Raw genomic sequence first — 41809 nt, 5'->3', positions numbered from 1 at the left:
CCCGTGGCTGGTGTGCAAGCGCTCGACAGCGCAGGGCCTCACCGCGGCGCTTGCCGTCGTCGCCGCGGGCGCCTACGGCGTGTTCTTTCTCGCCGCCGTCGCCCTGCCAGCGACGCCGGTGAAGGTGCTGCACGCCGACAGGTAGGGGGACGGGTTTGTCCCTCCTCCCTCTGCGGGGGAGGGTGGGCCTCGCGTCAGCGAGAGTCGGGAGCGGGGAGCGACCTCTCCGGACAACGCGCTCCCCTCTCCCGACCCGCTGCGCGGGCCACCCTCCCCCGCTCAGGGGGAGGGAAAGACTGCGTCGAGTTCGGAGGAGAGGACGCCATGATCCCGATCCGCGATTGCCCCGCCCCCGATCCGCATCCCGCCGGCCCGACGCGCTACGCGGTGCCGGCGGGGGCGGTCGACAGCCATGCCCACGTGATCGGCCGGCCGCCGGCCCATCCGTTCGTGGAGAATCGCAGCTACACCCCGCCGGCGGCGCCGGCGCAGGCCTACCTGGCGATGCTCGACGCCACCGGCATGGCCCACGGCGTGCTGGTCCAGGTCAGCGTCCACGGAACCGACAACCGGCTGCTGCTGGAGACGCTGGCCGCGAACGCCGAGCGCCTGCGCGGCATCGCCGTGATCCCCCTCGGGCTGCCCGAGGGCGACCTCCGCGCGATGAAGGACGCCGGCATCGTCGGCCTGCGCCTCAACGTGCTCTACGGCGGCGGCATCGATTTCGCGGCGGTCGAGGCCTACGGCTCGCTCGCCCGCGAGATGGGCTGGCACCTGCAATTCCTGATCGACGCCCGCAGCCTGCCGCCGCTGGCCCAGCGCCTCTCGCGGCTGCCGGTGCCGTTCGTCGTCGACCACATGGGCCACATGCCGACCGCGGCGGGCCTTTCGGACCCGGGCTTTTCCACCCTCGTGGCGCTGGTGCGCGACGGCGCCTGGGTGAAGCTCTCGGGCGCGTTCCGCACCTCGGTGGCGGGCGCGCCCTACGCCGACACCATCCCCTTCGCCCGGGCGCTGAACGACGCCGCACCCGAGCGCTGCCTGTGGGGCTCCGACTGGCCGCACGTCGCCGCCTGGGACGGGCCGCCGAAGCTCGCGACGCTCCTCGACCTGATCGCCGACTGGGTGCCGGACGAGGCCAGGCGCCGAAGGCTCTTCGTCGAGAACCCGCGCGCGCTCTACGGCTTCGGCTAGGCCTGGGCTTCGGCTAGGCCTGGGGCTTCAGGTAGCTCCGACCGTCGAGATAGGCCTTGCGCCAGCGCTGGATCGCGACCCGCTCGAACAGGCCGGCCTTCGCGAACGGGTCCTCGGCGATGAAGCGCTCGGCCTCCGCCCGCGTCTCCACGTCGACGAGGTAGAGGCCGCCGCCCGCATCCGACCCGTCGTCGGACAGTTTCGCGCCGCAGGCGAGCAGCCGCGCGGCCTGGGCCTCCAGGAAGGCGAGGTGCTCGGCCCTCGCCGCGCGGCGCAGGTGCTCGTGGCCGGGCTTGTCGAAGGTCTCGATGATGAACGGCATGGCGGCTCCGGGGGCGGGCTGCGGATGGCGGCGATCGTTTGTGTAGCGCGGCGCAGGCGATGGCGCCCCCGGGCTTCCTGACACCCGCGGGCGGTTCTCACCGGTTCGCCCCGGCCGGGCGCGATCGCGCACCGGGACGCCGCTATAGGTGAAGCCGGCCGCGCGCGAGGCCTCGCGCACGGCGCCGGCCTGCCTCCGGACGCGGGGAAAAACCGCCAACCGGGCGAGGCCGGATCACCGAATCCGCGGGCGGGCACGCGGACCGGGTTCGCGACCACAAGCCCCCGGGAGGACGATCGTGGCAAGGACCATTCCCGCATCCGCGCTCGCTGCAGCGCTGTCCACGGCCGTGCTGCTCGCGGCCACGCCGGCCTCCGCCCAGTACGCCGACGGCGGCATCAGGATCGGCGTGCTGACCGACATGTCCGGCGGCTACTCGGACCTCGCCGGCAAGGGCTCGGTGACGGCGGCGCAGCTCGCGATCGAGGATTTCGGCAGGGCGATCGGCGGCCGCAAGGTCGAGCTGATCTTCGCCGACCACCAGAACAAGGCCGACATCGCCTCGACCATCGCCCGCCGCTGGTTCGACACGGAGGGGGTGGACGCGATCTTCGACACGAACTCGTCGGTGGCGGGGCTCGCCGTGCGCGAGGTCGCCCGCGCCAAGGGCAAGGTCGACATCAATTCCGGCGCCGGCTCGATGGCGCTGACCAACGCCGCCTGCTCGGCCACCGGCGCGCACTGGTCCTGGGACACCCACGCGCTCGCCGCCGGCACCGCCGCGGCGCTGGCCGACGACCCGAAGAACACCTGGTTCTTCATCACCGCCGACTACACCTTCGGGCACGACCTCGAGGCCCAGGTCACCCGCGTGGTGCGGGCCAAGGGCGGCACGGTGCTCGGCTCGGTCAAGCACCCGTTCCCGAACGCCGACTTCTCGTCCTACCTGATCCAGGCGCAAGCCTCGGGCGCCCGGATCATCGGCATGGCCAATGCCGGCGCCGACACGATCAACACCATCAAGCAGGCCGCCGAGTTCGGCATCGCCGAGGGCGGCCAGTCGCTCGGCGGCCTCAACATCTTCCTCACCGACGTCAACTCGGTCGGCCTGAAGGCGGCACAGGGCATGATCCTGACGACGGGCTTCTACTGGGACCTCGACGACCGCACCCGCGCCTTCGCGAAGCGCTTCGGCGAGCGCATGGGCGGGCGGATGCCGACCATGGTCCAGGCCGGCGACTACTCGGCGGTGCTGCACTACCTCAAGGCGGCCGAGGCGGCGGGCACCGAGGACGGCCTCGCGGTGATGGCCAAGATGCGTGCGCTGCCGATCGAGGACGCCTTCGCGCGCAACGCCAAGCTGCGCCCCGACGGCCGCATGGTCCACGACATGTACCTGGCGCGGGTGAAGACCCCGGCCGAGTCGAAGGGCCCGTGGGACTTCTACACGATCCTCAAGACCATCCCCGGCGACGAGGCCTTCCAGCCGCTGGCGCAGAGCACCTGCAGGCTGGTGACGAACCCGTGACCCCAGCCTTCCCTCTTCCGCAGAGGGGGGAGGGAAGGGGCCCCCCGCTCACAAGGCCGACGGGTGCCGGGCCAGCGGCGTCACCGTCACGCTCATGAACGGGAACAGCGGCAGGCCGGAGAGGATCGCGTGCAGCTCGTCGTGGTCGGCCACGTCGAACACGCTGATGTTGGCGTACTGCCCGGCGATGCGCCAGAGGTGCACCCACCGGCCCGATTCCTGGAGCGCCCGCGCCTGCGCCTTCTCCTCGGCCTTCAACCGGTCGAACTCGGCCGGCGGCAGCTGCGCGGGCGGATGGACGTCCATCCTGACGTGATACAGCATCGATGCGTCCTCGCGTCACGAGCCGGCGCTCGCCCCTCCCGGGAGCGCTCGGCCATCGCGTATCATGGACGGCGACCGTGCGGATGACGACCGCAGGCCCGAGCGATCCTTGCCGGTCGATCCGTCAAGGAATAATCTGCAGTCATTGACGACAGGCGCGCCCATGGCCGTGATGACGATCCGCAACATCGACGACGCGCTCAAGGCGCGCCTTCGCATCCGTGCCGCGATGCACGGCCGATCGATGGAGGACGAGGCGCGCGACATCCTGCGCTCGGCGCTCTCGAGCGAAGTTTCCCGCCCGCGCGATCTCGGCCGGGCGATCCATGAGCGCTTCGCGGCGCTCGGCGGCGTCGACCTGCCGGAGGTGCCGCGGGACCCGGGCCGGGAGCCGCCGAGCTTCGAGGCGTGATCGTCCTCGACACCAACGTCCTCTCCGAGCTGATGCGGGCGAGCCCCGAGCCGAAGCTCCTCGCCTGGCTCACCCAGCAACCGATCGCGGGCCTGTTCACGACGACCCTGACGCAGGCCGAGATCTTCTACGGCCTCGCCCTCCTGCCGGAAGGGCGGCGGCGCATCGGGCTGACGGAAGCGGCACGGACGATGTTCGAGGTCGAGATGGCGGGGCGGGTCCTGTCCTTCGACGGCGAAGCCGCCTCGGCCTACCCGGAGATCGTCGTCGGACGGCGCAAGGCCGGCCAGCCGATCAGCCAGATCGACGGACAGATCGCGGCAATCGTGCGGTCGCGCGGAGCGCGCCTCGCGACGCGCAACGCCCGGGACTTCACCGGATGCGGGATCACCGTCATCGATCCCTGGGCGTCCGCCTGACGGACGCGTCTCGACGGCGCGGGGCGACCCGGCGCCGGCCGAGCGCGTCGGCGCAGCCGGGAATGCGGCGCGCCCTCGACCGCCGCCCACGCCGGGCGGCCGTTGCCGGGCACATGCCGGAGGCGCCCGGCTTGCGCGAAAGGGGGTTGTTGCGGCGCGCGAAACCGGGTCCCCTGCCGGCACGATCGCGAGCCGAGGAGCCCTCATGTCCGACCTGAACGCACGGAAGAACGCGCCCTCGCTGGAGGCGTTCTGGATGCCGTTCACGGCCAACCGCCAGTTCAAGGCGGCGCCGCGGATGTTCGTGGCCGCCGACGGGATGCACTACACTACCGACGACGGCCGCCAGGTGCTCGACGGGACGGCGGGCCTGTGGTGCTGCAACGCCGGGCACGGCCGCCGCGGGATCGCGAGCGCGGTCGAGCGCCAGCTCGCGACGATGGACTTCGCCCCGACCTTCCAGATGGGCCACCCGATCGCGTTCGAATTCGCCGAGCGCCTGGCCGAGATCGCGCCTGGGCCGGCCGGCGCCGCGCTCGACCGGGTGTTCTTCACCGGCTCGGGCTCGGAATCGGTCGACACCGCGCTCAAGATCGCGCTCGCCTACCAGCGGGCGGTCGGCCAGGGCACCCGCACCCGGCTGATCGGGCGCGAGCGCGGCTATCACGGCGTCGGCTTCGGCGGCATCTCGGTCGGCGGCATCGTCTCGAACCGCCGGGCCTTCCCGACGCTGCCGGGCACCGACCACCTGCGCCACACCCACGACCCGGCCCGCAACGCCTTCACCAAGGGCCAGCCCGAGCACGGGGCCGAGCTCGCCGACGACCTCGAGCGCCTCGTGGCGCTGCACGGCGCCGAGACCATCGCCGCCTGCATCGTCGAGCCGGTGGCGGGCTCGACCGGCGTGCTGGTGCCGCCGAAGGGCTACCTCGAGCGCCTGCGCGCGATCTGCGACGCGCACGGCATCCTGCTGATCTTCGACGAGGTGATCTCCGGCTTCGGGCGGCTGGGCGCGCCCTTCGCCGCCGACTTCTTCGGGGTGACGCCCGACCTCGTCTGCACCGCCAAGGGGCTGACCAACGGCACCATCCCGATGGGCGCGGTCTTCGCCGGCCGCCACGTCCACGACGCGCTGATGAACGGCCCGGACGGGATCGAGCTGTTCCACGGCTACACCTATTCCGGGCACCCGGTCGCCTGCGCGGCGGGGCTGGCGACCCTCGACATCTACCGCGACGAGGGCCTGCTCACCCGGGCGGCGGACCTCGCCGACGACTGGGCCGCGGCGATGCACGACCTGCGCGGGCGCGCCCGCGTCGTCGACATCCGCACCATCGGCCTGATCGCCGGGATCGAGCTGGAACCGCGCCCCGGCGTGCCGGGCAAGCGGGCCTACGACGTGTTCGTCGACTGCTTCGCGCGCGGCCTGCTGATCCGCGTCACCGGCGACATCGTCGCGCTCTCGCCGCCGCTGATCCTGGAGCACGGCCAGATCGGCGAGATCGCGCAGGTGCTGGGCGACGCGATCGACCGGGTGGCGTGAGGCCGGGGGCCCGGTTCCGCAATCCGGGCGATGCGGGCACCTCCCCTCCCCCGCAGAGGGGGAAGGGAAGAGGCGTCTTCGCTGCAACGCAACGCACGCCCGCTGGTTGAACCCGCATACGAAGGCCGCGCGCCTTCGGCAGCGAGGGTCATGCATGACGGGTTCGGTTCTGATCGTGGGCGCCAGCGGCATCGTCGGGAGCGCGGCCGCCGAGCGGTTCTCCGCCGAGGGCTGGGCGGTGGCGGGGCTGGCGCGCAAGCCCGTGGCGCAGGACGGCGTCGTGCCCGTCGCCGCCGACCTGCAGGATCCGGCCTCCCTCCAGCGGGCGCTCGCGGGCCTCAAGCCGAGCCACGTGGTGCTCGCGACCTGGATGCGCCGCGACACCGAGGCCGAGATGATCCGCGTCAACGGCGCGATGGTGGAGAACCTGCTCGACGCGCTGCGGCCGGCGGCCTCGCTCCGGCACGTCGCCCTGGTCACCGGCCTGAAGCACTATCTCGGCCCGTTCGAGGCCTACGGGAAGGGCTCGGTGCCGCAGACCCCGTTCCGCGAGGACCAGGGCCGGCTCGACGTCGAGAACTTCTACTACGCCCAGGAGGATGCGGTGTTCTCGGCCGCCGCCCGCGACGGCTTCCGTTGGAGCGTCCACCGCCCGCACACGATCATCGGCAAGGCGGTCGGCAACGCCATGAACATGGGCACGACGCTGGCCGCCTACGCCACCCTGTGCCGCGAGACCGGCCGGCCGTTCCGCTTCCCAGGCTCCGGCATGCAGTGGAGCGGCCTGACCGACATGACCGACGCGCGGCTGCTCGCCCGCCACCTGCTCTGGGCCTCGACCAGCGCCGACGCGGCCAACCAGGACTTCAACGTCGTCGACGGCGACGTCTTCCGCTGGAGCTGGATGTGGGGCCGGATCGCGGCCTGGTTCGGGCTGACGCCCGAGCCGTTCGACGGCACGGTGCGGCCGCTCGAGGCGCAGATGGCCGAGGACGGCCCGGTCTGGGCCGAGATCGCTTCGCGCCACGGCCTCGCCGAGCCCGACCTCGCCAAGCTCGCCTCGCCCTGGCACACCGACGCCGACCTCGGCCGGCCGATCGAGGTGGTCACCGACATGAGCAAGAGCCGTCGGCTCGGGTTCCTCGCCTACCAGCCGACCGACGACGCGTTCTTCGACCTGTTCGCCCGCCTGCGGGCCGACCGGCTGATCCCGTGAGCCGCGCCTGACGGGACGGCCGGCGCGATCCCGCATCGAGCCGGCCGATGCCTCGCCCCGGCGGCGTAGACCGGCAAGGTCGCGCCAAGGGGAGATCTTGCGCATCCGAGGACCGTCCGGTCCTTATAGGGTGATCTTAACCGGGATCGACAATCACGGAGCCTTGCGACGAAGGATTCCGCGATGCTGGCCCATGTCTCGATCCGTGCGCGCCTGGTCGGCGCGGTGCTGGTGCTGTTCCTGCTGACGGCCGGGCTCGGCGGCTTCTGCTACGCGCGCCTGCACGCCCTCAGCACCGTGACCGACGCGCTCGCGGGCAATGCGCTGCCGTCCACCCGCATCCTCGGGCGGCTCGCCACCAACTTCGAGGCGCTGCGCAGCCGGCAGCTCGCCTACCTCGTCTCCAGCGACGAGCGGCGGCCGCAATCGCTGCCGCGGCTGCGCGCCAGCATGGCCGAGCTGGACGCGGACCTGAAGGACTATGCCGGCTTCGTCAGCCCCGGCGAGGAGGCGCTGTGGGAGGCGGTGAAGGCAACCGTGCCGGCCTACTCGGCGATGGGCGAGGAATTCCTGCGGCGGCTGCAGGCGGGCGACGCGAAGGGCGCGAGCGCGCACCTCCTCGACGGCATGCTCCCCGCGCTCAACGCCGCGCGCGCCGCGCTGAAGGCCGACCTCGCCTTCAACGACGCCGCCGGCCGGGCGAGCGCCGAGAGCGCCACGGCGCTCGGCGAGCAGGCGCGCTTCGCCATCGCCGTCGGCCTCGGCCTCGTCGCGGCGACGGCGGTGGCGGTCGGGTGGATGTCGGTGTTCACGATCTCCGTGCCGGTGCAGCGGATGGCCCGGGTGATGGACACGGTGGCGGCGGGCGACACCGCGATCGCCGTGCCGCATACCGGCGAGCGCAGCGAGATCGGCGCCATGGCGGCGGCGGTGCAGGTGTTCAAGGACAACCTGATCCGCACCCGCAAGCTCGAGGCCGACACGGCGCAGGCGCGGCTGGCGGCCGAGGCGCAGCGCAAGGCCGGCATGCGCCAGATGGCCGACGACTTCGAGGCGGCGGTCGGCGGGATCATCGGCATGGTGTCGTCCTCGGCGACCGAGCTGCAGGCCACCGCCCAGACCCTGACCGCGACGGCGACCGAGACGGCCGGCCAGTCCACCACGGTCGCGGCCGCGGCCGAGGAGGCCGGCACCAACGTCAACACGGTGGCGGCGGCCACCGAGGAGCTCGGCTCCTCGGTGGCCGAGATCGGCCGGCAGGTCGGCGGCTCGGCCGAGCTCGCGCATCTGGCCGTGCGCGAGGCCGACCAGACCGGCGCCCGGGTGCAGGAGCTGAGCGCGGCGGTGTCGCGGATCGGCGCCGTGGTCGGGCTGATCTCGGACATCGCCGGCCAGACCAACCTGCTGGCCCTGAACGCCACCATCGAGGCGGCCCGCGCCGGCGCGGCCGGCAAGGGTTTTGCCGTGGTCGCCTCCGAGGTGAAGGCCCTGGCCGAGCAGACCGCCAGGGCGACGAGCGAGATCTCGGGCCAGATCGCGCAGATCCAGGCCTCGACCGGTCAGGCGGTCGCCTCGATCGGCGGGATGACCGGGCGCATCCGCGAGATCAACGCGGTGGCCACCGCGATCGCGGCGGCGGTCGAGGAGCAGGGCGCGGCGACCCAGGAGATCGTGCGCAACGTCGGCCAGGCGGCGATGGGCACGGCCGAGGTGACCAGCAACATCACCGGCGTCGCCGGCGCCGCCGAGGAGACCGGGGCGGCCGCGACCCAGGTGCTCGGCGCGGCGTCCGAGCTGTCGCGCCAGTCCGAGCACCTCGCCGCCGAGGTCGGGCGCTTCCTCGCCACCGTGCGCGCCGCCTGACCGGGCGGGATCAGGCCGGCTCGGTCCCGCACCATTCGGCGACGAACAGCGCCATCGCCGTGGTGATGCGCCGGACCGAGGCGAGGCTGACGCGCTCGTCGAAGCCGTGGATGTTCTCGCTCCGCGGGCCGTAGCACAAGGCCGGCACCCGCTCGTAGAGGGCGTGCACCCGGGTATCGAGGTAGCAGGGCGACATGACGCTCGTGAGCGCCGTCCCGACCGCCGCGCGGTGGGCGGCGGCGAGCACGTTCTCGGCGTCCGAGCCCGGCTCCAGCACGTAGCCCTCGGCGAAGAAGCCGTCGAAGCTCACCCGCGGCGGCGTGCCCGACAGGAACGGGTCGGTGCGGGCGAAGGCGCCGACCGCCGCCTCGATCTCGGCGGCGGCGTCGGCCGCGCGGAGGCCGGGATAGAGCGCGATCCGGCAGCCGATGCGGCACCAGGCCGGCACCGAGGAGATCCAGTCGCCGCCCTCGATCCGGCCGATATTGAGGTTGATCGGGTGCTCGGCCTCGGCGAAGTGCGGCCGGCCGGCCCGGTCGGCGTTCCAGCGCGCCTCGACCGCGCGCAGGGCGCCGATCACCCGGTAGGTCGCGTCGATGGCGTTGGCGCCGGCCCCCATCTCGCGCACGTGCACCGGGCGCCCGCGCACCTCGACCGTGAACCACAGCACGCCGGTGTTGGCCCGCACCAGGGCCTCGTCCATCGGCTCGGGGATCAGCACCGCGTCGGCGCGGTAGCCGCGCAGGTGCGCCGCGAGCGCGCCGTTGCCGGTGGATTCCTCCTCGACCACCGACTGGATCGTCACGGTGGCGGCCGGCTGCAGGCCGATGCGGCGCAGGGCGTCGAGGGCGAACAGGTTGGCCGCGTGCCCCGCCTTCATGTCGGCGGCGCCGCGCCCGTACATCCAGTCGCCGGCGATCACCGGATCGAAGGGCGGGTGCGTCCACAGATCGAGCGGCCCGGGGGGCACCACGTCGACATGGGCCTGGAGGATCAGCGAGCGCCCGCGCTCGTCCCGCGGCCGGTGGATGCCGACCACCACCGGCGCCTCGGAATGCCCGGCCGCGACCTTGGCGCCGCCGGGATGGGCCTCGACCGCGGCGGCGTCGATGCCGAACCGCTCGGTGGCGTAGCCGCGCGCGCGGAAGCCGCGGAACACGAAATCCTGGATCGCGTGCTCGGCGCCGCGGGTCGAGCCGAACCGCACCAGCGCCTGGGTGTGGGCGACCTGGTCGGCGAACCCGTCCGCGACGGAAGCCGCGATGCGGGCGGCCAGGGCAGGATCGAGGCGCATGCGGGGTCCTCAGGGCTCGCGACGGCGGAACGCCGCGAGTCTACCGCGCCCGCGCGCGCCGGCCTAGGCGAAGGCCGGCGCGGCATGCCTTCGCGGAGCGGTCGCCGGCGAGACGACCGGAAGCCCTGGGCCGGATCGCACGCGTCGCCCCATCGAATGCGGAACGCGATCGGGACATCGCCTCGTTCCGACGCCGCGATTCGCCCCAAGGTCACCCGACCTCGTCGCCTCGGAGATCTTGCGGTTCGCGCGCAGGCCGGCTGCGCTGGGCGATCGCCTTGCCGACCGTGAACAGGAGCATCCGACTCATCGTCTTCATCTCGTGCGTGCCGTGCTCGTCGATGACGGCATGCGCGGCCATGACCGCGTCGGCGACCGCTTTCAGATCAGGCGTGTGATCCACAAGCATTTCCTTCCTGCACGGGAAGATAAAATGTAAAATTTTTACAGAGCTGTGCCGTTCTCTATTTTTGTACATTATTTACGATTTTACTACCCCCTCTGCAATGCTAAGATGCATTCCCGTCGAGCTAGAGACGGATACACGAGGGAATAGGATGGATATGCCGACACCTAAGGGGACCGACATGGCCCCTGAAGTCAGCGGTTCCGAGACGCTCGCTCAGCTCGCGCTGATGCTCGGCTGCTCCCCAGACTCATTCTTCGAGCAGTCCAACGCCGGCTACCCGAAGGATGCCTCGCTGCTCATCCAGACTTGGCTGGCGATCAAATCGCCGAAAGGGCGCGACGCGGTGTTCGCGTTCGCCCGCGAAATGCTGCGGGCGGAGAAGCAGTAAGATCACGCGGATTGCTCGGCACCTCTCCCTTGGATGGAGAATCGGATCACGCTCGATAAGTAAAAATATGACGATTTATCCGGGAATTCCACCTGATTGATGTCCATGGTACGGCTCCGAGCGATTGCTGATCTATGTATCGCGCACCATGTATTCTCGGTGGTCGGCTCGTTTCAGGGCGCTGACGATTGAGGGACAGCGTGTGCTCTTGCCCGCAACGCGAGAGCACACGTGGCAGATCTCCGGCAGCCCGCCCTGCGCAACCGCCTCCTGCGCGCGCTGCCTCCGGAGGACTTCGCCGCCCTGGCGCCTGCGCTGCGTCCCGAGGCGATCCCGCTCCGGCGCGTGCTCATCTCGGCCAACACGCAGATCACGAGCGTCCACTTCGTGGAGGCGGGCATTGTCTCCGTCACCTCCGATGCGCCCAGCGGCCGCATCGAGATCGGGCTGCTCGGCCGCGAAGGCTTGGTCGGGGCCGCCCCGGTCCTGCTCGACGACGACCGCAGCCCGTTCACCCACTTCGTGCAGGCGGCCGGGCACGTCTTGACGGTCGATGTGCCCGACCTGCGCGCCGAAGTGGAGCGACGCCCCGCCCTACGGAGCCTCCTGCACCGATACATCCAGACCCAAACCATCCAGACCGCGCAGACCGCGTTCGCGAACGCCCGCGGCGGTACGCCGACCCGCCTCGCCCGTTGGCTGCTGATGTGCCACGATCGCGGCGAGGGCGACGACATCACGGTCACGCAGGAGTTCATGTCGCTGATGCTGGGCGTCGAACGGCCCGGCGTGACGATGGCGATGAAGGTTCTCGAGAAGGACGGCCTCGTCGGCAAGCGCCGGGGCCACGTGCAGATCATCGACCGCGAGCGTCTGCTCGATGTGGCGGGGGACGGCTACGGCTTGGCCGAGACCGAGTACGCCCGGCTGATCGAGGGAAGCGACGCTCCGGAGGCGCGGTAGTCCGCGCCACGACCGCGTCACGGGTCGGGCCGACACCGAGCCGCGGAGGGGACTTGCCGCCGGTGGATGCCCGCGGGGCGGACGCCTCGGGAGCGTCCGTCGCCCGCCCGCGGGCTCGCGACCCGCCTCATGCCAAGCCTCGCCGAGCGTGACGCATCGAGCCTTGGCCCCCGCGACTGCGGGGCGGCGGTCGTCCGCCGGACCTCATGGGTCCTGACCCATGAGACCCGGCATCAGTCGTGCGCCGCGGGGATCGCGCCATCGATGCGCGCTGCGGCGACGCTCACCCGCACGCGGTGCCAGCAGGCGCAGAGGTAGCCCTTGTGGTTCCAGGTGTCGTCCGGCAGCGCCGGCTGCGTCTGGCCGGCGGCGTCCCAGGCGCGGACCGCGAGCTCGTGCTCGCCCGGCGGCAGATCGAGCTCCACCGCCCAGAACGTCCAGGCGAACGGCGCGCCGGCCGCGTGCTCCAGGTCGGCCTGCCGCCAGGACCGGCCGCCGTTGCCGGAGACGTCGACGCGCACGATGGCCCGGTCGCCGCTCACCGCGTAGCCGCGAACCCTGGTGCGACCGACGCGGAGGGCGGCGCCGCGCTCCGGCTCGCAGATCGCGGCGTTCAGCGGCATCGTGTCGATGGTGTGCCCCCGGGCCGGGTCCGCCGTCTCGGCGCCGACGTCGGGCGGGTACAGCTTGTAATCCTCGGCCTGGATCGGGTTGTCGGACGGGCGATCCTGCACGGCGAGGCGCCGGAGCCATTTGGGGCTGCGCACGCCGGCGAATCCCGGCACCACCGCGCGGACCGGGAAGCCGTGCTCGGGCAGCAGGGCTTCCCCGTTCATGGCGTAGGCGAGCAGGGTCTCGGGCGCCATCGCTTTGGCGAGCGGGATCGAGGCGCCGTACGGGCGGCCGTCCACCCGGTCGTGGCTCTCGAAGGCCACGTGGAGATCGGCGCCCTCGGTGACGCCCGCCGCGCGCAGGAGGTCGCCGAGGCGCACGCCCGTCCACGCGGCCGTGCCGATCGCCCCGGCATCCCACGGGTCGCCCGAGACCGGGGCGACCGCCCGCATGTCGGCGCGCCGGTTGCCGGCGCACTGCAGCGTCGCCGTGACCGTGACCTGCGGGAAGCGGGTCCGCAGGTCGTGCAGCGAAAGCGCCCGCGCGGCACCGTCTCCGCCCTCGACGGCGAGGCGCCAGGTGTCGGGGTCGAGGTCCGGCAGGTCGCCGTGCGAGCGGACGTAGAAGTCCTCCGCCGGGGTCCGGTAGGCGGCCCGCAACCGGACGAGCGGCGGCTCGGCGTTGTAGGGCCGATCGCCGTGGACGATCAGGCGCGCCTTTCGCTCGGCCAGGCTCGACATCGGGGCTCCCGTTCGGATGCGGACACGGGCCGTGAACGCGCCGGCGGCGCGAAGGCTCACGCGCCGCCCCGAAACGGCCCGGGCGACATCGTCACAGGCGTTGGCGCGATCCCGCGCGCCCCCGATCCCGGGGATCGGGTCCGGGCCGGGGAGCCCGCGCGGCTACTTCGCGGCGTGGAGGGTCGGCGGCCCGAGATGCTGCAGGAAATCCGGCTTGCCGAGGCTCACCCCGGCGGCCCGCAGGATGCCGTAGGCCGTGGTGACGTGGAAGAAGAAGTTCGGAAGCGCGAAGCCGGTGAGGTAGCCCTGCCCGCTGAAGCGGTATCCCATGCCGTTCGGGAACGTCAGCTCCACCGCGCGCTCCGCGCCGAGGGCCAGAGCCGCCGGATCGACGCCCTCGACGAAGGCGATCGTCCGGGCGCAGCGCGCCTTGAGCTCGGCGAAGCTCGCCTCGACGTCGGGCATCGCGGGCGCCGCGATCCCGGCGAGCCGGGCCACCGCGTTCTTCGCGCTGTCGGACGCCATCTGATACTGGGCCGGCAACGGCTTCATGTCCGGAGCCAGCCGCCGGCCGAGCAGGTCGGCCTCCGGCTTCTCCGCCGCCGCCTTGTCGAGCCACGCGCTCATGTTGCCAAGCGCGTGGACGAAGACCGGGACGCTGACGTCGTGGATGCTGATGCTCATCCGGCCTGGCTTAGGCGGCGGCCCGGGACGACGCGGTGACGGGGCGCACACCGCGCGCGGGCGCGCCGGGCGACGGGGCCGCACGGCCGGCGGGTCGCGTCGGGACCGTGCGGTCCGGGCGCCGGCCTGGGCTGCCGGTCGAAGGGCGGTTCGCCGCGACGCGATCGGCAGCGCCTGCCCGGCGCGGTGATTCCGGAGACCGGCACGACGGGAGGGGCGGTGCGCCCCGGCCTGTTCTCCCACACCCTCGACCACGGCAATCCCAACTTCGCCCGCGCGCTGCGTGACGGGGATCTGCGCCGGACCGTCGCGCACGAGGCGCACCACGGCATGCGCATGGCCGGGCCCGGCTACGGCCGGACGCTGGGCGAGGCCCTCGTGAGCGAGGGCTTGGCGGGGCGGTTCGTCGGCCGCCTGTTCGATTCGCCGCCCGAGCCGTGGGAATGCGCCGTGACCGACGCGGAACTCGCGGCCAACCTGCCCGACGACGCGACGCTCGCGGGCGCCGGGCACGACCACCGCGCCTGGTTCTTCGGGGCAGGACGGTATCCGCGCTGGCTCGGCTACACCCTCGGCTACCGGATCGTGGGCGACTGGCTCGAAGCGGGCGCCGACACCGGCGGTGGCGCATGGGTCGACATCCCCGCGCCCGACGTCATCGCGGCGGCGCGCGGGCGCACGCTGCCGAACCTCCGACCGCCGGCCCGGGCCGCCTCCCAGCCCCGAGGCGGAATGGCCAAGCCGGTCGATGACGGCGGCTTCCGACACCGGCGGATGCTTGTCCGCACGGCCGGCACGGGCCGAGATCAGCCGGTCCGCTCTGCGACCGGATCGGATGGAAAGCGGCCCCTGGCGTTTTCCCCGGAAGCAGACGTCCGGAGTCGGACCCGACCACGCCCTTGACGCCGACGTCGGTGGTTTTCGAAAGCCGACGAAGGCGGCGTTCCGGACGGTCAGCGCGATCGAAGACTTGCACTCCTAGAAGTTGTACTTCCGGTTGCATCAAATGCGATCGACTTTGCTATCACCCTGTCCTGCCGGATGCTGCATGATGAACTCACAGGGCGGGTGCCAGATTTTTCAGCCGACGCCTTCAGCGCAAGCCAACATCAGAAAGCTCAGATCATGCTGACCCGCGGCCTCAATTGGCTTTTCCTCCGGGCCTTGGGTTCGCCCGCCTGCGGTTGGGTGGTGCGCACGGTCATCGTCTCGGCGTCGGGAGACGCGTCACCTCGTGCCGACGGCAGGGCCTCCAAGATGATCCTGATCCGGTAGTCGGAGGGTTCGCCGAGAGGCGGCTCGCTCAAGCCGCCCGCGCAAGATCGCCCTCGATCGAGGCGAGCGCACGCTCCAGCGCCGCGAAGCAGATCGGGTCGAACGCAGTGCCGAGATCCGCGCGCATGATGCCGAGCGCCTTCTCGATCGACATGGCCGCCCGGTAGGGCCGGTCGGCTGTCAGCGCGTCGAACACGTCGGCGACCGAGACGATGCGGGTCTCGGGCTCGATCGCGTCGCCGCTCAAGCCGCGCGGATAGCCCTTCCCGTCCAGCCGTTCGTGGTGTCCGCCACCGATGCGGGCCATCTCATGGAACACGGCTGCGCGGGTCAGGATGGTCTCGGAGAGGGACGCGTGATTGCGCATGTCCCGCCACTCCGCGTCATCCAGCTTGCCGTTCTTGTCGAGGATCGCGTTCGAGACCCCGAGCTTGCCGACGTCGTGAAGCAGCGCAGCCCGCTTCAGCCAGCGGCGGCGCTCCGACGTGTAGCCAAGCTCGGCCGCGATCATGTCGGCGTAGACGGCAACCCGCTCCGAATGGCCGGAGGTGAACGGGCTCTTGGCGTCGATGATCTGCGCGAAGGCACGGGCGATGTCGTCGAGGTAGTCCTCATCAACGACGATTGGGCTGACCGGTGCCAACGCGAACACCGCCTCCTCGACCTCATCCGAGGCCAGGGTATCCCAGAAGCCGGGTTCGGATGCGGCCGCTTCGAAGCAGGCGACGATCTGAGGATCGAACCATGTGCCCGAGCGCGCCCGCACCTCGGCCATCGCGGCCGCGGGGCCGGCTGCGGTGTGGAACACGTCCACGACCTGAGCGAGCAACGCCATCCGTGCGTAGAGCGGGATCCCCGGGCCGACCAGGCGGTCCGGTCTGCCGCCGCCGTTCCAGTGCTCGTCCAGCGCGTGGATGGCCTCGCAAACGCTCGCGGGGAAGCGAAGCTGCCGGGCGATCTGGGCACCGCGCTGGCAGCGGGTTTGGATCAGTTCGTCGGTGATCGCTCCGCCGTTCTGCAGGATGTTGAGCACGGCACGGAAGCGTTCGGCGAGGCCGGCCTTGAGGCCGGTATGAGAGAAGACGAAGCCGAGCACCTTCGGCAGGCTGTCGCTCACCGTCTTGAAGTCGCGTTTGAAGCTGAGATCGTCGGACAGATAGAGCTCGCAGATGCGCGCGGCGTTGCTGGAGCACCCGAGATCCTTCAGCATCACCGTGTGGTAGAGTTCCCAGAGCTGCAAGTCCGGGAGGCCCATCTCGCGGCCGATGTGGAAGCCGATCCAGGTCGCGCGCACGCAATGCCCGACGGGCTGACCTTCCGTCAGGTCGAGGGCGTGGCTCAAGGCACCCAGCACTTCCGACAGCTGGATCGTCCTGGCTTCCTCGTCGCCGCCTGATACAATCCGCATCGTTCTCGTCCGGCCTCTTGGCTTATCGGTCTCGATAGGCGCCAAGACTGCCTCAAGAACCTGATCAAAGCGTTGCGTTGCCTTGCGCGCGCCGATCCGCCCCGAGCGGACCTTTCCAGCGTCCGCAAAGGGTCGCAGCCCCTCGGATCGCCGGCAGAGCCCCTACCGCCCGGCGATCAGCGCCTTGAGGCGGGTGGCGAGGGCGTCCATCGGGAAGGGCTTGGTCAGCACCTCCATGCCGGGGTCGAGGTGGCCGTGGCCGAGGATCGCGGTCTCGGCGTAGCCGGTGATGAACAGCACCTTGAGGTCGGGCCGGCCGACGCGGGCCGCGTCCGCCATCTGGCGGCCGTTCATGCCGCCGGGCAGGCCGACGTCGGTGACGAGCAGGTCGATGCGCATGTCCGATTGCAGCACCGCCAGACCGGCGACGCCGTCGGCCGCCTCGATCGCGGTGTAGCCAAGATCCTCCAGCACCTCGGTGACCAGCATGCGCACCGAGGGCTCGTCGTCGACGATCAGCACCGTCTCGCCCTGCTCGGCCCGGGCGGCCTCGGCGGGGACGGGCGCCCCGTCGTCGCCGTCGGCCTCGCCGTGGTGGCGCGGCATGTACAGGCAGACGGCGGTGCCCCGGCCGGGCTCGGACCGGATCCGCACCTGCCCGCCCGATTGCCGGGCGAAGCCGTGGATCATCGACAGGCCGAGGCCCGTCCCCTGGCCCATCGGCTTCGTGGTGAAGAACGGCTCGAACACCCGGGCCACCACCTCGGGCGGCATGCCGGTGCCGGTGTCGGTCACGCACACCGCGAGATACTCGCCCTCGGGGATGTCGTGCGCGGTCGCGGCCGCCCGGTCCAGCCGGGAGTTGGCGGTCTCGATGGTGATGCGGCCGCCGTTCGGCATCGCGTCGCGGGCGTTGATGCAGAGGTTCAGCAGCGCGTTCTCGAGCTGGCCCGGATCGATCAGCGCCGGCCACAGGTTCGCCGCGCCGACCCGCTCTAGCGCGATCTCGGGGCCGATGGTCCGGCGGATCAGCTCCTCCATCCCGCCGATCAGCCCGTTCACGTCGGTCGGCTTCGGCGTCAGCGTCTGCCGGCGCGAGAAGGCGAGCAGGCGGTGGGTCAGCGCGGCCGCGCGGCGGGCCGCCCCCTGCGCCACGCCCATGTAGCGCTCGAGGTCGTCGAACCGGCCCTGGCCGATCCGGCTCTGCATCAGCTCCAGCGCGCCGGAGATGCCGGCCAGCAGGTTGTTGAAGTCGTGCGCCAGGCCGCCGGTGAGCTGGCCCACCGCCTCCATCTTCTGCGATTGCCGCAAGGCCGCCTCGGTCTGCATCAGCTCGGCCGTCCGCTCGGCGACGCGCTGCTCCAGGGTCTCGTTGAGGGCGCGCAGCGCCGCCGCCGCCCGGTCGCGCTCCGCCTGCACGGCGCGGCGCTCCTCGACGTCGATCAGAACGCCGGGGAAGCTCGACGGGGTGCCGTCCTCGGCCCACTCGACCCGGCCGTTGGCCTCGATCCAGTAGTAGCGCCCGTCCGTCCGGCGCACGCGGTACTGGTGCGCGTAGGCGCCGCCCTTCCGGATCGCCGCGTCGATCGCCGCGGCCAGGCCGACCTGGTCGTCGGGGTGGACGGTGGCGACGATCTGGGCGAGCGGGATGCCGGTGCGGCCGAGCGCCGGGTCGAGGCCGAAGCTGCGGGCGAAGGCCTCGTCGACGGTGAACCGGTCGGTCGGCAGGTCCCAGTGCCAGGTCCCGATGATCGCGCCGGCCTCGAGGGCGAGCTGCACCCGCTCGGCATTCTCGCGCGCTAGGGTCTCGCTGACGCGCAGGCGCTCCTCCGCGCGCTTGCGCTCGGTGACGTCGTTGAAGAAGATCGCGATCTGCCGCTCGGCCGGATCCCCGACCCGCACGGCGCGCACGTCGAACCAGCGCGCGAACGCCTCCGCATAGCTCTCGAACGTCGCCGGCTCCCCGGTCCAGGCGACGCGGCCGTAGGTCTCGAACCAGAACCGCTCCAGGTCGGGCGCGAACTCGGTGACCCACTTGCCGCGCAGGTTCACCCCGGCCTGGCGCTCGAAGGCCGGGTTCGCCTCGATGAAGCGGTAATCGACCGGGCGCTCGCCCTCGAACCGCACCTCGACGATGGCGAAGGCGGTCTCGATGGTCTCCAGGAGCGTGCTGAAGCGGTCCTGCGTCGCGCGCAGGCGCTCGCCGGCCTCGTGCTGCTGGGTGCGGTCGCGGACGATCTTGACGTAGCCCTGGTGGACGCCGTCCTCGTCGCGCAGCGGCATCAGCGCGCCGGAGGCCCAGAACCGGCTACCGTCCCGGCGCAGGTGCCAGCGCTCGTCGCTCGCCTGGCCCTCGGCGAGGGCGGCGCGCATCTCCCGCTCGACGCAGCCCGCGGCCCGGTCCTCCGCGGTGAAGATGCGCGCCGACGACCCGCCGACGACCGCCTCGCGGGGCCAGCCGAAGATGGTCTCCGCCCCCGCGTTCCACTCCGTCACCGCGCCTTCCGGGTCGGTGACGATGACGGCGAAGTCGATGGCGCTCTCGATGACGTTCTGAAGGCGGTGGCGTCCGGGCATGGCCCCGGTTTAGCCGCATCCGCCGCGCGATTTATGTAGCCGCCCGGCCACGCCGGCGCGTCGGTTGCGGAGCGACCCTTTTGCGGGTCGGCCGTTCCGATGCCGCGAGACCCGCTTGCCCCTGCCGGGCCGCGCGGATCCCGGCCGTGCCGGGCGCGATTCCGCCACCGGTTGCACGTTTCGGTTGCCCGCCACATACTCGCGCGTGCCGCCTGCGGACCAACCCGGGGGCCGACGGCGATCGGGGGCGGGGCGTGGCACAGGGAACGCAGATGCGCACGCATCTGTGCGGCATCAGGACGGCGTGGACGGAGCGCAGCTCCGCCGGCGAGGCCGTCGCCGAGATCGCGCGGGCGGTCGGCGCCGACGCGGCCCAGCTCCTGGTGTTCTTCTCCCCCGACTACGACCCCGAAAACCTGAGCCGGCGGCTGGCCGAGGCGTTTCCGCGGGCCGAGATTTCCGGCTGCACCATGTCGGGCGGGATCGCGCCGGCCGGCGGGCTCGACCGCGGCCTGGTGGCGATCGCGTTCCCGGCGGACGGCTTCCGCATCGTCTCGACGGTGCTCGACGCGATCGACCACCTCGACGTCGAGCGCACCGCGGGCGCGGTGCGGGCGCTGCGCCGCCGGCTCGAGCCGCACGGGCCCGACCACGCCCAGCCGACCCGCTGCTTCGCGCTCTCGCTGATCGACGGGCTCGCCAACGCCGAGGAGACCGTGGTCTCGGCCATCGCCTGGGCGCTGGAGGGCATCCCGCTGGTCGGCGGCTCGGCCGGCGACGACCTCACCTTCCGCGACGCGGTGCTGCTGCACGGCGGCGCGATCCACCGCAACGCCGCCGTGCTGCTCCTCGTCGAGAGCGACTTTCCGGTGCAGATCTTCAAGAGCGACAACTTCGAGCCGACCGACGTGAAGTTCGTGGTGACCGCCTCGGACGGCGAGTCGCGCACCGTCTACGAGCTCAACGCCGAGCCGGCCGCGCGCGAATACGCCATGGCGGTGGGGCTCGACCCCGAGCGGCTGACGCCGATGAGCTTCGCCGCCTACCCGCTCGCGGTGAAGGTCGGCGGCGAATACTTCTGCCGCTCGATCCGGCGGCTCAACGCCGACGGCTCCCTCAGCTTCTTCTGCGCCATCGACGAGGGCGTGGTGCTGACGCTGGCCGAGCCGCGCGACATCGTCGCCTCGACCCGGGCGGAGCTCGCCCGGCTCGACCGGGCGCTCGGCGGCGTCGACCTGATCATCGGCTTCGAATGCGTGCTGCGCCGGCTCGACGCCGAGAGCCGGCAGGTGCGCCAGGGCATCGCCGACCTCTACCGGCGCTACGACATGGTCGGCTTCGAGACCTACGGCGAGCAGTACCGGGCGATGCACCTCAACCAGACGTTGACCGGCATCGCCATCGGCAAAAGGCCCGCGGACGAGAGGCTTGCGAGCGAAGGGCCTGCGGAGGCGACGTCCGCCCCGCCGGCGCTCCCGTGACCCTGCACGACGCCGGTCTGGAGGGCGAGGCGTCCCTGCGCCGGCGCATCGCCAAGCTCGAGCGGATCAACGCCGCGCTGATGGCGCATGTGGAGCGCAGCACCGACCAGCGCGGCGGCGCCTATGCTTTGTTCCAGACCGCGATCACCCTGGAGGGCCGCGTCCGCACCCGCACCGAGGAGCTGACGGCGCTGATGCACCGCCTCGAGCGCTCGAACGAAGCGCTGGTGGCGGCCAAGGAGGAGGCCGAGACCGCCAACCGCTCCAAGACCCGGTTCCTGGCCGCCGCCAGCCACGACCTGCTGCAGCCGCTGAACGCCGCCCGCCTCTCGATCTCGGCGCTCGCCGACCTGCCGCTCGGGCCCGAGGCGAGCCTGATCGGCGCCCAGGTCGAGCGCGGCCTGCAGACGATCGAGGACCTGATCAAGACCCTGCTCGACATCTCCAAGCTCGATGCCGGCATCGTCCACCCGCAGGTGCGGCCCGTGCCGCTGCCCGACCTGCTGGCGGGGCTGGCGGCGAGCTTCGCGCCGTTCGCCGCGCGCAGGGGCCTGCGCCTGGTGGTGCGCAGCCCGGAGCTGGCGGTGTCGAGCGACGGCATCCTGCTGCGGCGCATCCTGCAGAACCTGCTCTCCAACGCGATCCGCTACACCGCGTCCGGCGGCGTCGCCCTGGTCGCGCGCCGCCGCGCCGGCACGGTCCGGGTCGACGTGATCGATACCGGCTGCGGCATCGCCGCCGACGAGCACGCGCTGGTGTTCGACGAGTTCTACCGCGGCAGCGCGAACGGCGCCGGGACGCCGCCGCGCGCCGCCGAGGGCGACGGGCCGGGCCTCGGCCTCGGGCTCTCGATCGTGCGGCGCCTGGCGCTGGCGCTCGACCACCCGCTGGCGCTGGCCTCCCGCCCGGGGCGCGGCACGCGGGTGTCGCTCACCCTGCCCCCGAGCGCCGTGCCGGCCGCGTCCGAGCCCGCGGCGCGGCCCGGGCCGGTGGTGACGCGGCTCTCGGGCGCCCGCGTCGTCGTGGTCGAGAACGACGCCGCCACCGCCGACGCGCTCGAGCGGCTGCTCGGGAACTGGGATGCGCGCGTCGCCACCTTCCGCGATCCCGCCGGCGTCGCGGCCGCCCTGCGTGCGGGCGGGCTCGCGCCCGACATCCTGATCCTCGACTACCACCTCGACGACGGCGCCCGCGGGCTCGACGTCGCCGCCCTGCTCCGGGAAGGGCGCACCGCGCCGCTACCCGTCATCGTCACCACCGCCGACCACGCCCCCGAGATCGCGGCCGAGGCGGCGGCCCTCGGCGCCGAGCTGGTGCACAAGCCGATCAAGCCGGCGCAGCTGCGCGCGCTGCTGACCTCCATGCTGACGTGAGGACGGGCGAGCCGGCGCCGCATCGTCGTCGCGAGACCGCGTGTCGGCCCGACGGTCCCGCCCCTCGGAGGGCCCGCAGCCCTCGGCCTCAATGCGCCGGCGCGATCGCGGCCGCGGCGGGCGCGTGCTTCTTCCGCTTGCGCTTGCGCACCGTCACGACCGCGTCGGCCTCCTCGTCGGCGCCGCGCTCGGACAGGGCGAAGCCGTGCAGATCCGCCGACGCGTCCCCGTCCGCGGCCGGGGCCTCGGCAAGGGCGTAGAACGCGGCGCGGACGATCTCCTTCTTGCTCGCCTCCGGGTGCTTCTCCCGGATGGCCGCGCGGATCGCCTTCGGCGTCATCCCGGGCGTGACGACGCTGCGCATCGTCGCCGCGATCTCCTGCATCGATGCCATGGGTTCGTTCCTTCATGCGACGGGCCGCCCGCGCTCCGGCTCCGGCTTAACCCAAGTTACATTTCGATGACACGGCCACACTGCTGGCATATCGCCGACCAGACCTTGCCCGCGCCGCGCCGACCCCGTATCCCACCCGGGTTCCTTCACGAGACCGGAACCAACTCAGGGCGCACCTCTGCCAAGAGGCGCGCCTTTTTCGTCGGCGCCGATCCCGGCACGGGCGCTGCCGGATCGCATGGGATCATGCGTCGAGCGCCATCAGGCTGGCGTTGCCGCCCGCCGCCGCCGTGTTGATCGACACCGTGCGTTCCGCGAACAGGTCCGAGAGCTCGTAACCCGCCTCCGGATCGGAGGCCGTGGGGATCGACAGGATCGTGAGGATCGGCCCGTCGCGCTCGGCGATCCGGCGGACCAGCCCCGCGAGATCGGCCCGCCCGCCCGCGTGCAGCACCCCGCCGAGGCCGGGGGCGCGCGCGGGATCCTCGGCGGGGACGATCCTCCGCAGGACCGCCGCGGGCAGGCCGTCGAGCAGGCCCGACGACGCCCGCTCCGCCGCGATCACCGCGCGCTGGCCGGTGGCCAGGATCGCGCCGAGCTGGCGCAGGGTTCCCGCCTCGTCCGAGGCGAGCGCCGCGATCGGGCCGCGCGGGCGGAGGCCGTAGCTGTTGCGCTCGCCGACCGGGCCCGGCAGCACCGATTCGGTCAGCGCGGGCATCCGGGCGAGATCGCGCTCGACCCGGGACGCGACCTCGGCGTGGCCCCGCTGCCGGAGCCAGCCGATGTAGGCCCGAGCGACCGGATCGACGACCGCCTCGGCCGGGGACCGGGCCGCGTCGGCGGGGGCATCGGCCCAGGACGGGGCCGGGCGCGTCATCAGCCGGCGGAGGTAGCGCGGCCCGCCGGCCTTCGGCCCCGTGCCGGACAGGCCCGTGCCGCCGAACGGCTGCACGCCGACGACGGCGCCGATGGTGTTGCGGTTGACGTAGACGTTGCCCGCCCCGATCCGGTCGAGGACGCGCGTCACCGTCTCCTCGATGCGGGTGTGCAGGCCGAAGGTCAGCCCGTAGCCGGTGGCGTCGATGGCGTCGACGAGGGCATCGAGGTCGTCCCGCCGGTAGCGAAGCACGTGGAGAACCGGCCCGAACACCTCGGCCTCCACGTCCGAGACCCGGTCGATCGCGATCACCGTCGGGGGCACGAAGCTGCCCGCGTCCAGGGCCGGATCCTTCCGCCCTTGCGGGTTCTCGCCCCCTTGCGCGATCGCGTGGCCCCGGCTCCGCATCGTCTCGATGTGGCGGAAGATCCCTTCGGCCGCCTCGGCGGTGATCACCGGGCCGACGTCGACGGACAGGCGCCGGGGATCGCCCACCGCGAGCTCGCGCAGGGCCCCGTGCAGCATGGCGAGCGTCCGCTCGGCGATCTCCTCCTGCAGGCACAGGATGCGCAGGGCCGAGCAGCGCTGGCCGGCCGAATCGAAGGCGGAGGCGAGGACGTCCGCCACCACCTGCTCGGGCAGGGCGGAGGAATCCACGATCATCGCGTTCTGCCCCCCGGTCTCGGCGACGAGCGGCACCGGCCGCCCGTCCGCGGTCAGGCGGTCCGCCAGCGTCCGCTGGATCAGGCGGGCGACGGCGGTCGAGCCGGTGAACATCACGCCCTGGACCCGGGCATCGCCGACGAGCGCCGCGCCGACCGCGCCCGCACCGGGCAGGAGATGCAGCACCCCCGCCGGGATCCCGGCCTCGCCCAGCAGCCGCACCGCCTCGGCCGCGACGAGCGGGGTCTCCTCGGCCGGCTTGGCGAGCACGGGGTTGCCGGCCGCGAGGGCGGCCGCGACCTGCCCGGTGAAGATCGCGAGGGGGAAGTTCCAGGGGGCGATGCAGGCGACCGGGCCGAGGGGCCGTGCCTCCGGGCCGCAGACCCGTTCGGCCTCGCCGGCATAGTAGCGCAGGAAGTCCACCGCCTCCCGCACCTCGGCGACGGCGTTCGCCAGGGACTTGCCCGCCTCCCGCACGATCAGGCCGAGCAGGACCGGCATCCGCGCCTCGAAGGCGTCCGCGGCGGCGCGGAGCAGGCCGGCGCGGAGGGCCGGCGCCATCGCCGCCCAGCCCGGGGCCGCCGCCGCTGCGGCCGCCAGGACGCGGGCGATGTCGGCGGGCTCCGCCGCGCGCACGCGGCCCACCACGTCTGTGCGATCGGCAGGGTTGAGGACCGGGTCGCGGGCCTCCGCGGCGGAGCGCCCGGACGGGACGGCGGCCCAATCCGCGGCGGCACGCGCCGGCAGGTCGGCGGCGAGCCGGGCGAGCACGGCCTCGTCGTTCAGGTCGAGCCCGGCCGCGTTCGGCCGCCCGGCGCCGAACAGGTCGCGCGGGGCCGCGATCCGCGGGTGCGGCGCCCCCGGCGGGCGCATCGCCCGCACCGTCGCGACCGGATCGGCGACGAGGTCGTCGAGCGAGACGGAGGCGTCGGCGATGCGGTTGACGAAGGAAGCGTTCGCGCCGTTCTCCAGGAGCCGCCGGACGAGGTAGGCGAGCAGGGTCTCGTGGGTGCCGACGGGGGCGTAGATCCGGCACGGCCGGTCGAGCCCGCCCGGGCCGACCACCGCCGCGTAGAGCGGCTCGCCCATCCCGTGCAGGCACTGGAACTCGTAGTCGCCGGGCCGGAAGCCGGGGCCGGCCATCTCCAGGATGCTGGCCACGGTCTGCGCGTTGTGGGTCGCGAATTGCGGGAACACCGCGTCCGGCGCGGCCAGCAGCATCCGGGCGCAGGCGAGGTAGGACACGTCGGTGTGGGCCTTGCGGGTGAAGACCGGGAAGTCGGAGAGCCCCTCGACCTGCGCCCGCTTGATCTCGCCGTCCCAGTAGGCGCCCTTCACCAGCCGGACCATCGGGCGGCGGCCGCTCCGGCGGGCGAGGTCGACGAGCCAGTCGACGACGAAGGGGCAGCGCCGGCCGTAGGCCTGGATCACGAAGCCGAGCCCGTCCCAGGCCGCGAGGTCCGGGTCGGTGGCCAACGCCTCGAGGATGTCGAGGGAGAGGTCGAGCCGGTCGGCCTCCTCGGCGTCGATGTTCAGGCCGATGCCGTACCCCCTGGCCAGCACGGCCAGCGCCTTCGCCCGGGGGATCAGCTCCGCGAGCACGCGGGCGCGCTTCGTCCGCGTGTAGCGCGGGTGCAGCGCCGAGAGCTTGATCGAGATGCCCGGCCCCCCGATGACGCCCCGGCCGGCCGATTCCCGCCCGATGGCATGGATCGCCGCCGCGTAGGCGGCCTGGTAGCGGGCGGCATCCGCTTCCGTGGCCGCGGCCTCCCCGAGCATGTCGTAGGAATAGGCGAACCCCTTCGCCTCGTTGGGGCGCGCCCGGCGCAGGGCCTCGGCGATGGTCTCGCCCATCACGAACTGCTCGCCCATCAACCGCATGGCGAGGTCCACGCCCCGGCGGATCAACGGCTCCCCGCCCCGCCCGATCAGGCGCGTCAGGGCCGCGGACAGGCCGCGCTCGCGCGTCGTCGCGGTGAGCTTGCCGGTCACCAGCAGGCCCCAGGTCGCCGCGTTGACGAACGGCGAGGGGCTGTGGCCGAGATGGGCCCGCCAGTCGCCGGGGGCGATCTTGTCGCGGATCAGCGCGTCGCGGGTCGCCGCGTCCGGGATGCGCAGCAGGGCCTCGGCGAGGCACATCAGGGCGACGCCCTCCTGGTTCGACAGGTCGTATTCGTGGATCAGGCCCTCGACGCCGCCCCGCTTCGCCGTCCGCCGCAGGCCCGCGACCAGGCTGCGCGCCGTCGCCGCGACGCGCGACGCCGCCTCGGGCGGAAGCTGCGCGCGGTCGAGGAGCGGCGCCAGGCACGCCGCCTCCGGGCGCCGGTGCGCCGCGACGATCGCCGCGCGCAGCGGCGACGACGCGGGCAGGTCGTCGGCGAGATCCGTGAAGGACGGGCGGGCGGGCACGACGGGCCGAGGGGAAGACACGATCGACGACGACACGATCGACATGGCAGACCCCGCCTCCCTCCGCCGCCGGCCGCCGGCCGGGCACGGACCATTTTGTAGCCGCGGCGGCGCGGTGCTAAAATCCGTGGGTCGCGTCGAAGACCGGCGGATTCCCCATCGGAATGGCGTTCTGCGCGTGAAGACCACCGATTCGACCGATGCCGCCATCCTGCGCATCCTGCAGCAGGACGGGCGCATCGCCACCGTCGACCTCGCCGAGCGGCTCAGGCTCTCGCCCACCGCCACGGCCGAGCGCCTGAAGCGGCTGACCCGCGCGGGCTACATCACCGGCTACGGTGCCCGCCTCGATCCGGCGATGCTCGATCTGGGATTGCTGGTGTTCATCGAGGTGCTGCTCGACAAGACCACCGGCGCGGTGTTCGACCACTTCTCGCAGGAGGTCCGCCGCGTGCCGGAGATCCTGGAATGCCACATGGTGGCCGGCGGCTTCGACTACCTGCTCAAGGCCCGGGTGAAGGACATGGCCGCCTACCGCCGCTTCCTCGGGCAGGTCATGGTCGACCTGCCCGGCGTGAAGGAGACGCGCACCTACGCGGTGATGGAGGAGGTCAAAACGGACAGCCCGCTGCCCGTGTGAGCCGCGACCGGGTGCCGCGAAGGCGGAGCCTCGGGCGCGTCAATGCCCCGAATGGCGCACCGCCATCTTGAGGCGCTGGTCGACGTCGTCGATGCGGGCGGCGACGCCGCGGCGGATGCATTTGCCGAGGGTGTCGCCGGCGAAGAAGCCCAACGTCGCCTCCTGCTCGCGGCAGGCGGCGGTCGGCGGCCAGGCCAGGTAGATGCCGGCGATGGCGGCGATGACCACGAGCTCGACCACGAGCCAGCCGCCCCAGCCGAGGCGGAAGCCCTCGCGCCGGCCCGCGCCGTGCCGGCGCCGGCGCAGGGCGTCCGCGGCGCGGGCCCCCTCGGGCGTCGGGCGCACCGGCTCCTGCGCGGTGCGGGCAATCCGGTCGAGGCGGGCGCGGGCCGCCTCCGCCTCGGTGAGGGTGGGCTGCGCGTCGGTTCCGGGGGGCGGGGCGTGCATGATCGGCTCGTTCGAAAGGGCGGGCGGCGCGGGTCGCGTCGTCGGGGCGGGTGTCTCGGGGGGCGTCGCCTCGTCCGAGGCCGTCCCGTGCGCGGCGCGCGGTCAGTTCATCGCGCGGCGCAGGGTGCCGAGGTCGTCCGGCAGGGACAGGGCGCGGTTCAGCATCTCGTTGCGGGCGCAGGCGCCGGCCTTGAGCAGCTGGCCGAGGCCGCCGCCCGAGCGCGACCCGCAATCGGTCACGAGGTAGCTCGCCGCGAACAGCGCGATCGGGGCGAGGAACAGCACGAGCTTGAGCAGCCCGAACACCCGCCCGATCGCGCTCCGGCGGCGGGGCCGCGCGTCCTCCCAGTCCGCGTCGCGATCGAACCGCTCGTAACCCTGCTGCATGGCCGGACCGACCTCCCGGAGACCCGCGTGCGACCGCGCGAAGACCGGCGGCGACACCGTGAGGATGATGGTCCCATTTGAAGATCTCGCTAAGCGACGTGCTTAACGGCACCGGACCCGCCGCATCCGTCCCCGCCCGCCGCTTCGCCGCCCTTCTCGGCCGCCCCTCTCGGCCGCTCCTCGGCGAAGCCGTCGCGAACCTTGGCGAAGCAATTGCAAAGGCCTAAGCCGCGGGGTGTGATCGGGCCGGCGGCGCGAGCCGCCCGCCGGCGGACCGCCACGCCGCCGCATCGAACCGGGAGCAGCCCTTGGCCACCATCATTCCCGTCGCCTCCTTCGACTACGTCGTGTTCGGCGCGACCGGCGACCTCACCACCCGCAAGCTGCTGCCGGCCCTGTACCACCGCTACAAGGACGGCCAGATCCCGGCCACCTCCCGGATCATCGGCGCCTCGCGCTCCGAGCTCGCGGTCGAGGCGTTCCGCGCCCGCACGCAGGACGCGCTGAAGCGCTTCGTGGCCCCCGACGACCTCGACCCGGAGACGCTCGCCGCCTTCCTCGACCATCTCGACTACGTCGCGGTCGACGGCGCCGGCGACGACGGCTGGACCGAGCTCGTGGCCAAGCTCGACGAGCGGCCGGACCAGGTGCGCCCGTTCTACCTCGCCACCTCGCCCGACCTCTACGGCTCGATCTGCCGGAACCTCGCCAAGTTCGGCCTCGTCGGCCCGAAATCCCGCGTCGTGCTCGAGAAGCCGATCGGCAAGGACCTGACCTCGGCCCGCGCGATCAACGACGCGGTCGGCGAGGTGTTTCCCGAGGAGCAGATCTTCCGGATCGACCACTACCTCGGCAAGGAGACGGTGCAGAACCTGCTGGCGCTGCGCTTCGCCAACACGATCTTCGACCGGCTCTGGACGGCCGACGTGATCGACCACGTCCAGATCACGGTGGCCGAGACCGTCGGGGTCGAGGGCCGGGCCGGCTACTACGACACGTCCGGCGCCCTGCGCGACATGCTGCAGAACCACATCCTGCAGCTGCTCTGCCTCACCGCGATGGAGAGCCCGCTCAACCTCGACGCCAACTCGGTGCGCGACGAGAAGCTGAAGGTGCTGCGCGCCCTCAAGCCGATCACCGCGGGCGACGTGCAGCACGTGACGGTGCGCGGCCAGTACGTCCAGGGCGCCGTCGACGGCAAGCCGGTGGAGGGCTACCTCAACGAGCTCGGGCACGACAGCCGCACCGAGACCTTCGTCGCCTGCAAGGTCGAGGTCCAGTCCTGGCGCTGGGCCGGCGTGCCGTTCTACCTGCGCACCGGCAAGCGGCTGCCGCAGAAGCTGTCCGAGATCGTGGTGCAGTTCCGCGCCGCGCCGTTCTCGATCTTCCCGGAGGAATCGTTCGGGCGCGAGCCCAACCGCCTCGTCATCCGCCTGCAGCCGCAGGAGGGCATGAAGCTCGAGGTGATGACCAAGGATCCCGGCCCCGGCGGCATGCGCCTGCGGCCGACCAACCTCGACATCTCGTTCGAGGAGACCTTCAAGCAGCGCTATCCCGACGCCTACGAGCGCCTGCTGATGGACGTGGTGCGCGGCAACGCCACCCTGTTCATGCGCCGCGACGAGGTCGAGGTCGCCTGGGCCTGGGCCGACAGCCTGCTCAAGGCCTGGGCCGACCGCCGCGAGCCGCCGCGCGCCTACCCGGCCGGCAGCTGGGGCCCCACCGCCGCCATCGCCCTGATCGAGCGCGACGGGCGGACCTGGCACGAGGAGCTGCGGTGACCGCACCCGCCGCCCGGCGCCGGCTCGCCCTCGCCCTGACGCTCGCCTGCCTCGCCCACCCGGCCCGGGCGCAGGGGCCGGCGACGGGGCAGGATGATGCGCCGAGCGGGGGCGGGGGACGGCCCGACACCCGCGTGCTCACCTGCGCCGCCGCCGCGGGCCTCGTCGCCCGCGCAGGCGCCGTGGTGATGAGCACCGGCCCGCTCACCTACCTGCGGATCGTGCGCGACGGCGGCTTCTGCACCATCGAGGAGACGACGCGGCCCGATTACGAGGCCACCCGCGACGAGCGGCAATGCTTCGTCGGCTACCGTTGCGTCGAGCGGCTGCAGGAGGGCCGCGAGGGACCTTGAGGGGGAGGAAACCTTGAAATTCCGGCCTGCGCGTGCCTTATTCCGTGCCTGGGGACGGATCGCCTGAGCGGCTTGCCACGATAGCCCCAGGCCGCCGACGACGGGCAACCGCAGTCGGTCCACGCGCAACGCGAGATAGCCAAGTGTCCCGGCGAGTGATGGCCCCTCCTCCCCGTGAGCGAGGGGCCTTTCACGTCCGGAGCCGTCCCGAACCGTGGATGCCGGCCCGCCGGAAAGGGCGCGGTCCTGTCGTGAGATCGCATCTTCCTCACGCGAGCCGGGCTCCACCGCGCTTGAGAATGCCTCAGCGCCGCGCCCGGGGCCGCACCCGATCACCCTGGTACACCTTCGCGCACAGGACCGCGAAGCTGATCTTGGTCGTGCCGGCCAGCACCCGCCGCCGATCCTGCACCGGTCCTGCACCGGGTACGCGCTCTCGACGACGATGAGCAGTTGCTGCCGATGCCCGGGCGCCGCCCGGCGGAGGCTGAAGTACATCGGATAGCACGCGCCATCGGCCAGCACGACGTTGGCGAGATAGACGTAGTTCCGATCCGTTGGCGTCATGTAGACCGAGGCACCCGGCAAAGCGTCGACGATGGCCGGCAATCGGCGGGAGAGTTCGTGCCGCGCGGGATCGTATGCGCGACGGCTCTGATGGTCCCAGATCAGGTGCTGGCGGTCGTGACGTTCGTCGGCGAAACCGACGGTGAAGCAGTGATTCGAGAAGCGTACCTCGATCGACAGCGCACGGCCGATCTTGTCGACGAAGAACGTCAGACGGCGCGGCTCCAGATGGGCAAGGTCGAGCCTCACGCCATCGATCACGTGGTCGAAATAGGCCATGGCCCGTTCCGGATAGGTCTTCGGGCCTAGGCCGCGCAACCGGCAAGGCTTGCATGCCGCAAGGCTCGCCACCGAACCCGTCATGGCCACCGGCCCGAGCGAATCGGGAAACGCAAGAGCCTGGCGGAGATCGCCGCACCGGTTCGCGGCACCGTCGCGTGCGCGAACCGGATCTCGATCCGCCCCGCCGCCCGGCGTCAGGCCGCCGGGACGCCGATCAGCTCGGCCTGGAGGCCGCCGAGATAGGTGGTGAGCCGGGCCGAGATTGCCGGGTCGGCGCACTGGACCCAGAGCGGCACCGGCAGGGCGGCGCGCGGGCAGCGCAGGATGATCCGCTCGGCCGACAGGGCGGCCTGCCGCTCGCTCGCCGCGGCCAGGAGCTTCGAGCCCGTCGGCGTTCCGATCATGATGGCGATGCTCGTCATGCCGGGCCAACCCGTGAGCGGGCCGTCCGTTGCCTGCCGCCGGGGGCCGGGACGGCGTGTCGCGTGCGCGATCCCGATTCCCGGTCTACCCTGTCGCCGCCGCGGCTCATGAGCCTCGGCCCCGAGGGAGGATGGAACGCCGTGCGACGCCTCCTGAAGTTCCTGCACACGATGGGCGCGGTCGGGCTGATGGGGGCGTTGGCCTGCCTGCTCGTGCTGTTCGCGTTCGTGCCGCCGCCGGCCGACCGGGCCGGATACGCGCTGATGCGCGGCGCGATGGGCGCGGTCGCCACCTGGATCTTCCTGCCCGCGCTGGCGCTGACGCTGCTGGCCGGCCTCCTCGCCCTGGCGCAGCGCGCCTTCCACCGGGCGGCCTGGGCCTGGGCGAAGCTCGCCACCGGCGTGCTGATGTTCGAGGGCGGCCTCGTCTACGTCCAGGGGCCGATGCGGCAAGAGGCTGACTTGAGCGCCGAGGCCTTGGCCGGCCGCCTCGACCCGGCGACGCTGGCCCAGTCGCTCGGGCCGGAGCGCAACACCCTGTGGCTGCTGCTGGTCGTCGCCACCGCCAACGTGGTGCTCGGCGTCTGGCGCCCGCGGCTGATGCGGCGGGCGCCCGTCGGGCAGACGGCGGCGCGCGGATAGGGTCGGCAGCACGCCCGCCCCGGCCCCCGTCCGGCGTCACGCCTCGTCGGCGGCCGGGACCCAGAGCGGCCCGCGCAGCACGGGGGCGCGCTTGGGCGGCGGCAGGGCGCGGCTGCCGGCGAGGTCGGCGAGTTCGGGCGCCTGGGCGGTGTCGTCGACGGTGAGGAACAGGCCGCGGGCGCGGGCCGCCCGGCCGAGATCGGCCCGGCTGGTCAGCACGCTCTGGGCCGGGCTCGTCAGCAGCGCGATCACCACCGGCGACAGCCACAGGGCGAGCCACGGGTCGCCGACCAGCGCCAGCGCGAGGCCGGCGAGCGCGCCGACCACGAGGGCGTCGGCCTGCAGGCGGCAGGCTTCCGCCCAGCTCACCTTGCGGTCGTCGCGGGCCTGGGCGTCCCAGCGCACGACCCGGCCGAAGAAGGTCGAGATCACCGCGCCGGCGGTGAACAGCGTCATCACCGGCCAGAGCAGCACCCAGATGCCCTGCTCGAGCGCCGCGCTCGCCAGCAGCGAGCGGGTGCCGCCGAAGGCGTCGCGCCGCGCCTTGGAGGCGAGCACGTGGCCGAGGCTCAGGAGCTTCGGCAGGGCCAGCACCGCGAGGGTGAGCGCGGCGAGCCCGTGCGCGGCGGCGCCGGTGCCGGTCAGCCCGTAGCCGAGCAGGCCGAGCTCGCCGGTGCGCGCGGCCAGCCACGCCCCCGCGACGAGGTAGGCGATCCACAGGGGCAGCACCCCGTAGGAGACGATGCCGACGGCGAGGTGCCAGCGGCTCGCCGCGCGCAGGCCCGGCCAGGGCAGGACGCGCAGGTGCTGCATGTTGCCCTGGCACCAGCGGCGCTCGCGCCCGAGGAGGTCGACGAGGTTCGTCGGCATCTCCTCCCAGGTGCCGTCCATCTCCGGCAGCAGGCGGACCTCCCAGCCGGCGCGGGCCAGCATCCCGCCCTCGACGATGTCGTGGCACAGGATCTCGCCGCCCAGGGGCGCCCTGCCCGGCAGCACCGGCAGCTGGGCGTGGTCGGCGAACGCCGCGACCCGCAGGATCGCGTTGTGGCCCCAGTAGCTCCCGTCCGGCCCCTGCCAGGTCTCGAGGCAGCGCAGGGCCAGCGGCGCGTAGAGCCGCACCGCGAATTGCTGGATGCGGGCGAACAGCGTGTCGCGGCCGGCGGCGTAGGACACGGTCTGGATCAGGCCGGTCGCCGGGCTCTCCTCCATCAGCCGGGCGAGGCGGCGCATCGTGGCGCCGGTCATCAGGCTGTCGGCGTCGAGCACGATCATGAAGTCGTACTGGTCGCCGTAGGTCCTGGTGAACTCGGCGATGTTGCCGGCCTTGCGCCCGATGTTCTCGGTGCGGCGGCGATAGCGGATCCGCGGGATGCCGGGGCCGGCGGTCTCGCGCCAGGCCTGGATCCGGGCGAACTCGTGCTCCTCCACCGCCGCGATCGCGCCGTCGCGGGTGTCGGAGAGGACGAAGAGGTCGATGTCGCCGCCGGGGGACTCGTCGCGGGCACCGTCCCGCGCGGCGTCGCGGGCGAGCGAGCGCGCCATCACCCGCAGCGCCGCGAACACCGCCACCGGGTCCTCGGCGTGGATCGCCACCACGGCCGCCGTGCGCGACAGGCCCGACGCCTGCGCCGGCACCGTCTCCGAGCGGCGCTCCAGGGCGGATTTCGCCCGCGCGCCGAGGCCGGCGGCGATCAGGCCGTAGAGGTACTGCCACGCCACGAACGACTGCCAGGTCATCACCACCGCGAACAGGACCAGCACGGTGCGGGCGAGCCAGGCGCCGGTCGGGTCGGCCGGGGCCGGGTAGGCGACGGCCGCCAGCCACGCGATCGCCGCGCCGGTGGCGAGCGACGGCACCGCGAGCGCCAGCCGCCGCCCGCGCAGCGAGCCGATGCGCCCGGCGCGCTGCCAGGTTTCGGCCGCGCACCTCTCGACAGGGCGCCCGTCGGCGTGGGAGGCCGGCACTTTCGTGGACGGAATGGGGCGCGTGGCGGGCATGGAGCGCATCGAACTCGAAGGTGAGGACCACCCGCCGGAGGCGGGGCCGCAGCGCGGCGCCGGCGAGGGCCGGGGCGACGGGCCGGGGCCGGGCCTGCCGGCGCGAGGAAGCCCCGAGGCCTCCCCGCGATCGGCCGCCAGCTTGTCCCCCTCCCGCCGCCGCGTTCTCCGCACGGCCCTGACCGCGATGGTCGGCAGCGTCGTTCCTAGCGTCATCGATCTGAATGAGGCCCGAACGATGGCGCAGGAGCGGCAAGCGGTGACGGACGGGCCGACCACCTTCGCCACGGTGTCCGCGATGGCCGAGCGGCTGGCCGGCGCGCCCTACGTCGCGCCGCCCGAGGACCTGCCGGGCGCCCTCGCCGGGCTGACCTACGACCAGTACCGCGCCATCGTCTTCCGCCCGGCGGCGGCCCTGCGCCTCGGGCGGCACTTCAGCGCGCAGCTGTTCCACCGCGGCTTCCTGCAGCGCAAGCGCTGCGCGCTGTACCTGCAGCCGAAGGCCGGGCCGGCCCAGGCCGTCGCCTACGAGCCCGGCCTGTTCGAGCTGGGCCGGGCGCTCGACGGCCAGAGCTTCCCGACGACGCTCGGCTTTGCCGGCTTCCGACTGCACTTCGCCGCCACCGAGACCCCGCCCGGCCGCCCGCGCGGCTTCCAGGAGGAGTTCCTGGTGTTCCTCGGCGCGTCGTACTTCCGCCTGCGCGGCGAGGGCCAGGAATACGGGCTCTCGGCGCGCGGCGCGGCGATCGGCACCGGCTCGGCCGCGGGCGAGGAGTTTCCCGACTTCACCGCCCACTGGATCTGCGAGCCGGAGGACGATGCGAAGACGATCACCGTGCTCTCGCTCCTCGACAGCCCGAGCCTGTCCGGCGCCTACCGCTTCGAGATCGCGCCGGGCGACCCGGCGCACATCCAGGTCACCGCCGCGCTCCACCCGCGGAAGGACATTCCCCAGCTCGGGCTGGCCCCGCTCACCAGCATGTTCCTGCACGGCCAGAACGGGCCGGGCGCGCGCGGCGCCAGGCCCTTCGACGACTTCCGGCCGCAGGTGCACGATTCCGACGGGCTGGTGGTGCGCTCCGGCGCCGACCGGCTGTGGCGCCCGCTGGTCAACGGCCGCCCGAGCCCGCAGATCTCCGCCTTCCGCGCGGCGCCGCTCTCCGGCTTCGGGCTGATGCAGCGCGAGCGGACCTTTGCCGCCTACCTCGACGTCGAGGCGCGGCAGGAGGCCCGGCCCGGCCTGTGGGTCGAGCCCGCCGCCCCCGCGACGAAGCCCGAGATGGTCGCGGCCGGCGCCTCGCCGCGGGCCGGCGACGCGTTCGCGGCCGGCCAGGTGCAGCTGTTCGAGATCCCCTCGGTCGAGGAGTACATGGACAACATCGTGGCGGCCTTCGTGCCGGACGCGCCCGTCCGCCCCGGCCACCCGATCGCGCTCGCCTACGGGCTCACCACGGTGGGAGCCGAGCCGGTGCCGGCGCTGCCCGGCACCCTCGCCCGCGTGATCTCGACCCGCATCGGCTCGCCCGACCGCCTGCGCCCGGTCGACCCGCCGATCCCCGGCCGGCGGCTGTACTGCATCGACTTCGCGGGGCCGGACCTGCCGCAGGGCGCCCTCGACGCCGAGGGGGCGGGCGTCGCCGCGATCGTCTCGGCCAGCGCCGGCACGATGCACGATCCCGTCGCCGCGCCGGTGCCGCAGACCGGGGGCTGGCGCATCTACGTCGAGTGGCGCCCCCCCGCCGCGATGCCCCCGGGCGACGTGGTGCTGCGCGCCCACCTCACCCGGGCCGGGCGCCGCATCAGCGAGACCTGGGACGCGGCGGCGTAGGCGCGCGCGGGCGGGCGAACCCCGGAATGGCCTCCCTTCGCCCTCGCCCCTCCGGAGGCGGCCCTTCCCGACCTCGGCGGGCGCGCCCGGAGCGCGGGCAGGCCCCGGATCCGTGCGGGGCCGGGGGGAGGCGCGGCCGCCCGCGCCTCGGCATCGGTGTTCACCCCAGGTTGCCCTCGGCGCGCCGACCCGTCAAACCTTGACGTCTCGTCGCGACAACGTTCGGCGGATGGGGACCGACGCGGGGGAGGAAGGGCGGAGCCAGCGTGGACGGGGACGATTTCGAAGGGCCGCCGCGCCGCCGCCGCCACCTGCCGGGTGCGGAGCGCGAGCGGCAGATCGTCGAGGCGGCGACCCGCTTCTTCGCCGAGCAGGGCTTCGGCGGCCAGACCCGCGAGCTGGCCGCGCGGATGGGCATCACCCACTCGGCGATCTTCCGCTACTTCCCCACCAAGGAGGCGCTGATTGAGCGGGTCTACGACCGGGTCTTCGTCGCGCGCTGGAACCCGGATTGGGGCCCGATGGTGCGGGACCGCAGCCATCCGCTGGAGGCGCGGCTGGTGCGGTTCTACCAGGAATACGCCGCCCGGATCTTCGACTACGAATGGGTGCGGATCTTCGTGTTCGCCGGCCTGCGCTCGGTCGACATCACCCCGCGCTACCTCGCCATCCTGCGCGAGGCGCTGATCCTGCCCGTCTGCGCCGAGTTGCGGGTCGAATTCGGCCTCGCGCCGCCCGAGGTGCTGCCGTTCCAGGAGCGCGAGATCGAGGCGGTCTGGGCGCTGCACGGCAAGGTGTTCTACATCGCGGTGCGCAAGTACGTGTACAACCTGCCGACCCCCGACGACGTCGGCCCGATCCTCGCCGACGACGTGCTGGTGTTCATGCGCGGCGCGCCGACGCTGTTCCGGGCGATCCACGCGGACGCGGCAGCGATGCGCGGGTCGGCGGAGCCGGGCTGACACAGGTTCGAACGGATCGTTCGCATCGCCGACTCGGCCCCCTCTCCCGTTCGGGAGAGGGTTGGGGTGAGGGGACAGGTGTTTCCGGCGAGGTCGCCCCCCTCACCCTGTCCCTCCCCCGGACGGGAGAGGGGACCCGCGCCGCCTCCGGCAGAAGCGGGGATCCGTGAACCCGACCACGCTGGCGAAGCGGCGCGATCGCATCGTCCCTACCGGAACGCCGCCCGGTCACGGCGCGCGCGCTTCGCGAAGCGTCCATTCTCCGGGATACGCGGCGTCGAACTCCGCATCGAATGCCTTCGCGATCAGATCGGCGAAGGCGATTTGCACGTGACTGGGTCGCGCTCTCATCGGCCGGCATGCGTTGTACGGGTTTCCCCGAAACCGGCACAACAGAACCGCAGGGTCCGAACCTCGTGGCCGGGGTGTGGACGCGGCCCCGAGGCGAAGGTGCCGGGCGGCCGATGGACGACCGCTCTCGGGGGACATCGACGGCCGTCCGCAGGCGCGGCATGGGCCGGATGCAGGCCATCGTCATGAAGGCCATCCGCCGCCATCTCACGCCGTGCGGTCGCCCGCCCCGAGCTCGCCGCGGTCCCGGTGGCACGCCAGCTCATGCTCCGGCCCCACCGAGCGGCGCAGCGGAAGCTCGGTGCGGCAGACGGCGATCGCGGCCGGGCAGCGCGGGTGGAACGGGCAGCCGGGCGGGGGCGCGAGCGGGGACGGCGGCTCCCCGGGGAGCGCCTGGAACCGGCGCTTGCCCGGCACCAGCTTCGGCGTCTGGGCGAGCAGGCTGATCGTGTAGGGGTGGGCGGGGGCACAGAACAGGGTCTCGGCCGGCGCCACCTCGACGAGGCGGCCGAGATACATCACCGCCACGCGCGAGGCGACGTGGGCGATCACCCCGAGGTCGTGGCTGACGAACAGGTAGGTCAGGCCGAGGTCGCGGCGCAGCTCCATGAACAGGTTCAGCACCTGCGCCTGGATCGAGACGTCGAGCGCCGCCACCGACTCGTCGCAGACCAGCATCCGCGGCTTCACCGCCAGGGCCCGCGCGATGCCGATGCGGGCGCGCTGGCCGCCGGAGAACTGGTGCGGGTAGCGCGCCATCGCGTCGGCCCCGAGGCTGACCCGGGCGAGCTGGTCGGCCACGTAGGCGCGCTTGTCGCGGGCCGCGACGAGGCCGTGGGCGACGGGGGCCTCGCCGACGATGTCGAGCACCCGCAGGCGCGGGTTGAGGGACGCGGTGGCGTCCTGGAAGATCATCTGGACGGACAGCGCGGCCGCGCGGCGTTCCGCGGCGCTCGACCCGGCAAGGTCGCGCCCGTCCCGCAGCACCCGGCCCCGGCTCGGGGCGTGGAGGCCGGCCGCGAGCCGGGCCAGGGTGGATTTCCCGCAGCCGGATTCGCCGACGAGCCCGACCACCTCGCCGGCCCCGATCGCGAGGTCGACCTCGGTCACGGCCTGCACCGCGCTCGGCGGCCGGCGCTCGCCCAGCAACCCGGCGAGCCGGGCGGCCAGCGACGGGCTCGACCCGAACCGCTTCGAGACGCCCTCGAGGCTGACCAAAGGTTTCACGTGAAACGCGCCGGCTGGAGGGGATGGCGGCAGAGGGCGAACCGCGACGGCTCGGCGCGCGCGGTCGGCGGCGGCGCGGCGCAGTCCGGCGTGGCGCAGGCGCAGCGCGGGGCGAAGGCGCAGCCCGGCGGGCGGTCCGTCAGCGCGGGCGCCATGCCGGGGATCTGCGCCAGCGGCACGCCGCGGGCGTTGCGGCTCGGGGCGGAGGCGATCAGCCCGGCGCTGTAAGGGTGCAGCGGCGCCTCGATGACGTCGGCCACCGGCCCGGCCTCGACGATGCGGCCGGCATACATCACGCAGAGCCTGTCGCTGAGCCCGGCCACCACCGCGAGGTCGTGGGTGATCCAGATCAGGGCGGTGCCCATCTCGGCGCAGAGACCCTGCGCCTCGGCCAGGATCTGCGCCTGGATCGTCACGTCGAGGGCCGTCGTCGGCTCGTCGGCGATGAGCAGGGCCGGCGCGTGCAGCAGCGCGATGGCGATGGCGATGCGCTGGCGCATCCCGCCCGAGAGCTGGTGCGGATAGGCGCGCAGGCGCGCGTCGGGTGCCGGGATCCCGACCTTGACCAGGGCCTCGCGCGCCCGCGCCCGGGCGGCCGCCGCCCCGACGCGCTCGTGCGCGCGGATCGCCTCGACCACCTGGGTCTCGACCCGCAGCACCGGGTTCAGGGTGGTCATCGGGTCCTGGAAGATCATCGCCATCCGCCTGCCGCGCAGCGGCCGGAGCTCGGCCTCCGGCAGACCGGCGATGTCGCGGCCCTCGAGCAGGATCCGGCCGCCCGAGACCCGGCCGGGCGCCTCGATCAGCCCCATCAGCGCGAGCCCGGTCACCGACTTGCCCGAGCCGGATTCGCCGACGAGCCCCAGCACCTCGCCGCGGCCCACGGTGAGGCTCACCCGGTCGACGGCGACGTGCTCGCGCCCGCCGGCCTTGAAGCTCACGCTGAGGTCTTCGAGGGCAAGGACGGGGGCGGTCATGGCGCGTTCCCCTGCCCGACGCCGCTTGCCTCCCCCCTCTGCGGGCTCGCGGAGGCGCGCATGCCCGCGCGTCGGCAGACGGACGGATTGCGCGAAGCACCACGCGGCCCCCTCTCCCGAACGGAAGAGGGAACCCGCGCCACCTCGGGAATGCGTGGCGAAACATGTGACCGCGATCGCCCGCCGGGGCCGGAAGGGATGTGCACGGACAGAATTCTTCGGCCGGTCCCGGAGGGTATCAATCCGAAAACCTCGGGTTCAGCACGTCGCGCAGCCGGTCGCCGACGAGGTTGATCGCGACGATGACCGCCACCAGCGCCAGGCCGGGGAAGGTCGAGATCCAGTACTTGCCCGAGAGCAGGTAGTCGTAGCCGTTCTTGATCAGCAGCCCGAGGGAGGGCTCGGTCACCGGCACGCCGACGCCGAGGAAGGACAAGGTCGCCTCGAGCGCGATGGCGTGCGCCACCTGCATCGTCGCCACCACGATCACCGGGGCCGAGCAGTTCGGCAGCAGGTGGCGAAAGATCAGGCTGCGGCGCGGCAGCGCGAGCGCGCGGGCGGCCTCCATGTACTCGCGCCGGCGCTCGACCAGGGCGGTCGCCCGGATGGCGCGGGCGTAGTAGGCCCATTGCACGGCGATCAGGGCGATCACCACCTTGTCCACGCCGCGGCCGAAGGCGGCGAGCAGCACCAGCGCGATCAGGATCGCCGGGAACGAGAGCTGCAGGTCGGCGAGCCGCATCAGCACGGCATCGACCCGGCCGCCGGCGTTGGCCGCGAGCACGCCGATCGTGGAGCCGAGCGTCGCCGCGACCAGGGTCGCCGAGAGGCTGACGACGAGGGAGACGCGCAGGCCGTAGAGGATGGCCGAGAGCATGTCGCGCCCCTGCGCGTCGGTGCCGAGCGCGTACAGCATCCCGGAGACGCTGCGGCTGCCGGGGGGCAGGGTGCCGTCCATCACGTCGAGGTTGGCGAGGTCGTAGGGGTCCTGCGGCGCGATCCAGGGGGCGAGGCAGGCGGCGAGGACCGTCAGCACCAGGGCCGCCAAGCCGAGCGCCGCGCCGGGGCTGCGGAGGAACGCGCGCACGTGCGCCCGCCAGACCGGCTCGGCCGCGGCGGCGACCGGCCGCGCGGCGGGCGGCCCGCCGGCCGCGGGGAGCGTCTCGCCCGTGCTCACGCGGCCTCCGACAGGCGGACCCGCGGGTCGAGGGCGGCGTAGATCAGGTCGACGATCAGGTTGATGACCACGAACAGGCACACGGTCAGCATCAGGTAGGCGACGATGACCGGGCGATCGAGCCGGTTGATCGAGTCGATCAGGAGCTTGCCGATGCCGGGCCAGGCGAATACCGTCTCGGTGACGACGGCGAAGGCGATCATCGAGCCGAGCTCGAGGCCGATCACGGTGATCACCGGAAGCAGGATGTTCTTCAGGACGTGCACGCCGACGATGCGGGCCGGCGACAGCCCCTTAGCGCGGGCGAAGCGCACGTAGTCCTGCAGCATCGCCTCGCGGGTGCCGGCGCGCGCCAACCGGATCACCACCGCGAGCTTGAACAGCGCCAGGTTCACCGCCGGCAGCACGAGGTGGCGCAGGCCGTCGAGCGTCAGGAGCCCGGTCTCGATGCCGAGCACGTTGACGGTCTCCCCGCGGCCGCCGGCCGGAAACCAGCCGAGCGTCACGGCGAAGACCAGCACCAGCATCAGGCCCTGCCAGAAGTTCGGCAGCGAGAACGCCAGGATCGAGCCGGTCATGATCGTCCGGCCGGTGCCCGAGCTCGGCTTGAGGCCGGCCCAGAGCCCGAGCGGCAGGCCGACCGCGACCGCGAGCACCAGGGCGGTGAGCGCCAGCTCCAGCGTCGCCGGCAGGCGCTGCAGGATCACCGACAGGGCGGGCTCGTTGTAGACGAACGAGCGCCCGAGATCCCCGTGCAGCGCGCGCCAGGCGAAGGTGCCGAACTGCACCGGCAGCGACCGGTCGAGCCCGAGCCGGGCACTGATGGCGGCGCGCTCGTCCGGCGTCGCGTCGGGCGCGGCCAGCATGTCGATCGGATCGGCGATGGCGTAGACGCCGACGAACACCAGCGTCGCCATCGCCGCGACGGTGACGAGCGCCTGGCCGAAGCGCTGGATCAGGGAGGTCAGCATGCAGGTACGCCGCCGAACGGGGCGCGGGTCCCCTCTCCCCGCACGCGGGGAGAGGCCCGGCTGCACCCCGTCGTGCAGCCGGGAAGCGCAGGAGAAGCCGGAGCGATGGTGAGGGGACGCGAACGGACGAGGCTCCGCCGTCGAAGCCCCCTCACCGTCGGCTGCCGCCTCGCCGCGCCGCCGCCGCGGTCGTCGCGGCCCTCTCCCCCCGTGCGGGGAGGGGGGAGGCCCGCCTGCACGCTGTCGGGCAGCCGGGAAGCGAAGGAGAAGCGGGAGCGATGGTGAGGGGACGCGAACGGACGACGATCCGCCGTGGAAGCCCCCTCACGTTCGGCTGCCGCCTCGCCGCGCCTACGACGCGGTCGTCGCGGCCCTCTCCCCGCGTGCGGGGAGAGGGGATGCCCGGCGCCCGGAAATCCCGATCCCTCA

Annotated in this window: 37 protein-coding genes; 19 read left to right on the top strand and 18 right to left on the bottom strand. The window is 73.0% G+C overall.

Annotation, left to right across the window (positions count from 1 at the left end; all coding sequences use genetic code 11):
• Positions 1-324: 324 nt before the first annotated feature.
• Positions 325-1194, top strand: a complete 870-nt coding sequence (locus MKK60_RS14465; protein WP_243986726.1) for an amidohydrolase family protein — start codon at positions 325-327, stop codon at positions 1192-1194.
• Between the two features lie 13 nt (positions 1195-1207).
• On the opposite strand, the gene MKK60_RS14460 is transcribed toward MKK60_RS14465, so the two are convergent.
• Positions 1208-1516, bottom strand: coding sequence for a YciI family protein (locus MKK60_RS14460; RefSeq protein WP_147728656.1), 309 nt, complete (start codon positions 1514-1516; stop codon positions 1208-1210).
• A 298-nt stretch (positions 1517-1814) separates the two neighbouring features.
• On the opposite strand from MKK60_RS14460, the gene MKK60_RS14455 reads away from it, so the two are divergent.
• Positions 1815-3044, top strand: coding sequence for an ABC transporter substrate-binding protein (locus MKK60_RS14455; protein WP_409567402.1), 1230 nt, complete (start codon positions 1815-1817; stop codon positions 3042-3044).
• Between the two features lie 48 nt (positions 3045-3092).
• On the opposite strand, the gene catC is transcribed toward MKK60_RS14455, so the two are convergent.
• Positions 3093-3368 (bottom strand): muconolactone Delta-isomerase, encoded by a 276-nt coding sequence (gene catC / locus MKK60_RS14450; protein WP_243986724.1) that lies wholly within the window; start codon positions 3366-3368, stop codon positions 3093-3095.
• Positions 3369-3531: 163 nt separating this feature from the next.
• Between catC and MKK60_RS14445 the strand changes: the two genes are divergently transcribed.
• The 5 genes from MKK60_RS14445 (at position 3532) to MKK60_RS14425 (ending at position 8821) form a co-directional block, all read left to right on the top strand.
• Complete coding sequence (locus tag MKK60_RS14445; protein WP_147728654.1) at positions 3532-3780, top strand: FitA-like ribbon-helix-helix domain-containing protein; 249 nt, start codon at positions 3532-3534, stop codon at positions 3778-3780.
• The gene (locus tag MKK60_RS14440) at positions 3777-4199 is read left to right on the top strand and encodes a type II toxin-antitoxin system VapC family toxin (RefSeq protein ID WP_243986722.1); all 423 of its coding nucleotides are present in this window, start codon (positions 3777-3779) and stop codon (positions 4197-4199) included. Before MKK60_RS14445 ends, MKK60_RS14440 begins: the two co-directional genes overlap by 4 nt.
• A gap of 205 nt (positions 4200-4404) precedes the next feature.
• The gene (locus MKK60_RS14435) at positions 4405-5742 is read left to right on the top strand and encodes an aspartate aminotransferase family protein (RefSeq protein ID WP_409567401.1); all 1338 of its coding nucleotides are present in this window, start codon (positions 4405-4407) and stop codon (positions 5740-5742) included.
• A 154-nt stretch (positions 5743-5896) separates the two neighbouring features.
• Positions 5897-6958, top strand: a complete 1062-nt coding sequence (locus MKK60_RS14430) for an SDR family oxidoreductase (protein WP_243986720.1) — start codon at positions 5897-5899, stop codon at positions 6956-6958.
• A gap of 183 nt (positions 6959-7141) precedes the next feature.
• Positions 7142-8821, top strand: a complete 1680-nt coding sequence (locus tag MKK60_RS14425; RefSeq protein ID WP_243986717.1) for a methyl-accepting chemotaxis protein — start codon at positions 7142-7144, stop codon at positions 8819-8821.
• 10 nt (positions 8822-8831) lie between these two features.
• Here MKK60_RS14425 and MKK60_RS14420 read toward each other — a convergent pair whose 3' ends face one another.
• A complete protein-coding gene (locus MKK60_RS14420) occupies positions 8832-10115 on the bottom strand; it encodes an ArgE/DapE family deacylase (protein WP_147843007.1) in 1284 nt (427 codons plus the stop codon).
• Positions 10116-10326: 211 nt separating this feature from the next.
• Entirely contained in the window at positions 10327-10524 is a 198-nt protein-coding gene (locus MKK60_RS14415) for a hypothetical protein (protein WP_243986715.1), read from the bottom strand.
• 178 nt (positions 10525-10702) lie between these two features.
• Here MKK60_RS14415 and MKK60_RS14410 point away from each other — a divergent pair, with 178 nt between their 5' ends.
• Both MKK60_RS14410 and MKK60_RS14405 read left to right on the top strand, forming a co-directional pair.
• Positions 10703-10912 (top strand): hypothetical protein, encoded by a 210-nt coding sequence (locus tag MKK60_RS14410; RefSeq protein WP_243937249.1) that lies wholly within the window; start codon positions 10703-10705, stop codon positions 10910-10912.
• Positions 10913-11143: 231 nt separating this feature from the next.
• Positions 11144-11875 carry a Crp/Fnr family transcriptional regulator gene (locus MKK60_RS14405; RefSeq protein ID WP_243986712.1) on the top strand — a complete coding sequence of 244 codons (732 nt, stop codon included), beginning with the start codon at positions 11144-11146 and terminating at the stop codon, positions 11873-11875.
• Positions 11876-12108: 233 nt separating this feature from the next.
• Here the strand turns inward: MKK60_RS14405 and MKK60_RS14400 are convergent, their stop codons facing one another.
• Together MKK60_RS14400 and MKK60_RS14395 are read right to left on the bottom strand one after the other, a co-directional pair.
• Positions 12109-13227, bottom strand: coding sequence for a molybdopterin-dependent oxidoreductase (locus tag MKK60_RS14400; RefSeq protein ID WP_243986710.1), 1119 nt, complete (start codon positions 13225-13227; stop codon positions 12109-12111).
• A gap of 162 nt (positions 13228-13389) precedes the next feature.
• Positions 13390-13911: a DUF1993 family protein gene (locus MKK60_RS14395; protein ID WP_243937244.1), complete on the bottom strand. Its 522-nt coding sequence runs from the start codon at positions 13909-13911 to the stop codon at positions 13390-13392.
• A gap of 186 nt (positions 13912-14097) precedes the next feature.
• On the opposite strand from MKK60_RS14395, the gene MKK60_RS14390 reads away from it, so the two are divergent.
• Positions 14098-14814, top strand: coding sequence for a DUF2268 domain-containing putative Zn-dependent protease (locus MKK60_RS14390; RefSeq protein WP_313901127.1), 717 nt, complete (start codon positions 14098-14100; stop codon positions 14812-14814).
• A gap of 400 nt (positions 14815-15214) precedes the next feature.
• On the opposite strand, the gene MKK60_RS14385 is transcribed toward MKK60_RS14390, so the two are convergent.
• Both MKK60_RS14385 and MKK60_RS14380 read right to left on the bottom strand, forming a co-directional pair.
• A complete protein-coding gene (locus MKK60_RS14385) occupies positions 15215-16594 on the bottom strand; it encodes an HD-GYP domain-containing protein (protein WP_243947880.1) in 1380 nt (459 codons plus the stop codon).
• 162 nt (positions 16595-16756) lie between these two features.
• Positions 16757-19171 (bottom strand): PAS domain S-box protein, encoded by a 2415-nt coding sequence (locus MKK60_RS14380; protein WP_243986705.1) that lies wholly within the window; start codon positions 19169-19171, stop codon positions 16757-16759.
• A 272-nt stretch (positions 19172-19443) separates the two neighbouring features.
• On the opposite strand from MKK60_RS14380, the gene MKK60_RS14375 reads away from it, so the two are divergent.
• Together MKK60_RS14375 and MKK60_RS14370 are read left to right on the top strand one after the other, a co-directional pair.
• On the top strand, positions 19444-20652 hold the full coding sequence (locus MKK60_RS14375) for an FIST N-terminal domain-containing protein (RefSeq protein ID WP_243986704.1): 1209 nt from the start codon (positions 19444-19446) through the stop codon (positions 20650-20652).
• Positions 20649-22025, top strand: coding sequence for a hybrid sensor histidine kinase/response regulator (locus MKK60_RS14370; protein WP_243986703.1), 1377 nt, complete (start codon positions 20649-20651; stop codon positions 22023-22025). The genes MKK60_RS14375 and MKK60_RS14370 overlap by 4 nt, the downstream gene beginning before the upstream one ends.
• An 88-nt stretch (positions 22026-22113) precedes the next feature.
• Here the strand turns inward: MKK60_RS14370 and MKK60_RS14365 are convergent, their stop codons facing one another.
• Positions 22114-22419 carry a hypothetical protein gene (locus tag MKK60_RS14365; protein ID WP_147843395.1) on the bottom strand — a complete coding sequence of 102 codons (306 nt, stop codon included), beginning with the start codon at positions 22417-22419 and terminating at the stop codon, positions 22114-22116.
• Positions 22420-22663: 244 nt separating this feature from the next.
• Positions 22664-26413, bottom strand: a complete 3750-nt coding sequence (gene putA / locus MKK60_RS14360) for a trifunctional transcriptional regulator/proline dehydrogenase/L-glutamate gamma-semialdehyde dehydrogenase (RefSeq protein WP_243986702.1) — start codon at positions 26411-26413, stop codon at positions 22664-22666.
• 133 nt (positions 26414-26546) lie between these two features.
• On the opposite strand from putA, the gene MKK60_RS14355 reads away from it, so the two are divergent.
• A complete protein-coding gene (locus MKK60_RS14355; protein ID WP_243986700.1) occupies positions 26547-27008 on the top strand; it encodes an Lrp/AsnC ligand binding domain-containing protein in 462 nt (153 codons plus the stop codon).
• A 39-nt stretch (positions 27009-27047) separates the two neighbouring features.
• Here MKK60_RS14355 and MKK60_RS14350 read toward each other — a convergent pair whose 3' ends face one another.
• A complete protein-coding gene (locus tag MKK60_RS14350; protein ID WP_243947886.1) occupies positions 27048-27455 on the bottom strand; it encodes a hypothetical protein in 408 nt (135 codons plus the stop codon).
• 102 nt (positions 27456-27557) lie between these two features.
• Positions 27558-27842, bottom strand: a complete 285-nt coding sequence (locus MKK60_RS14345) for a hypothetical protein (protein WP_147860344.1) — start codon at positions 27840-27842, stop codon at positions 27558-27560.
• Between the two features lie 308 nt (positions 27843-28150).
• Here MKK60_RS14345 and zwf point away from each other — a divergent pair, with 308 nt between their 5' ends.
• From zwf to MKK60_RS14330, 3 genes are all read left to right on the top strand, one after another.
• Positions 28151-29623, top strand: a complete 1473-nt coding sequence (zwf, locus tag MKK60_RS14340; protein ID WP_147844613.1) for a glucose-6-phosphate dehydrogenase — start codon at positions 28151-28153, stop codon at positions 29621-29623.
• On the top strand, positions 29620-29976 hold the full coding sequence (locus tag MKK60_RS14335) for a hypothetical protein (protein ID WP_243986699.1): 357 nt from the start codon (positions 29620-29622) through the stop codon (positions 29974-29976). Before zwf ends, MKK60_RS14335 begins: the two co-directional genes overlap by 4 nt.
• A 453-nt stretch (positions 29977-30429) precedes the next feature.
• Positions 30430-30852 (top strand): hypothetical protein, encoded by a 423-nt coding sequence (locus MKK60_RS14330; protein WP_243986698.1) that lies wholly within the window; start codon positions 30430-30432, stop codon positions 30850-30852.
• A gap of 167 nt (positions 30853-31019) precedes the next feature.
• On the opposite strand, the gene MKK60_RS14325 is transcribed toward MKK60_RS14330, so the two are convergent.
• Positions 31020-31247, bottom strand: a complete 228-nt coding sequence (locus MKK60_RS14325) for a hypothetical protein (RefSeq protein ID WP_147729635.1) — start codon at positions 31245-31247, stop codon at positions 31020-31022.
• 141 nt (positions 31248-31388) lie between these two features.
• Here MKK60_RS14325 and MKK60_RS14320 point away from each other — a divergent pair, with 141 nt between their 5' ends.
• Positions 31389-31889: a hypothetical protein gene (locus tag MKK60_RS14320; RefSeq protein WP_243986697.1), complete on the top strand. Its 501-nt coding sequence runs from the start codon at positions 31389-31391 to the stop codon at positions 31887-31889.
• Positions 31890-31925: 36 nt separating this feature from the next.
• On the opposite strand, the gene mdoH is transcribed toward MKK60_RS14320, so the two are convergent.
• Positions 31926-33887 (bottom strand): glucans biosynthesis glucosyltransferase MdoH, encoded by a 1962-nt coding sequence (mdoH, locus tag MKK60_RS14315; RefSeq protein ID WP_409567399.1) that lies wholly within the window; start codon positions 33885-33887, stop codon positions 31926-31928.
• A gap of 238 nt (positions 33888-34125) precedes the next feature.
• Here mdoH and MKK60_RS14310 point away from each other — a divergent pair, with 238 nt between their 5' ends.
• Together MKK60_RS14310 and MKK60_RS14305 are read left to right on the top strand one after the other, a co-directional pair.
• Entirely contained in the window at positions 34126-35715 is a 1590-nt protein-coding gene (locus MKK60_RS14310) for a glucan biosynthesis protein (RefSeq protein WP_147863031.1), read from the top strand.
• Positions 35716-35981: 266 nt separating this feature from the next.
• Positions 35982-36677, top strand: coding sequence for a TetR/AcrR family transcriptional regulator (locus tag MKK60_RS14305; protein ID WP_243986695.1), 696 nt, complete (start codon positions 35982-35984; stop codon positions 36675-36677).
• Between the two features lie 558 nt (positions 36678-37235).
• Here the strand turns inward: MKK60_RS14305 and MKK60_RS14300 are convergent.
• The 4 genes from MKK60_RS14300 to MKK60_RS14285 form a co-directional block, all read right to left on the bottom strand.
• The gene (locus tag MKK60_RS14300) at positions 37236-38255 is read right to left on the bottom strand and encodes an ABC transporter ATP-binding protein (protein WP_243986694.1); all 1020 of its coding nucleotides are present in this window, start codon (positions 38253-38255) and stop codon (positions 37236-37238) included.
• Positions 38252-39232, bottom strand: a complete 981-nt coding sequence (locus tag MKK60_RS14295) for an ABC transporter ATP-binding protein (protein WP_243986693.1) — start codon at positions 39230-39232, stop codon at positions 38252-38254. Before MKK60_RS14295 ends, MKK60_RS14300 begins: the two co-directional genes overlap by 4 nt.
• 238 nt (positions 39233-39470) lie before the next feature.
• Positions 39471-40319 (bottom strand): ABC transporter permease, encoded by an 849-nt coding sequence (locus MKK60_RS14290; protein ID WP_147860288.1) that lies wholly within the window; start codon positions 40317-40319, stop codon positions 39471-39473.
• Between the two features lie 86 nt (positions 40320-40405).
• Complete coding sequence (locus MKK60_RS14285) at positions 40406-41380, bottom strand: ABC transporter permease (RefSeq protein WP_243986692.1); 975 nt, start codon at positions 41378-41380, stop codon at positions 40406-40408.
• Between the last annotated feature and the right edge of the window lie 429 nt (positions 41381-41809).

It is taken from the genome of Methylobacterium sp. J-092, from assembly GCF_022829325.1.
GTDB lineage: Bacteria > Pseudomonadota > Alphaproteobacteria > Rhizobiales > Beijerinckiaceae > Methylobacterium.
This window is presented reverse-complemented; position numbering and strand designations above follow the sequence as displayed.

Bases quoted from the DNA above. Each gene is read 5' to 3' on its own strand.
- MKK60_RS14465 (WP_243986726.1), top strand. From the start codon at position 325: ATGATCCCGATCCGCGATTGCCCCGCCCCCGATCCGCATCCCGCCGGC.
- MKK60_RS14460 (WP_147728656.1), bottom strand. From the start codon at position 1,516: ATGCCGTTCATCATCGAGACCTTCGACAAGCCCGGCCACGAGCACCTG.
- catC (WP_243986724.1), bottom strand. From the start codon at position 3,368: ATGCTGTATCACGTCAGGATGGACGTCCATCCGCCCGCGCAGCTGCCG.
- MKK60_RS14445 (WP_147728654.1), top strand. From the start codon at position 3,532: ATGGCCGTGATGACGATCCGCAACATCGACGACGCGCTCAAGGCGCGC.
- MKK60_RS14435 (WP_409567401.1), top strand. From the start codon at position 4,405: ATGTCCGACCTGAACGCACGGAAGAACGCGCCCTCGCTGGAGGCGTTC.
- MKK60_RS14430 (WP_243986720.1), top strand. From the start codon at position 5,897: ATGACGGGTTCGGTTCTGATCGTGGGCGCCAGCGGCATCGTCGGGAGC.
- MKK60_RS14425 (WP_243986717.1), top strand. From the start codon at position 7,142: ATGCTGGCCCATGTCTCGATCCGTGCGCGCCTGGTCGGCGCGGTGCTG.
- MKK60_RS14420 (WP_147843007.1), bottom strand. From the start codon at position 10,115: ATGCGCCTCGATCCTGCCCTGGCCGCCCGCATCGCGGCTTCCGTCGCG.
- MKK60_RS14415 (WP_243986715.1), bottom strand. From the start codon at position 10,524: ATGCTTGTGGATCACACGCCTGATCTGAAAGCGGTCGCCGACGCGGTC.
- MKK60_RS14410 (WP_243937249.1), top strand. From the start codon at position 10,703: ATGGCCCCTGAAGTCAGCGGTTCCGAGACGCTCGCTCAGCTCGCGCTG.
- MKK60_RS14400 (WP_243986710.1), bottom strand. From the start codon at position 13,227: ATGTCGAGCCTGGCCGAGCGAAAGGCGCGCCTGATCGTCCACGGCGAT.
- MKK60_RS14395 (WP_243937244.1), bottom strand. From the start codon at position 13,911: ATGAGCATCAGCATCCACGACGTCAGCGTCCCGGTCTTCGTCCACGCG.
- MKK60_RS14385 (WP_243947880.1), bottom strand. From the start codon at position 16,594: ATGCGGATTGTATCAGGCGGCGACGAGGAAGCCAGGACGATCCAGCTG.
- MKK60_RS14380 (WP_243986705.1), bottom strand. From the start codon at position 19,171: ATGCCCGGACGCCACCGCCTTCAGAACGTCATCGAGAGCGCCATCGAC.
- MKK60_RS14375 (WP_243986704.1), top strand. From the start codon at position 19,444: ATGCGCACGCATCTGTGCGGCATCAGGACGGCGTGGACGGAGCGCAGC.
- MKK60_RS14365 (WP_147843395.1), bottom strand. From the start codon at position 22,419: ATGGCATCGATGCAGGAGATCGCGGCGACGATGCGCAGCGTCGTCACG.
- putA (WP_243986702.1), bottom strand. From the start codon at position 26,413: ATGTCGATCGTGTCGTCGTCGATCGTGTCTTCCCCTCGGCCCGTCGTG.
- MKK60_RS14350 (WP_243947886.1), bottom strand. From the start codon at position 27,455: ATGCACGCCCCGCCCCCCGGAACCGACGCGCAGCCCACCCTCACCGAG.
- MKK60_RS14345 (WP_147860344.1), bottom strand. From the start codon at position 27,842: ATGCAGCAGGGTTACGAGCGGTTCGATCGCGACGCGGACTGGGAGGAC.
- MKK60_RS14325 (WP_147729635.1), bottom strand. From the start codon at position 31,247: ATGACGAGCATCGCCATCATGATCGGAACGCCGACGGGCTCGAAGCTC.
- mdoH (WP_409567399.1), bottom strand. From the start codon at position 33,887: ATGCCCGCCACGCGCCCCATTCCGTCCACGAAAGTGCCGGCCTCCCAC.
- MKK60_RS14310 (WP_147863031.1), top strand. From the start codon at position 34,126: ATGGCGCAGGAGCGGCAAGCGGTGACGGACGGGCCGACCACCTTCGCC.
- MKK60_RS14295 (WP_243986693.1), bottom strand. From the start codon at position 39,232: ATGACCGCCCCCGTCCTTGCCCTCGAAGACCTCAGCGTGAGCTTCAAG.
- MKK60_RS14285 (WP_243986692.1), bottom strand. From the start codon at position 41,380: ATGCTGACCTCCCTGATCCAGCGCTTCGGCCAGGCGCTCGTCACCGTC.